Genomic DNA, 54,782 nt, shown 5'->3' with positions numbered 1-54,782 from the left:
GGCGGCGGAACTGGGGAGGGAGTGCGCAGATGGCCAGGAACGTGGTTGTCACCGGCGGTGGCACGGGAATCGGGTACGAGGTCGCGCGGCGGTTCGCCGAGGCGGGCGATCGGGTCGTGATCGTGGGCCGCCGCCGCGAGGTGCTCGAGGCGGCCGCGGCCGACCTCGGGACGAACGTCACCCCCCTGGTGTGCGACCTCGCCGACCCCGACGCCGTCGAGGCCGTGCTGGGCGACCTGCCCGAGCGGATCGACGTCCTGGTCAACAACGCCGGGAGCCGGGAGACCGTGATCGGCGGCGGGCCGCACGCCCTGCTGGCGCGCTGGCGCGGCGACTTCGAGCGCAACGTGCTGACCGTGGTGCTGCTCACCGAGTCGCTCCGCGACCGGCTCACCCCGGGCGCCGGCCGGGTCGTCACCATCAGCTCCATCGCCGCGCTGCGCGGGGCCGGTTCGTACGGCGCGGCGAAGGCCTCGCTGCACGCCTGGAACCACTTCCTGGCCGCCCAGCTGGGAACCTCGGGCATCACCGCCAACATCGTCGCGCCGGGGACGGTGGCCGGCACCGAGTTCTTCGGCCCCCGGCTGGACGAGGCGGAGGTCTCCCGCCGGGCGGCCCGCACCCTGCTCGGTCGGATCGGCGAGACCGGCGAGGTCGCCGGGGCGGTGTACTTCCTGGCCTCGCCCGAGGCCGGCTTCATCACCGGCGAGATCCTGCACTGCAACGGCGGCGAGCTGCTCGGCCGCTAGGACGTTGCCGCGGGAGGGGTCCGGACCGGGCGGTCCGGGCCCCTCCGGCGTGCGGCGGGTGCGTCAGGACGGCCGGAAGCGGCGCAGCCGCAGGCTGTTGGTGACCACGAAGACCGAGGAGAAGGCCATCGCGGCCCCGGCGATCACGGGGTTGAGCAGTCCGGCCGCGGCCAGCGGGATCGCCGCGACGTTGTAGCCGAACGCCCAGCACAGGTTGCCCCTGATGGTGCCGAGCGTGCGGCGGGAGAGCCGGATCGCGTCGGCGGCGGCCCGCAGGTCCCCGCGGACGAGGGTGAGGTCGCCGGCCTCGATGGCGGCGTCGGTGCCGGTGCCCATGGCCAGGCCGAGGTCGGCCTGGGCGAGTGCGGCCGCGTCGTTGACGCCGTCGCCGACCACCGCGACGACCCGGCCCTCGGCCTGCAGCCGGCGGACGGCGGCGAGCTTCTCCTCCGGCATGACCTCGGCGATGACGTGTTCCGGGGCGATGCCGACCTCGGCGGCGACGGCCTCGGCGGCCGCGCGGTTGTCCCCGGTCAGCAGCACCGGCGTCAGGCCCAGGGCGCGCAGCCGGGCGATCGCCTCGGCACTGGTCGGCCGGACGGCGTCGGCGACCTCCAGCACGGCCCGCGCCGCGCCGTCCCAGCCCACCACGACGGCGGTGCGGCCGGCCGCCTCGGCCGCGGCCCTGGCCCGCTCCAGGGCCGGCGGCAGCGGTGCCGTCCCCGCCCGCCCGGCCGTCACCGGGCGGCCCTCGACGACGCCCCGCACGCCCCGGCCGGGTGTGCTGCGGAAGTCCTGGACGGGCGGCAGGCCGCCGGTGCGCTCGGCCGCGGCGGTGGCGATGGCGCGGGCGACGGGGTGTTCGGAGGCGTGTTCCAGGGCGCCGGCCAGGCGCAGGGCCTCGGCTTCGGTGACGCCCTCGGCGGTGTGCACGGCGAGCAGGGTCATCCGTCCGGTGGTGACGGTGCCGGTCTTGTCCAGGACGACGGTGTCGACCTTGCGGGTGTTCTCCAGCACCTCGGGGCCCTTGATCAGGATGCCGAGCTGGGCGCCGCGGCCGGTGCCGACCATGAGCGCGGTCGGGGTGGCCAGGCCGAGGGCGCACGGGCAGGCGATGATCAGCACCGCGACGGCCGCGGTGAAGGCCGCGGTGGGGCTGTCGGTGGCCAGCAGCCGGCCGACCAGGGTGGCCAGCGCGATCAGGATGACGACCGGGACGAAGACGGCGGAGATGCGGTCGGCGAGGCGCTGGGCGGCGGCCTTGCCGTTCTGCGCGTCCTCGACCAGCCGGGCCATCCGGGCGAGCTGGGTGTCGGCGCCGACCCTGGTGGCCTCGACGACCAGCCGGCCGCCCGCGTTGACGGTCGCACCGGTGACCGCGTCGCCGACGGAGACCTCCACGGGCACCGACTCACCGGTCAGCATCGAGGCGTCGACGGCGGAGCCGCCCTCGACCACCGTGCCGTCGGTGGCGACCTTCTCCCCGGGGCGCACCACGAACCGGTCGCCCACCGCGAGCTCCGCGACCGGGATCCGCACCTCCTGCCCGGCCCGCAGGACGGCCACGTCCTTGGCCCCCAGGTCGAGCAGGGCGTGCAGGGCGGCTCCCGCCCGGCGCTTGGCGCGGGCCTCCAGGTGGCGGCCGAGCAGGATGAGCACGGTGACTGCGGCGGCCGTCTCCAGGTAGAGGGTGGAGGAGGCGTCGGCCCCGCCGATCGGGGTCGAGAAGTCGTGGTGCATCCCGGGCCGGCCGGCGTGGCCCCAGAACAGCGCCCAGAACGACCAGCCGAAGGCGGCCAGGGTGCCGAGGGAGACCAGGGTGTCCATCGTCGCCGCGCCGTGCTTGAGGTTGGTCCAGGCGGCGCGGTGGAACGGCAGGCCGCCGTGCACCACGACCGGGCCGGTGAGCGCGAAGGCCAGCCACTGCCAGTTGGTGAACTGCAGGGCCGGGACCATCGAGAGCAGCACGACCGGGAGGCTGAGGACGGCGCTGGTCAGCAGCCGGTCGAGCAGGGGGTCGGCGGGCTGTTCCGGCGCGGGGCGGTCGGCCGTGGCGGCGGGGGTCGGCCCGGGCTCGGCGGGGGCCGGCGGCGGCGGGAGCTCGGCGGTGTAGCCGGTGCGTTCGACGGTGGTGATCAGGTCCTCGAGGGAGACCCCGGGGCCGTAGTCCACCCGGGCCCTCTCGGTGGCGAAGTTGACGGTGGCCTCGACGCCGTCGAGCCGGTTGAGCTTCTTCTCGATCCGGGCCGCGCAGGAGGCGCAGGTCATCCCGCCGATCGACAGTTCGACGCGCTCGCGGGCCCCGGTGCCGGCTGCGCCCTGTATGCCGGGGGCGGCGGCGGTCATGCTCCCACCTCGATCATGCGGATCAGCTCCTTGGAAGGGTGTGCGGCGGGGTCCGCTGCCCGGGCCCCGCCGCACCGGGGGTCAGACGCTGCGGCCGACCAGTTCGTAACCGGCCTCGTCGACCGCGGTGCGGACCTGCTCGTCGTCCAACGGCGCGAGGGAGGAGACCGTCACGGTGCCGGCCTTGGCGTCGGCGGCGACCCCGGTGACGCCGTCCAGGGCGGTGAGTTCCTGGCTGATCGCGTTCTCGCAGTGGCCGCAGCTCATGCCGGTCACGGTGTAGGTGGTGGTGCTGGACATCCGGGCCTCCGGGGGTGCGCTGACCCGGGCGTCGGCCCGGGCTCTGACTCTGGCGACCACCGTACCCCTCAGGGGTATTTCGCGGAGGGGTGGGGCGGTGGGCGTGCTGATCGTCCCTTATGTTCGATATGTGTTCCCGATCCGCCGCGCCCAGTCGCCCTCGGCCCCCACGGCCGCCGCACTGCCACCGGGCCGTCGGCGCGGTGCCCTGCTGGCCACCGACCTCCAGGACGTGCCGTTCTGGCGGCGGGCCTCGCCCGCGCTGCTCGCCGTCCTGCTGGTCGGGCTCGCCGACCTGCTCTCCGGCAAGGACCGCTACCTCGCCCCGCTGATGACCGTCGTCCCGGCCGTCGCCGCACTCACCCTCAGACCGGGCGAACTGCTCGCGGTCTGCGCACTCGGACTGGTGGCCGTCTTCGGACTCAGCCACTACGACGAGGTCGACAACATCAACGACGCGCGCTTCCTCTACGGGGCGATGGTCAGCTACGTGGTGCTCACCGTCTTCTCCGCCTGGGTCGCGAAGATCCGGATGCGGCGCGCCGCGGCCTTCGCGGCCGTCAGCTCCGTCGCCGAGGCCGCCCAGCGGGCGCTGCTGCAGCTGCCCGGGCCGGTCGTCGGGCCGCTGCGGCTGGCCGTCCGGTACGTCTCGGCGGCCGACGCCTCGCGCATCGGCGGGGACCTCTACTCGGTGTTGGAGACCCCGCACGGCACCCGGGTCGCGGTCGGCGACGTCCGGGGCAAGGGCCTCGCCGCGGTGCAGACCGCGGCCGTGGTGCTGGGCGCCTTCCGCGAGGCCGCGTACGACGAGTCCGGCCTGCGGGGCGTCGCCGCCCGGATCGAGGCCAGCGTCGAGCGGCACGTGCCGGACGGGGAGTTCACCACCGCGCTGTTCGCGGAGTTCCGCACGCCCGGGGTGATGGAGCTGCTGCAGTACGGTCACGTCCCGCCCATCCGGGTCGACGGGGACGGGCGGGCGCACGTGCTGGACGCCCCGGACCCGTGGGTGCCGCTCGGCCTCGGCCGGCTGGCCGCGGGGGAGCCGGCCAGCTGGGGACAGCCCTTCGGGACCGCGGACGTCCTGGTGCTCTGCACGGACGGGGTGGTCGAGGCGCGGCACCGCGAGGACGGGGCGTTCTACCCGCTGGCGGAGCGGGTCGGGCCGCTGGTGCGCGGCGCCTGCGGCTCGGCCGGGGAGCTGGAGGCGGCGGTCGGGCGGGTGTACGCGGACCTGCTGGCGCACACCGGCGGGGACCTGCGGGACGACGCCCTGCTGCTGTTGATCGCCCGGACGGACGGCTGAGGCCGGGGGCCCGGCGTTCCGGACGCGCCCGGGCTGGGCTTCGCGGTCGGGTCCTCGCGGTCGGGTCTTCGCGGGCTGGGTCTTCGCGGGCTAGGCCCCGCGGTCGGGGCCGAGCCTGGAGGGCCCGGCCCCGGAGGCCCGTCGGGGTGGCCCCTCAGCCGGCGCTGACGGCGGCGAGGGCCCGGAACAGCAGGGCGGTGGAGGTGGCGCCCGGGTCCTGGTGGCCGATGCTGCGCTCGCCCAGGTAGGAGGCGCGGCCCTTGCGGGCCCGCAGCGGGACGGTGTCGCGGGCGCCCTGTTCGGCGGCGACCGCGGCGGCCTCGGCGGCCTCGGGGAGGGCGGCGCCGGCCGCGGCCGCGGCGCGGAACGCGGCGACCGCCGGGGTGTAGGCGTCCACGATGGTCTTGTCCCCGGGGTCGGCCTTGCCGAGCGCGCGGACGGCGTCCAGTCCGGCGGCCAGCGCCTCGGCCACGTCCGCCGGGCCGGCCGGCCCGGGCAGGGCGGCGCCGACGGCCCGGAGGGCCTTGCCGTAGAGCGGGCCCGAGGCACCGCCGACCTTGGAGATCAGCGTGCTGCCGGTCTTCGTGAGGACGGCGCCGGGGCCGGCCGGCGCGAGGCCGTCGAGGGCGGTCAGGGCGGCGGCGAAGCCCCGCCGGAGGTTGCTGCCGTGGTCGCCGTCGCCGATCGCGGAGTCCAGCTCGGTGAGCCGGGCCTGCTCCTCCTCGACGGCCGCGGCGGCGGCGCGGATCCAGGCCTCGGCCAGCCGGGCGTCGAGGAGCCGGGTGCCGGGTGCATCGGTGTCCGGCAGCGGTGCTTCCGGCGGTGCTGCGTGCGGAGCGTCCGGTGCGGGGGACGGCGGGTCGATGGGGGCCATGCCTGCTCCTCCGGTCAGGCCCGCTTGAGGGCGGGGGTGTCGACGGGCGCGTCCCACAGCTCCAGCAGCTGCCGGTCCGCCTTGGTGAGGGTGAGCGAGAAGCCGGCCATGTCCAGGCTGGTGACGTAGTTGCCGACCAGGCTGCGGGCCACCGTGATGCCCTGCTCGGCGAGCCGGGCGGCGACCTCGCCGTAGGTGATGTACAGCTCCAGCAGCGGGGTGCCGCCGAGGCCGTTGAGCAGGGCGATCACCTCGTCCCCCGGTGCCAGGTGGTGGTCGGCGAGGATGGTGTCGACCACCTCGGCGGCCAGCTCGCGGACCGGGCGGAGCCGTTCGCGGCGGCGGCCGGGCTCGCCGTGGATGCCGACGCCGACCTCGATCTCGTCCTCGGGCAGGTCGAACCCGGGCTTGCCGGCCGCCGGGACGGTCGCCGCGGTGAGCGCGACGGCGAAGGAGCGGGAGGCGGCGTTGACCCGCCGGCCCAGGGCGGCCACCTCGTCGAGCGGGGCGCCCCGCTCGGCCAGCGCGCCCGCGGTCTTCTCGACCAGCACGGTGGCCCCGGTGCCGCGGCGCCCGGCCGTCCAGGTGGAGTCCTCGACCGCGACGTCGTCGTCGACCAGGACGGTGCGGACCTCCAGACCCTCCTCGGCGGCGAGTTCGGCGGCCAGCTCGAAGTTCATCACGTCGCCGGTGTAGTTCTTCACGACGAGGACCACGCCGCCGCCGTTCTCCACCGCCTTCGCCGCGGCCAGTACCTGGTCCGGGACGGGGGAGGTGAAGACCTCGCCGGGGCAGGCCGCGTCCAGCATGCCGGGGCCGACGAAGCCGCCGTGCAGCGGCTCGTGGCCGGAGCCGCCGCCGGAGACCAGCGCGACCTTGGGGCCGGCCGGGCGGGCGGCCCGGGTGATCACCCGGTTGACGAGGTCCACCGCCAGCTCGGGGTGCGCCGCGGCGACTCCGGCCAGTGCGTCCTCCAGGACGCTCTCCGGGGTGTTGATCAGCTTCTTCAACGCTCTTCGCTCCCTTGGGCGTGTCCGACAGGACGCTTCGACGGGCCGTGTGCGGCGGACGCTGCTGCCCCGACGCTACGCCAGACGGGGGTGCCCGGCACGGGGTGCGACACGCAGGGTGTCGGTCACCCTCCCGGAGCAGCGGGATCCGCCGTAAGGTCGCGGGCATGAGCGGAAACGTGGGCGTCGTCCTGGTCTCGCACAGCCCCCGGCTGGCCGCCGGGCTGCGCGAGCTGCTCGCCGAACTCGCCCCGGAGGGCGTGCGGGTGGCGGTCGCGGCCGGGACGGAGGACGGCGGCCTGGGCACCAGCTACGACCTGATCGCGCGGGCCGTCGTCGAGGCCGACGGCGGGGCGGGCGTGGTCGTGCTGCCGGACCTCGGCAGTTCGGTGCTGACCGCCGTCACCGTGCTGGAGGACGAACCGCGCCCGGGGGTGCGCCTGGTGGACGCGCCGTTCGTGGAGGGCGCGGTGGCGGCCGTCGTCACCGCCTCGACCGGCGCGGCGCTGGCCGAGGTGGTCGCGGCGGCGGAGGACGCGCGGGCCTTCCGGAAGCTGTAGCGGCCCGCCACGGGGTGGCGGCCGCCACCCCGCGGGGTGCGGTGGCCGCCCACCGGAGGCACCGGCCCGCCGCTACTTGGCGTCGGCGTAGCAGTCCACCACCGCGGTGGTGAGCGGGAACCGCACCGGGGTGTCGCCGAAGACGAGCCGACGGGCCTCGTCGGCGGCCTCGGTGACGGCGGCGACGACCTCGTCGGCGAGGTTGGCCGGGGTGTGCACGATCACCTCGTCGTGCTGGAAGAACACCAGGTGCGGCCGGTCGGCCGGGCCGGTCGCGGGCAGGTCGTGGAGCCGGCGGCGCAGCGCCGCGAGCAGGGCGAGCGCCCAGTCGGCGGCGCTGGCCTGGATGACGAAGTTGCGGGTGAAGCGGCCGCGGGCGCGGGCCGTCCGGCCGCCGGCCTCGCCGGCCGTGTCGGCCTCGGTGAGGTCGAGGAAGGCGGCCGAGGCGGGCGGGCAGACCCGGCCGAGCCGGGAGGCGACCACGCCGCCGTCCTCGCCGGTGCGGGCGGCGGCCTCGACGTAGCCCATCGCGGCGGGGTAGCGGCGGCGCAGGGTGTTCAGCAGCGGGCCGATGTCGCCGCTGGTCTGGCCGTACATGGCACCGAGCAGACCGAGTTTGGCCTTGTCGCGGTCGCCCTGGAAGGCGTTGGCGGCGAGTGCCTCGTATAGGTCGCCGCCGGCCGCGGTGCGGGCCAGCCCGGCGTCCCGGGAGAGGGCGGCGAGGACCCGGGGCTCCAGTTGGGCGGCGTCGGCGACGACCAGCAGCCAGCCGGGGTCGGCGACGACGGCGCGCCGCAGGATGCGCGGGATCTGCAGGGCGCCGCCGCCGCGGCTGGCCCAGCGCCCGGAGACCACGCCGCCGACCACGTACTCGGGCCGGAAGCGGCCGCCGCGGGCCCAGGTGTCCTGCCAGGCCCAGCCGTGCGCGGCGTGGATCCGGGACAGCTCCTTGTACCGGATCAGCAGCGCGGCGGCCGGGTGGTCGACGCCCTTGAGCTCCCAGGAGCGGGTGGAGCCGAGCTGGACGCCCTGGTCGGCGAAGGCGCGCAGCACCTGGGTGTGCGAGTCGGGGTTGAACGGGCGCCCGCCGAGGGCCTGTTGGAGCCGGGCGCCGAGGTCGGCGAGCAGTTTCGGCTGGGTGCCCGGGACGGCCGGGCGGGGGCCGAGCAGTTCGGTGAGCAGCCGGTCGTGGACGTCGCCGCGCCAGGGCAGCCCGTCGTGGGCCATCTCTGCGGCCACCAGCGCGCCGGCCGACTCGGCGGCGACCAGCAGCCGGAACCGCTGCCGGGCGGCCGGGTCGGCGATCGCGGCGAGCCGGCGCTGCTGCTCCGCGTGGACGGCCACCACGGCGGCCAGTGGGTCGGCGCCGGGCGGCAGTTGCAGCCGGTCGGGGGCGAACAGGGTGTCCTGGCCGCCGTCGGACTCGGCGGAGCCGGGCTCGGGCAGGTCGTCCGGGACGGGCAGGCCGCGCAGCCGGGACCAGGCGGCGCCGAGCGAGCGGGGCGCGCCGAACCGGCCCTCGTGGCCGAGCAGCAGCGCCTCGGTGAGCCGCAGGTCGTGGCAGCGGGCGAGGCGGGACTGAAGCCGCGGCAGCAGCGGGGCGTAGGCGGCGTCGGTGGCGGCCCAGACCCACCGCGGGTGCCCGTCGGCCTCGCGGTCGGCGACGGCGGCGGCGAGGTCGGGGACGGCCTCGGGCAGGCCGAGCGGGGCGCCGGAGTCGTCGAGCGGCTGGAGCCGGCCGCCGGGGCCGTGCGGATCGGGGGCGAGGGCGGTCCTGGGTGCCACGGGGGTCTCCTCTCCGGCGCGCTGGTCGGGCGTGCGGGTACGGGCACGGGTGTGCGGGTCTACGGGTGCGCGACCTCGACGTTAACGGGTGGGTCGGACAACCGGGGCCGGGCCGCATAGGCAGGGTGGGTGACACGGCGTAGGGTCGGCGAAATGACCGTGAACCCGTTCTTCGAGGCCAGCACCCTGGTCTACGAGCTGCCGCCCTTCGCCGAGATCCGCGAGGAGCACTACCTGCCCGCCTACCGGCGGGGGATGGCCGAGCAGTTGGCAGAGATCGCCGCGATCACCGCCGATCCGCAGCCGCCGACCTTCGACAACACGCTGGTCGCGCTGGAGCGCTCCGGGGACGTGCTGCGCCGGGTGGACGCCGTGTTCCGCAACCAGTCGGCCTCCGACACCACCGACCTGGTCGACGCGGTGGACGCCGAGGTCAGCCCGCTGCTGGCCGCCCACCACGACGCGATCCACCTGGACCGGGCGCTGTTCGCCCGGATCGAGGAGCTGTACGGGCGCCGCGCCGAGCTGGGCCTGGACCCGGAGTCGCTGCGGCTGCTGGAGCGCCGGCACACCCGCTTCGTCCGCTCCGGCGCCCGGCTGGGCGGGGCCGAGCAGGACCGGCTGCGCGAGCTGAACGCCGAACTGGCCGCGCTCGCAACGACGTTCCAGCAGAACGTGAACGCGGCGACCAGGGCCGCCGCGCTGGTGGTGGACTCCGCCGAGGAGCTGGACGGGCTGTCCGCGGACGCGGTCGCCGCCGCCGCGGAGAACGCCCGGGTGCTGGGCCACGAGGGCCGTTTCGTGCTGAGCCTGAAGAACACCTCGGGTCAGCCCGAACTGGCCGTGCTCACGGACCGCTCGGTGCGCGAGCGGCTGCTGGCAGCCTCGGTCGGCCGGGGCGTCGAGGCGAACGGGCCGCTGGCGATCCGGATGTCCGCGCTGCGCGCCGAGCGGGCCGCGCTGCTGGGCCACCCGAGCCACGCCGCGTACGTGGTCGAGGACGAGACGGCGGGCACGGTGGAGGCGGTCTCCGGGCTGCTGGCCCGGCTGGTGGAGCCGGCGGTGGCCAACGCGCGCCGGGAGGCCGCCGAGCTGGCCAAGGTGGCGGCCGCGGACGGCGTCGAGGAGATCGCCGCGCACGACTGGGCGTACTACTCGGAGAAGGTCCGGCAGGGCGCCTACCAGGTGGACGCGGCGGCGCTGCGCCCCTACTTCGAGCTGGAGCGGGTGCTGCGGGACGGCGTGTTCCACGCGGCGCGGCTGGCGTACGGGCTGACCTTCACCGAGCGGTCGGACCTGACGGCGCACCACCCCGAGGCCCGGGTCTTCGAGGTGTTCGAGGAGGACGGCGCCCCGCTGGGCCTGTTCATCGGCGACTTCCACGCCCGGGCGTCCAAGCGCGGCGGCGCCTGGATGGACGACCTGGTGGCGCAGGCCGGCCTGACCGGCCGGCGCCCGGTGGTGCTCAACAACCTGAACATCCCGAGCCCGGCGCCGGGCGAGCCGGTGCTGCTGAGCTGGGACGAGGTGCGCACGCTCTTCCACGAGTTCGGCCACGCCCTGCACGGGCTGTTCTCGGACGTGCGCTACCCGCTGTTCTCGGGCACCTCGGTGCCCCGGGACTTCGTCGAGTTCCCCTCGCAGGTCAACGAGATGTGGATGGTCCGGCCGGAGGTGCTGGCCGCCTACGCGCGCCACCACGAGACCGGGGAGCCGCTGCCGGCCGAGCTGGTCGAGCGGATGGCGGCCGCCGAGGGCTTCGGTCAGGGCTTCCGGACGGTGGAGTACCTGGCGGCGACCCTGCTGGACTGGGCCTGGCACACCGTGCCGCAGGGCGTGGAGATCGCGGACGCCGAGGAGTTCGAGGCGCGGGTGCTGGCCGAGGCCGGCATCGCGGTGCCGGCGATCCCGCCGCGCTACCGGACGGCGTACTTCCAGCACATCTTCTCCAGCGGCTACAGCGCCGGCTACTACGCCTACATCTGGTCCGAGGTGCTGGACGCCGACACCGTGCAGTGGTTCGAGGACAACGGCCGCCCGGTGCGCGAGAGCGGCGAGCTGTTCCGCCGCGAGCTGCTGGCGCGCGGCTTCAGCCGGGACCCGCTGGAGTCCTTCCGCGCGGTGGTCGGCCGGGCGCCGGAGACCGGCCCGCTGCTGGCCCGGCGGGGCCTGGCCTGACCGCCGGCCGGACGGCCCCGGTGGCGGTCAGCGCGGTGTGACCGTCACCGTCACCGGGGTGCCCGGGGAGGCGTGCGGCAGGCGGACCCGGACGGTGCCGGCCCGCCCGCCGGCCGGCTGCTCGACCTCGACGCGGGCGCCGGCGGGGGTGGCGGTGACGGCGGCGCCGTGCGGGAACGCCGCCGGGGGGAGCACGACTTCGCTGCTGGTGCGGCTGCCGTCGGCGCGCCAGCGCAGGGTGCCGCCGGTGGTGCGCACGTCGGTGCCGGCGACGGCGGCCGGGTAGGGGCCGAAGGCGGGCTCGTCGCCGGGGGCGGGGCGGCCGGCCGGGTCGAGCGCGCAGTAGCCGCCGGTGCCGCGGCACCAGTACCACATGGTCCAGCCCTCGGCGAAGCCGTCCATGGCGGCGACCTGCCGGCGGACCAGCTCGGTGTTTCCGGGCCGGCGGGAGTCCGGCGGGCCCCACTCGCCGACCAGGACGGGCAGGCGGTGCGCGGCGGGGTAGTCGGTGATCGCCGCGGTGTAGCGCTCGACGAAGCCGCCGGACGGGTCCCAGTCGGCGCCGGACTCGACCGCGGTGTCGTAGAAGTGCGGTGCGTAGCCGAGCCTGGGCGGGCCGGGGCGCGGGTCGTCGAAGCCGGGCAGGCGGGTGGGTACGCCCTGGCCGACCAGGACGGTCGGTTCGACGAACAGCCAGGCACGGGTGTCGACCCGGCGGACGGCGGTGATCAGGCGGCGGTACATGTCGGCGAGCCGTCCCTGTTCGAGGGCGGCGGAGGCGGCGGCGAGCACCGCCGGATCGGTCGGGTCGCCGTCCACCGGGCCGAACGGCTCGTTGAACAGGTCGTAGCCCAGCAGCGAGCGGTGGCCGCGCAGTTCACGGGCGAGCCGGGTGTAGAAGTCGGCCTGCCAGGCGCGCAGGTCGGGGTCGTCGTAGAGGTGCCGGAAGGCGGCCTGGACGGCGGGCTGGAAGTAGCCGGCGAACCAGTCGTCGGGGTCGGGGGTGAAGGGCAGTCCGTCGTCCCGGGTGGCCCAGACCGGGATGCCGCGGTCGCCGCCGCCGAACTTCGGCCCGTAGACGTCCTGGTGGAAGTCGACCAGGGCGAGCAGCCCGTACCGGTCGGCCCAGCCGAGGAGCCGGTCCAGGCGGCGCAGCTCGCCCGGGTCGAGGCGGCCGCGGGTGGGCTCCAACCGCGTCCAGGAGACCGCGACCCGGATCAGCGTGAAGCCCTGGGCGGCGACGTCGCGCACGTCGGCCTCGGTGGCCTCGGCGTACTTGTCCAGGTTGAAGCCGCGCAGCTGGAGCCGGCGGCCCCGGGAGTCGGTGAGCGAGGTGCGGCCGTCGGGGCCGGTCGCCGTCCCGACGGGGTGGCGCGCCGGCGTGCCGAGGGACGGGCCGCCGAGGGACCGGTCGCCGAGGGCCGGGGTGGCGTGGGCCGGGGTGGTGGTGAGGACGGCGGTGGCGGCGAGCAGCAGGGCGGCGGCGGTGCGGCGCAGGCGCATCGGGGACCTCGCACGGCGGGGGGGCTGGGGGCCCGATGATGCCCGGGGCGGCGCGCGCCGCACAAGGGTCGTGCGCGCATCGGTCGTGCCGCGGAAGGGGCTTGCGCGGTGCGGGAGTTCAGTCGGTGTCCGGCGCGGCCGGCTCGGCGGGGGCGGCCGGCAGGACGGCGGTGGGCAGGTCGGCGGCGGCGGCGAGGCGGCCCCAGAGCAGGTCGGCGAGGGCCTGCACCATGCGGGTGCGGCTGCAGGGCCTGGTCTCCAGCCACCAGTCGCCGGCGGCCAGCACCATGCCGGTGATGCCGCGCCCCCAGGCCTCGGCGAGCAGGTCGCGGTCGGCGCCGAGGTCGACCTGGTTCTGCACGGCGCGGGTGATCTCCTCGGCGATCTGCCGCAGCGCGGGGGCGAGGGCGTTGCCGGCGCCGCTCGGGTCGCCGGGTTCGGGGTGGGTGAGCAGCCGGTAGACCTGCGGGCGGGCCTCGATGCCGGCCAGGTAGGTGTCCAGGACGTGTTCGACGCGGTCGCGGCGTTCGAGCGGTTCGGCGAGGGCGGCCCGGACGGCGGCGAGCAGTCCGCCGGTGTGGCGTTCGGTCAGGGCCCGGATCAGGCCGTTCCGGTCGCCGAAGTGGCGGTAGAGGATCGGCTTGGTGATGCCGGCCTCGGCGGCGATGGCGTTCATGCTGGCGCTCGGCCCCTCGCGCTGGACGACCCGGTCGGCGGCGTTGAGCAGTTGCTCGCGGCGGGGCTCTCGGGACATGCGCTGCTCCTCGGGTTGGGGTCGGCCTGGGCGTTGACACCGGTTACCAATCAGTAGCAGACTCCGACGATGTTACCCCAGGTAACACCCCGGTCGGCCGCACCCCTTCTTCGGAGGCAAGCACCATGAGCAGCACGTTCTCACTGGACCCGGGCGCGGACCAGCTCGCCGTACGCGACTGGCTGCACGGCTTCGCCGCCGACGTCATCCGACCCGCCGCGGCCGAGTGGGACGAGCGCGAGGAGACCCCCTGGCCGGTCATCCAGGAGGCCGCCAAGCTGGGCATCTACTCCCTGGACTTCTACGCCCAGCAGTACTTCGACCCCTCCGGCGTCGGCATCCCGATCGCCATGGAGGAGCTCTTCTGGGGCGACGCCGGCATCGGGCTCTCCATCGTCGGCACCACCCTCGCCGCCGTCGCGGTGCTCGCGAACGGCACCGACGAGCAGATCGGCACCTGGACCCCGCAGATGTTCGGTACCCCGGACGACCTCAAGGTCGCCGCGTTCTGCTCCTCCGAGCCGGACGCCGGCTCGGACGTCTCGGCGCTGCGCACCCGGGCGGTGTACGACGAGGCCAAGGACGAGTGGGTGCTGAACGGCACCAAGACCTGGGCCACCAACGGCGGGATCGCCGCCGTCCACGTCGTGGTCGCCACCGTCGACCCGGCGCTCGGCGCCAAGGGGCAGGCCTCCTTCGTCGTCCCGCCGGGCACCCCGGGACTGAGCCAGGGCCAGAAGTTCAAGAAGCACGGCATCCGCGCCTCGCACACCGCCGAGGTCGTGCTGGACGGCGTCCGGGTGCCGGGCGGCTGCCTGCTCGGCGGCAAGGAGAAGCTGGACGAGCGGCTGGCCAGGGCCCGCGAGGGCGTCAAGCGCTCCGGCGCCCGGGGCAACGCGGCGATGGCCACCTTCGAGGCCTCCCGCCCGGCCGTCGGCGCGCAGGCGATCGGCATCGCCCGGGCCGCGTACGAGGTGGCGCTGGACTACGCGAGGACCCGCGAGCAGTTCGGCCGCCCGATCATCGACAACCAGGGCGTGGCCTTCCAGCTCGCCGACATGAGGACCCGCATCGACGCCGCCCGCATGCTGGTGTGGCGGGCCTCCTGGATGGCGGCGACCAACCAGCCGTTCACCGCGGCGGAGGGCTCGATGTCCAAGCTGTACGCGGGCGAGACGGCCAAGTGGGTCACCGCGCAGGCGATGCAGATCCTCGGCGGCAACGGCTTCACCCGGGAGTACCCGGTGGAGCGGATGCACCGGGACAGCGCGATCTACTCGATCTTCGAGGGGACCAGCGAGATCCAGCGCCTGGTCATCGCCCGCGCGATCTCCGGGATGCCGATCCGCTGACCCCGGCGGACGGGGTGGGCGCGCCCCGGGGAGTGTCAGACAAGCCCTAGCGGGCGGCCCAGAAGGTGAGCCCCGCGGTGAGCGCGCCGACCACCGCGCCGACGATCGTCTGCGCGGTGGTGTGGTCCCGCAGCACCACCCGGGACCACCCGATCAGCACCACCAGCGGGTAGAGCAGCAGCCACAGCGGGCCGAGTCCGATCCCGAGGCAGACCACCGCGCCGCTGGCGACCGCGGTGTGCACGGAGACCTTCCACCAGACGGTGATCACCAGGATCGGGACCAGCGAGGCGAACATCGCCAGCACCACCGCGGTCAGGTCGGCCGGGGCGTCCAGCCACAGCATCACCGCGAAGCTGGTCAGCACCGAGCCCATGATGAACGGGATGACGGTCAGCCGGCGCTGCCGGTGGCCGACGTGGCGGTCCTCCAGGGTGCCCCTGCGGATGCCGCGCCGGATGAACATCGTCGGGATGACGGCCGCGAACAGCGCCGCGAAGGCCGCCCAGGCGAGGCCCGTCCAGCCGTGGCGGACGCCGCCGAGCAGCGGGAGCATCGCGATGATCACGTTCTTCGGCTCGACGCCGTCCGTGATCCGGCGGGCCCACACCGTGCGGCTGGCGGGGGCGGTCATGGCCTCGGTCATGGGGGTGCGGCTCCGGGCGGTGGCGGGGGCTGGTCGACGGCACGGGGCCGGTCGGACGATCGTACGGGGCCCGGGCGCCGCGCTCCCGGACCGCCCCCGGCCTCCCCGGACCCCCGGGGCGGGCACGGCCCCCTCAGAAGCGGGGCGGACGGCCCTCCAGGAACGCGGCGAGCCCCTCGTGCACGTCGGAGGCCTCCCGGGAGCGGCGCTCCCACGGTGCCAGGGCCTGCGCCGCCTGCTCCGGCGGGACGGCCAGCGCGGCCTTGACGGCGCCGATGGTCTGCGGCGAGCGGCGGGTCAGCAGCCGGGCGAACGCCAGCGCGTTCTCGTCCAACTGGTCGGCCGGCAGCACCCGGTCGGCCAGACCGATCACCGCGGTGCGCGGGCCCTGCACCAACTCGCCGGAGAACAGCAGGTACTTGGCCCGGGAGGGGCCGACCAGCCGGGCCAGCCGCAGGGTCGGCACCGCCGGGTAGACCACCCCGAGCTTGGCCGGGGTGATGCCCATCCGGGCGTCGTCCGCGACGAACCGCAGGTCGCAGGCGACGGCCAGCTGGCAGCCGCCGCCGACGCAGGCGCCGTGCACCACCGCGATCGTCGGGTGCGGGAAGGCGGCCAGCGCCTCCTCGGCGGCGACGTTGACCGCGTGGTACCGGTCGGCGCTGTCCGGGTCGCCGTAGACCCCGGCGAGCTCGTCGATGTCCGCGCCGGCGCTGAACGTCCCGTCCGCGCCGGTGACCAGCAGGACGCGCACGCCCGGCTGCCCGGCGATCCGGGCCAGCACGTCGGGCAGCGCCTGCCAGATGGCCAGTGTGACGGCGTTGCGGCGGTGCGGTCGGGCGAACTCCAGCACGGCGACGCCGTCCTCACCGACGTGGGCGCGCAGGCCGTCGACGTGCGTGGGCAGCGGGGTGCGGTCCCGGGTGAGCAGCGGCTGGTCCATGCGTACCTCCGGAGGGTCGTGGTGCGCACACCCTCTCAGGGCGCCGCCGTGCAGTAGCCGCCGAGGCCCCGTTCGACCAGCGCGTAGGCGCGGCGGGCCCGGTCGAGGGCGGCGGGCAGGGCGTCCGCGGCGCGCGCGCCGGTCAGCATCAGCCGCTGGTTCGCGGTGGTCAGCGTCAGCCTGGTGGCGATCAGCTGGGCCGCGGCGATCTGCGCGGTCAGCTCGTCGTGGGCCGGGTCCTGGGCGAGCAGTTCGGCGGTGAGCAGGTCCCGCGCCTGGTGGGAGAAGACGGCCGTGGCGCGCATCGCGAGCGCCGGGGTGCGGTGGATCAGCCGGACCACGTCCAGCACCACCTGGTCGTCGTTGAGGCCGGTGGCGGGGTCGAGCTGCTCGAGCGCGGCCAGGTACTGGTCGCGCAGCGCCACCACGGCGGAGCTGCCCGGGGCGCGTTCGCGCACCACCCGGGCGGGCTCGTCCAGGTGCTGCTCCATGGGGGCCATGACCAGGTCTTCCTTGGTCGGGAAGTAGTTGAAGACGGTCATCTTGGAGACGTCGGAGGCGGCCGCGATCTCGGCCACCGAGACCTGGTCGAAGTCCCGGGCGGCGAACAGCCCGACGGCGGTGCGCCAGATCCGGATGCCGGTCTGGATCTTCTTGCGCTCGCGCAGCGGGAGCGTGTCGAGGTCCTGGTCGGAGCCGAGGCCGAAGTCGGTGCGTGTCGCCATGGCATGACTGTACCAGGATCAAAGATGTTCCGGGATGAAGATTGTGTTCGGATGAAGAATTGACCCGGTATAAAAATGCTGCCATGGTGAGGGCACGCCGCCGGCCGCACCGGTCCGGCCGGAACTCCACCGCCCCAGGGGGGCTCGAACCATGGCGCGCACCGCCGCACCGACACCGGAACCGACCGCACCGACCCCGACGGCACAGGCCGCACAGGCCGCGACGGCACAGGCCGCACCGACCGCCGCGCCACCGGCCCTGATGACCCCGGCCCGGCGGAACCTGGGCATGCTCATCTGCCTGGTCACGATCGTGCTGGCCGTCCTCGACATGAACATCGTGTCCGCGGCCACCGTGCCGATCGTCCGGGACCTCGACCCCGTCCACGGCGTCGACCGACTGCCCTGGCTGGTCAGCTCCTTCGCCCTGGCCGCGACCGCCCTCCTGCCGCTCTACGGCAAGCTCTGCGACCTGTACGGCGCCAAGCGCGTGCTGCTCGGGGCCGTCGGAACCTTCCTGCTCGGCTCGGCGCTGTGCGGCGCCGCGCAGTCGATGACCGAGCTGATCGCGTTCCGGGCCCTCCAGGGCGTCGGCGGCGGGGGACTGATGAGCGTCACCATGGTGGTCATCGCCCACCTCAAGGACCCGGCCGAGCGCTCCGCCGGCAAGGGCGGTGCGATGGGAGGGATCGTCGGGGGGCTCGGGATGGCGGTCGGCCCGCTGGTCGGCGCGCTGTTCACCGACCACCTCGGCTGGCGCTGGGTCTTCTACGTCAACCTGCCGCTCGGCCTGCTCGTCCTGGTCGGCGCCGCCCTGGTCATCAAGCTGCCGCCGGCGGCCGGGCGCCGCGGCCTGGACTTCGCCGGAGCGGCCCTCGCCGCCGCCTTCGCCACCGGGCTGCTGCTGGTCACCGAGTGGGGCGGCAAGGACTACGCCTGGACGTCCCCGCAGATCCTCGGCCTGGCCGCCGCCACCCTGGCCGCGCTCGGCCTCTTCCTGTGGCGCCAGGCCACCGCGGCCGAGCCGGTGCTGCCGCTGTCGCTGTTCCGGATCCCCGAGGTGCGGCTCGGCTTCGCCATCCAGGGACTGCTCGGGATGGGCATGACCGGCTCCATCATCTACGTGATGCTCTACCTGCAGATCGCCCGCGGCATCGCGCCGACCTCCGCCAGCCTGTACCTGATCCCGATGGCGGCCGGGATGACCGCGGTCGGCGTGCTGGTCGGCCGGCTGGCCGCCCGCGGCCACGCGCACCGCACCTTCCTGGTGGTCGGCGGCGGCTGCGCGACGCTCGCCCTGGCGCTGCTCGGCCTCAGCGGGCCGGCCACCGGCCTGTGGGCGGTGTGCGCCGAACTCGCGCTGCTGGGCTGCGGCCTGGGCCAGCTGGTCGGCCAGCTGATCACGGTCGTGCAGGAGGCCGCGCCCCGGCACCAGCTCGGCGTCGCGACCACCGGGATCCGCTTCTTCCAGACGCTCGGCAGTGCGCTCGGCGCGGCGCTGTTCGGCACCGTGCTGGCCCGGGCCTTCGCGGCGGGCGAGCCCGGCCGGCCGCTCGGTTCGCTCCGGACGCTCACCGGTGCGGCCCGCGAGCACGCGCTGCGCAGCTTCACGGACGCCGTCGACGTGGTGTTCCTGTCGGCGGGCGGGGTGATGGCGCTGGTCCTGGTGCTCGCGCTGCGGCTGCCGGCGGCCGAGCCGGAGCCGGTCGGGGCGGCGGAGGCGGCGGAGCAGGCCCTGGCGGCCTGAGCGCGCCGGTCGGGGTGCGCCGGACGGGGTGCGGTGAGCCGGGGGGAGGGGCGGTGCCGGGGCCCGGTGGACGAGGAGTCCACCGGGCCCCGCCGCGTTCGGGGCCGGGCCGGGCCCGCGCCCGGGCGGCGGTCCACTCCGTGGCCGGACGGGCCGGGGCCCGCCGCCGGTCTCAGGCCCGGGCCGCCCACTCCGAGGCCAGCAGCGACCAGATCTCCATGTCGCGGCGGACACCCCGGTACAGCGACTGCTCGCGCAGCACGCCGTCCAGCGTCATGCCGAGCCGCTGGGCGGCGGCCCGGCTGCGGGTGTTGTCCGTGCTGGTCCACCACTCGGCGCGGTGCAGGCCGCGGGTGACGAAGGCGTAGTCGAGCAGCCGGCGGACGGCGGCGGTGACCAGGCCGTGCCCCTCGCCGGCGGGCTCGGTCCAGACGCCGATCTCGCAGTTGCCGGTCTCGGTGTCGAAGGCCACGAACATCACGCCGCCGACCAGCGTGCCGTCCAGCCAGATGCCGTAGATCCGGCCGTGGTCGGCGGCTTGCTGGTCGGCGTAGCGCTGCAGGGTGGCGCGGGCGGAGGCCGGGTCGGTGGAGCGGGTGGCCCACGGGATCCACGGGTCGGTGTGGGCCCGCGCGCGGTCGACGTGGGTCAGGAACTCGGCCGCCTGCCACGGCTCCAGCGGGCGCAGTTCGGCGTTCTCGGCGAGCGGTACGGCAAACATGGGCGGGCCTTTCACGGGATGCGCGGTGTGCTGGGAACGATACATAACAAACGTTTGGTATGTACGATGGCCGGCATGACGCCCGCCCGTGGAGACCACGACGCCCGCCGCCTGGAGGTCTCCGAGGGGGTGTGGCGGGTGCTCTCCACGCGCGGCTTCGAAGGCCTGACCCTGCGCGCGGTGGCCGCCGAACTGGGCGCCTCCACCGGCTTGTTGACGCACTACTTCCCGAACAAGCGGGCCCTGCTGAGCCACGCCCTGGAGGAGCTCGACCGGCGTTCCGGCTCCCGGCCCCGGCGCACCGCCCCCGTCGACGGCACCCCGCCGCCGCCCGCCGGCCTGCCCCGGCTGCGGGCCGCCCTGCTGGACGTCCTGCCGCTGGACGCGGCGGCCGCGGCCGGCAACCGGATCTGGGTCGGCTCCTGGGACGTCGCGCTGGCCGATCCGGAGCTCGCTGCGGCGCACGCCGGCCGCTACGCCCGCTCGCGGGAGGCCCTCGCGGTGCACGTGGTGGACGCCCAGCGGCGCGGGGAGCTCCCGGCGGGCTCCGACGCCGTCGCCGTGGCGACCGCCGCGCAGGCCTTCGTGCTCGGACTGGTGGTGCAGGCGCTGTTCGCCCCGGGGGAGTTCCCGGCCGAGCGGCAGACCGCCCTGCTGGACGCCTACCTGGCCGGGCTGGCCGGCCCGGCCGCGGGTGGCACCGGGGGCTGAGGGGGCGTCGGGGGTCGAGGACACCGGTCCGGGCGCGCGGGCGGCCGGGATCCGTCCGCCGCGAGAGCCTCCGGGAGAGCCCCCGGCGACGCTCTCCGGGTGCGGTCCGGGCGCGGTCCGGCGGTGCCGGAAATGCACCCCGACGCGCTTTTTCGGAGCGGCCATGACACGCATGGTCACGACATATGCGCGGTGGGTGGTCGGAAATCGGCGGTGGACGCGCGGATTTCCCGCCGGGCGCCGGCCGGGCAATGCCGCGGCCGGCAATGCGGGCGCCGGCCCGGCGGCCTGCGGGAATGGCAGGGCGTGGTGCCCCCAGCAGGATTCGAACCTGCGACCTACCGCTTAGAAGGCGGGTGCTCTATCCGCTGAGCTATGGGGGCGGGACGGACCGTGCCCGGGTGGGCGGGACCGTGGCCGGGTTCGGGCGACGTGCGCCGGGGCGCGCGGGTCCGGCCCCGTGCCTGAGGGTGGGGGTGGGGGTTGGGTGGGTCCTCGCCCTGCCGGGGACAGGATAAGGGTGCCCAGTTCCTCGGCCGGGTGTGACGACACCGCCGTTGGTGTGTCGGTTCGGTGGAGCGGTCCGATAATCGCAGGTGAAGCCCGTGTGTGCAGCGGTCTGGCAGACTTCCGCGCCGGACGTTGTGCAGTCGTTACGGGGCTGCCGCCCCACCCGTTATGGATTTGACACGGAGAATGTGCCGCCTCCGGTGCGGGTGGGGGCCGACATTCGGCTTCCTCCGGTCGGATGACGTGCGCGGACGGTCGGGCGCGGGGCGTTCCGGAGGCCGCGGGTGGGGGCGGCGAGCAGCCGGTTTGTTGTCATGGCCGCGATGAGTCGGGGGCGAAGCGCTGCCGAAAGGCCGAAATTCACCCCTGCGGGTGACATCAGTTTTCCACAGGCGCGAGTTGTCCACAGGATTTCGGAACTCCCTCGCGGAGATTTCCCTCCTGGCGCACTCTCAAAGCGCGCCGGTCGATTCCGTACGGTGCATCGGCGAGAACGGAGAGTGTGCCGTGAGCGAGGCGTACGTGACGGTGACGGGCAATGTCGGGACGGAGGTGAGCTACGGCGAAACGGGCGCCGGGGTGCCGATGGCGAACTTCCGGCTGGGCTGCACCGAGCGCCGCTACGACCGGGAGCGCGCGTGCTGGGTCGACGGCGAGACGCAGTGGCTGACGGTGACGGCCTGGCGGGCGCTGGCGGTGAACCTGATCGGCTCGCTGGCCAAGGGGGATCCGGTGCTGGTGAGCGGCCGGTTGAGGGTCCGCGAGTGGGGGGAGGGGGAGGCGCGGCGGACCAGGGCGGAGATCGACGCCCGATCGGTCGGACACGACCTCACCCGCGGTACCTCGGCGTTCCGTTGGGCCTCGGGTGCGCGCGGGCAGCCCCCGGCCGGTGCGGAGCCGGCCGGGGCGGCGGTCCGGGGAGGGGTCGTGCCGGGGTGGATCGCGGACGCACTGGAGGCGCGGAAGGCCTCGGTGGCGGCCCCGGCGCCGGGCCCGCCGGATTCGGCACCCCCTGTGCGGGCAGTGACGGGAGCGCAGGTGCTGGTGTCCGAGGGGGAGCCGGAGGGTGGCGGTCAGGGGTCGCCGATCTGACCGGTCGGCGACCTGGACTGTCGACAAATATGTTGATCGAGACTGTTGTTGCGCCCGTACGCGCAATCTCGTCCGGATAACAGAAAGTGGCGAAGAGATTCTGGCTGATCGTCAGCTTGTGTGGAAACTGGGAGGGTTGATAACGATACAGATACGGAATCGTCCTGATTTCGCATGGGGGTTTCGGGGCCTGCGGGGCTCAATAGGATTCGTCTGGTTCATACCCGCAGCGGGCGCCACAGGGGGCGCCCCGCGGCAGGCAAGTCGGCGGGCTGCCGATCGGTGCGGCCCGGCCCGGAGGGATCCCAGATGTTCCAGAGGCAGACGCGGAGTCTCCCCCGCATAACCACTGTCATGCTCGCGACCAGCCTTGCGCTGGGTGGAGGCCTGTTCGCAGCCGGTACGGCGGCCGCGGCCGACACCCCGGGGTCGGGCGTGACCGCGGTGGTGCAGAACACCATGCTCGGCGAGAAGATCGACGTCGAGGGCGAGGGCACCGTCGACGGCGGCCTGTTCACGCTCAAGACCGCCGACGGTGAGCTGCAGACCTACTGCATCGACTTCGGCTTCCCGGTGGACATCTCCAAGAAGATCAAGTACCAGGAGTCGGACTGGGCCTCCAGCTCGCTCGGTGACAAGAACAAGGTCGAGGCGGCCGCCAAGATCCGCTGGATCCTGGAGAACTCCTACCCGCAGGTCAAGGACCTCGGGGCGCTCGCCAAGGCCGCCGGCGCGGGCAACCTGAGCCCGGAGGACGCCGCCGCGGGCACCCAGGCCGCGATCTGGAAGTTCTCGGACAACAAGAACGCCGTCCCGCGCAACGCCGACGCCAAGAAGCTCCGCGACTACCTGACCGGTGCCGCCAACAAGGGCATCGCCGCCGAGCCCAAGCCCTCGCTGACCCTCAGCCCGGACTCGGTGTCCGGCAAGTCCGGCGCGAAGCTCGGCCCGTTCACCCTCAACTCCAGCGCCTCCGAGGTGAAGCTGGCCGTCAGCGGCGACTCCGCCGACAAGGTCAAGCTGCTGGACAAGGACAACAAGCCGGTCGGCGCCACCGTGACCGGCCCGATCGCCAAGGACACCCAGCTGTTCCTGGACGTGCCGGCCGGCACCCCGGACGGCTCGGTGACCGTGAACGCCAGCGCCTCCACCGTGGTGCCCAGCGGCCGCGTCTTCCTCAGCAAGGGGTACACCCGCGAGGAGCACAGCCAGACCATGATCCTGGCCGGCTCCAGCAAGCTCAACGTCGCCGACGCGGCCAAGGCCACCTGGAAGCAGGGCAAGGGCGCGCTGGTCGACAGCACCGCCAAGGTCGAGTGCGCCAACAACGGCGTGCGCGTCTCCGTCTCCAACGGTGGTGACGAGGCCGGCACCGTCACGGTCGGCAAGCAGCAGCTGACCGTCCAGCCGGGCAAGACCGAGAGCGTTCTCGTCCCGGTCGCCGAGAAGACGGCCTACAACATCACCGTCTCCGGCCCGAACGGCTACAGCCGCCAGTTCCAGGGCGTCCTGGACTGCAAGACCGGCACCGGCCCGACCCCGACCTCGGGTCCGTCGACCCCGGGCACCTCGGCCACGCCGACCACCCCGGGCACCACCGGCACCCCGAGCCCGGCCGGCACCCCGTCCGCCAGCGCCAGCACCCCGGCCGCCGGCCACCCGTCCCCCGCCTCCACCAGCCCGGCCCCGGGCACCGGTGGCCTGGCCCAGACCGGTGCCAATGACTCGACCCCGATCCTCGCCGCCGTCGCCGGTGGCCTGGTCGTGGCCGGTGGCGCCGCGGTCTTCGTCCTGCGCCGCCGCGGCCGCCACGGTCGCAACACCGCCTGACCCGCTCCGCGGGCCCGGAGGCACTGACCTCCTGAGGCCCTGAGGCGACACCCGGCCCGGCTCCCCGCACCCGCTGCGGGGGGCCGGGCTTTCGCCGTCACGGGCCCGATCCGGATACCCCGGTGGGGTCACCCGGCCGTTCGGGCCTCCCGGCCGGGTGCGGCACAATGGAACGCTGCAAGCCGAATACTCCCGACGACGCCGGAGCGATCTCACGTGGCGGAATACATCTACACGATGCGCAAGGTGCGCAAGGCTCACGGAGACAAGGTCATCCTTGACGACGTGACGCTCAGCTTCCTCCCCGGAGCGAAGATCGGCGTCGTGGGCCCCAACGGCGCCGGTAAGTCCACGGTGCTGAAGATGATGGCCGGCCTGGAGCAGCCCTCCAACGGCGACGCCTTCCTCTCGCCCGGCTTCACCGTCGGCATGCTCCTCCAGGAGCCGCCGCTGGACGAGTCCAAGACCGTCCTGGAGAACGTCGAGGACGGCGTCAAGGAGATCAAGGGGAAGCTCAACCGCTTCAACGAGATCGCCGAGCTGATGGCCACCGACTACTCGGACGCGCTGCTCGACGAGATGGGCAAGCTCCAGGAGGACCTGGACCACGCCGAGGCCTGGGACCTGGACGCCCAGCTGGAGCAGGCCATGGACGCCCTGGGCTGCCCGCCCGGCGACTGGCCGGTCACCAAGCTCTCCGGTGGCGAGAAGCGCCGCGTCGCGCTCTGCAAGCTGCTGCTGGAGGCGCCCGACCTGCTGCTGCTCGACGAGCCCACCAACCACCTGGACGCCGAGTCGGTGAACTGGCTGGAGCAGCACCTGGAGAAGTACAAGGGCACCGTCGTCGCCGTCACCCACGACCGGTACTTCCTGGACAACGTCGCCGAGTGGATCCTCGAGCTCGACCGCGGCCGCGCCTACCCGTACGAGGGCAACTACTCCACCTACCTGGAGACGAAGCAGTCGCGTCTCAAGGTCGAGGGGCAGAAGGACGCCAAGCGCGCCAAGCGCCTCAAGGAAGAGCTGGAGTGGGTCCGCTCCAACGCCAAGGGCCGCCAGGCGAAGTCCAAGGCCCGTCTGGCCCGCTACGAGGAGATGGCGGCCGAGGCGGACAAGATGCGGAAGCTGGACTTCGAGGAGATCCAGATCCCGCCGGGCCCGCGTCTGGGCAGCGTCGTCATCGAGGTCGAGAACCTCAACAAGGCCTTCGGTGAGAAGGTCCTGATCGACGACCTCAGCTTCACCCTGCCGCGCAACGGCATCGTCGGCATCATCGGCCCGAACGGCGCCGGCAAGACCACGCTGTTCAAGATGCTGCAGGACCTGGAGACCCCGGACTCCGGCAAGGTCAAGGTCGGCGAGACGGTCAAGATCAGCTACGTCGACCAGTCGCGCGCCAACATCGACCCGAAGAAGACCCTCTGGGAGGTCGTCTCCGACGGTCTGGACTGGATCAACGTCGGCCAGGTCGAGATGCCGTCCCGCGCCTACGTGTCGGCCTTCGGCTTCAAGGGCCCGGACCAGCAGAAGCCGGCCGGCGTGCTGTCCGGTGGTGAGCGCAACCGCCTGAACCTGGCGCTCACCCTCAAGCAGGGCGGCAACCTGCTGCTCCTCGACGAGCCCACCAACGACCTGGACGTCGAGACGCTCTCCTCGCTGGAGAACGCGCTGCTGGAGTTCCCCGGCTGCGCCGTGGTCATCTCCCACGACCGCTGGTTCCTGGACCGGGTGGCCACCCACATCCTCGCCTACGAGGGCGAGAGCAAGTGGTTCTGGTTCGAGGGCAACTTCGAGTCGTACGAGAAGAACAAGATCGAGCGGCTCGGCGCCGACGCCGCCCGCCCGCACCGGGCCACGTACAAGAAGCTGACCCGCGGCTGACACCCAGCCGTCACGGCGGTCCGGCAGACTGCCCCGCGAGGGGCGGTCCGCCGGACCGCGGCCCCGCCGCCGCCACCCGGCGGCGGGCGACCGGACGTCGAGGAGAACACCTGTGGCCCGCCACATCTACGCCTGCCCGCTGCGCTGGTCCGACATGGACGCCTTCGGACACGTCAACAACGTGGTCTTCCTGCGCTACCTGGAGGAGGCCCGGATCGACTTCATGTTCACCCAGGCCGCCGAGGCCGGCGCCGGGGAGTTCGCGGGCGGCTCGGTGGTGGCCCGCCACGAGATCGACTACAAGCGTCCGCTGGTGCACCGGCCGGAGCCGGTCACCGTGGAGACCAGGGTGACGCACATCGGCGGCGCCTCGCTGACGGTGTCCTACGAGATCAAGGACGTCGCCGCGGACGGCACCGAGACGGTGTACGTCCGGGCCTCCACGGTGGTCGTCCCCTACGACCTGGCCGAGGGCCGGCCGCGCCGGATCTCGCCCGTGGAGCGGGCGTTCCTGTCGCGCTTCATGGACGAACCCGCCCTGGACGAGAAGGCGGGCGTGGCCGCGGCCGCCGCCTGAGCACCGACCCCTACCGATTCGAGCTGACCAGCGTTGACCATCACCGCCCGTCTCGCCCTCACCGATGCCGGCGGGGCCGCCGACCTCGCCGCCTTCCTGCAGCGGCTGCTGCGCTTCGACCGGGCGGCCGCCGTCCGGTTGCAGGCCGTGGCCCCGGCCGCGGAGGACGGGGTGCTGGCGGTGTTCGGGCGGCTGCCGCTGGGCGGTTCGGGCGCGCTCGCGATCCGCACCTCCCGGCTGACCGGGCTGGGCGAGCCGGTCGACCTGACCGTCTCGGCCGGCCGGCTGCTGGACGGCGTGGACGACGGGGCGGGCACCGTCGCGCTGCCGGCGCCGGTGACCGGCCCGGCCTGGGCGGGGCTGTTGCCGCCGCGCACCGGCTGGCGCCCGGTCGGGTCGCCGCCGGCCGCCGAGGTGTACCCCGAACTGATGGCCGGGGTGCGGGAGTTCCGCGAGCGCAGTGAGGCCGTCCCGGAGCACCACCGCAGCCGTGCGGTGCTGGACGCGCTGGCCGACGAGATCTGGTCGCGCCCGGTCGGCGCGCTGCCGCTGCGCGCGGTGCACGCGGCGCACGTGATCGGCTTCCTGAAGCCCGGTTCGCCGCTCACCGTGCACCGGGCGGGCGGCTGGCTGCGGTTGAGCGCGCCGGCCGGCTCGGTGGCGGTGCGGACGGCGGCCGCGCCCGGCGCGGGCCTGGGGCTGAGCCCGCTCCGCTAGGGCTCGTCCGACAAGCCCCAGCCGCGCGGGGCCGCCGCTGCGGCGCGGGCCGGAAGGGCCGGATCCGGCCGGATCAGCCCGGGGTGTTGATCATCGAGGCGGCGGCGTAGGTGAGGTAGTCCCAGAGCTGCTGCTCGTCCTCGGCCGGCAGGGCCAGCTCGTCCACCCCGGCCCGCATGTGCTTCAACCAGGCGTCGTGCGCGGCGCGGTCGACCTTGAACGGCACGTGCCGCATCCGCAGCCGCGGGTGGCCGCGCTGCTCGCCGTAGGTGCGGGGGCCGCCCCAGTACTGCATCAGGAAGAGGGTCAGTCGCTCCTCGGCCGGGCCGAGGTCCTCCTCGGGGTACATCGGCCGGAGCAACTCGTCCTCGGCGACGCCCTGGTAGAACCGGTGGACCAGCCGCCGGAAGGTCGGCTCTCCGCCGACCCGCTCGAAGAAGGTCTCCTCGCTCAACGTGCCTCGCCCGATCTCTGTCACCCGACCATGGTCGCAGACGCCGGCGGGGCCGTACACCGGGACCATCGGCGTACGACCCCGTGCGGCGGGCTCATCCGGACGCGGTGGCTACGCGTCCTCCCACTTGAACAGCTTCCAGGCGACGCCGGTCAGCACGGCCGCGAAGGCCAGCAGCCCGCCCATGGTGGGCAGGGCGTCCATGACGCCGCCGCCGCGGGTGAGCACCGACTGGGCGGAGGTGACCAGGTAGTGCAGCGGCATCACCTTGGAGATGGTCTGCAGCCAGCCCGGCGCGCCGTCCAACGGGAAGAACGAGCCGGACAGGAAGGACATCGGCAGGACGATGACCTGGGAGATGCCGTTGGCGGCCTCCTCGGTCTTGGCGACCGAACCGGCCAGCAGCCCGATCGACATGAAGGCGAGGGTCGCGCAGGCCACCAGCGGGATGACCAGCCACCAGTCACCGGTGAGCTTGAGCCCGAAGAAGCCCGTGGCGACCACCAGGAAGACGGCGCTCTGCAGGAGCGCCGTCAGCAGCGAGACCACGATCCGGGAGCTGACGACGGTGCCGGCGCTGATCGGGGCCAGCCGCAGGCGGCGCAGCACCTTGGTCTTGCGCCAGTTGACCAGGGTCAGGGCGGCGCCGAAGACCGCGCCGGTGGCGACGGCCCAGCCGAGCAGGCCGGGGGTGAGGAACTGGATCGGCTTGAGCGACTTGTCCTCGACCTGCTGGGCGTCCAGCACGTAGGCCGGGGGCTTTCCGGTGGCGGCCTGGTTGGCGCTCTGGACCACGGAGTCGAGGATGCCCCGGAGGGCGCCGGCCCGGACGGCGTCGGCGGCGCTGTACCGCAGCTCGACCCTGCCGTCGGGCCCCTGCTCGATCATCGCGTCGAAGTCGCCCTTGCGGACCTTCTCCAGGGTGCCGGCCTCGTCGTCGGTCCGGGTGATGGTGAGGACCGCGTTCAGCCCGGTGCGGGCGTCGCCCTGCATCGAGTCGAACAGCTGGACCGCCCCGACCTGCGCGACCTTGGCGTGCGGGCTGCCGGTGCCCTTGCTGACGGTGCCGAAGAAGACCAGGAACACCAGCGGGAAGAGCAGGATGAAGAAGGTCGCGGTGCGGTCGCGCTTCATGCCGAGCAGCATGGCGCGGGACAGGCTCCAGAACGCGCTGACGCGCTCCCGGCCGGCGCCCGCCTCGCCGGTCGGACCGCCGCGCTGGGCGGGCACCTTGGTGCCGGTGGACGTGCTGGGGGTCATGCCCGGTACTCCCGTCCGGTCAGCTGGAGGAAGACGTCCTCCAGGGTGGCGCCGCGCACCTCGAGGCCGCGCAGCGCGTTCTGCTCGGCCAGGACGCTCAGGACCGGGGCCGGGAGGCGGGTGGAGACGGCCAGCGTGACGGTGTCGTCGTCCAGGGCGGCGATCTCGGCGCCGGCCGCGGTGAGCAGTTCGCGGGCCCGGTCGGCGGTGAGCTGGCCGGAGGCGACGCTGATCCGGACGGTGTCGTCGATCTCGCGGATCAGCGCGGCGGGGGCGCCGGTGTGCAGGATCTTCCCGTGGTCCATGATCGAGACCCGGTCGCAGAGGACCTCGGCCTCGTCCAGGTAGTGGGTGGTCAGCACGACCGTGCGGCCCTCGGAGTTGATGTCCCGCAGGAGGTCCCAGAGGTTGCGCCGGGCCTGCGGGTCGAGGCCGGTGGTGGGCTCGTCCAGGAAGACGAGCTCCGGGTCGTGGGCCAGGGCGCAGGCGATCGACAGGCGCTGGGCCTGGCCGCCCGACATCTTCTCGGTGAGGGTCTCCGCCTTGTCGGCCAGACCGACCCGCTCCAGCATCGCGTCGGCCCGTCGGGGGCCGACCCCGTAGAACGAGGCGAAGGTGCGGATGGTCTCCCGGGCCGTCAGTTTCCGGAAGAAGGCGGAGGCCTGGAACTGCACGCCGATGCGCGGCAGCAGTTGCGGGTTGCGCGGCCAGGGTGCCATCCCCAGCAGCTCGACCCGGCCCTCGTCCGGTTCGCGGACTCCTTCCAGGATCTCCATGGTGGTGGTCTTCCCGGCGCCGTTGGGCCCCAGGATCCCGTAGAACTCGCCGGCCTCGACGGTGAGGGACACCCCGTCGACGGCCTGCACATCCCCGTACCGCTGACGGATTCCGTCGGCGGATATAGCTGCAGTCATGTGCCCAGAGCGTAGGGGCATCCGGTGGGGCTGTGCAGGCGTGGCGCAAGCGATTTGAAGATCATTTTGCCGAGGCCGGGAAACGCGGCGGGCCGGACGGACGCGGTGGTCCGTCCGGCCCGGTCGGGCCCGGCGTCAGGCGCGGTGCACCGTGATGGTCGTCCAGGCGCCGACGTGGATCCGGTCGCCGTCGTTGAGCGGGACGGCGGTGTGCGGGGTGATCGGCTCCGCACCGCCGTTCACGGTGGTGCCGTTGGTGGAGTCCTGGTCCACCAGCACCCAGCTGCCGTCCGCCTGTTCGGCGAGCAGCGCGTGCTGGTGCGAGGCGCCCGGGTCCTCCGGCGGCACCGACAGGTCGATCTCGGGGACCGTCCCGCGGTGCTGGCTGCGCCGGCCGATCCGCAGCTGGCCGCGGCCGGTCAGCGGGACGCGGCGCTCCGGGCAGTACGGGGGGAAGAACAGGCCGGCCGCCTCGGGACCGCTGCGGGCCATCATGTCGGTGAAGTAGTCGCGGTCGGCCGAGACCACCGCGATCCAGTTGGCCCGGACCGGCTCCGCCGGGGCGGCCTCCGGCTGGGGCTGCGGCGGGGCGAGGTGGAACGAGGTGCGGAAGTCCCCGCCGGCCTGCCCGTTCTGGCCGGGCGGCTGGGCGTAGACCGGGCCGGAGTCCTCGCGGGCCGGGGCCTCGGGGAACGCGCCCTCGGGCGGCGGGTAGCCGTAGGTGTGCGCGGGCACGGGGGCCTGCGGCTGCTGCGGCTGGAGCTGCTGCGGGAGGGGCGCCGGCTGCGGCTGGCCGTGCTGTGGTGCGCCGTGCTGGGGCTGGGCGTGCTGGGGCGCGCCCGGCTGCGGGGCGCCGCCGTACGCCGCCGGGATGTTCAGCGGCGGGGGCTGGGCCGGGCCCGGCGCGGGGACGCCGGCCGCCGGGGGCTGGCGGCGCGAGGGCGTGGAGAGCTCGTAGTCGTACCCGCACTCCTCGCAGAACCGCCCGGTCTGCGGGCTGCGGCAGATCGGGCAGACCACCAGGCCCTCGGTGAGGTCCGGGAAGCCCTGCGCGGGCGGCGGCGGGTAGGCGCCGGGCTGCGGGTGGGCCCCCGGCGGTGCGGGCGGGGGCGGCAGCGGGGCGCCGTAGGGCGTCCCGCCGTGCTCCGGGTGCCCGGCGGGTGCTCCGGGCGCGGGGTGGGCCCCGTGCGCCCCCGGATGGGCCCCGGGCGCCGGGGCGGGCGGAGTCATCGGAAAGCCGCAGAAGTCGCACCAGTCCTCGGCCTGCGACTCATGGCCCCTCGGGCAGATCGGCATCAGTTCCCCCTCACATCGAGCCGGCTTGGGGCGGCGTCGCACCGGGTCGTCGGCCCGGTCACGTCTTCAGCGGTCACTTCTTCACACGCACCGTCTTGGTCGACCGGGTCTCAAGGGTCATCGAGTCGGCCTCGCTCACGTTCTTACGGAACCGAACGGTACCCTCCTTCGGGTCGACCACGTCGACCACCTTCTGCAGCAGTTTGTAGGTGCCCTCGTTCCCGGTCGCGTGCGCGATCCGGACGGCGGCGCCCAGCTTGGCGGTCGCGGTGTCGACGTCCCCGGCCCGGTGGGCCTCCAGGCCCTCCTGGATGGAGGAGGCGAGCTCGGCCTGCCCGGTGTAGTGGGCGACCTGCGGGCTGATCCGGGTGGAGGAGGCCAGGTCGTCCGTCCAGACCGCCTTGACGAGCCCCTGCGAGAGCACCTCGGGGGTGCCGCCGCCGACCTGCGGGGGCAGCACCAGGCTGATCCGCGCGGCGAGCATCTCGTTGCCGACCGAGGCGGCCGGGACCTCGACGCAGACGTGGTAGTCGCGGCTCTCGTCGCCCCAGGAGCCGGTGGGGTAGTCGCCGGCCCGGGGGCCGGCCTCGGCACGCCGGGCGGTGAGGTCCTCGACGCTGGGGGCGACCTGCTTGACGAACCTGACGGTGGCGTTGGCCGGGGTCCAGATCCGCAGCGCGACGTCGGCGACCTGCTTGCCCATGGCGCCGGCCATCATCGAGCGGAAGTCCTCGGCCAGGCCGGACGGTTCGGCGACGATGTCGACGGTGCCCAGCAGCGCGGAGGAGATCTTGCGCAGCTCGTCGATCCGCCAGTCGGTGCCGACGCCGCGGCAGTCGGCGGTGAAGTGGCCGCCGACCCGCTCGATGGTGCGCTCCAGGTCGGCCGCGGACTCGTGCTCGTTGTTGCCGTCGGTGAGCAGGACGGCGTGCCGGATGGTGATGTCGCGGCGGGTCAGGAAGAGCTGGTCGGCCTTGGCGAGCCAGCTGCCCATGGCGGTGCCGCCGGCCGCGGTGAGGCGGCGCAGGGCCTCCTTGGCGCGGCCCCGGGTGTCGGCGGAGGCGGTCGCGAGGGTGCCGTCGCCCGGGTAGATGTCGCGGGCCTCGTGGGTGCCGGCGACCACGGCGAAGGCGGTGCCGTCGCGCAGTGCGTCGATGGCGGCGGCGGTGGCCTCCCGGGCCCCGTTGATCTTGGTCTTGGGGTAGTCCATCGAGCCCGAGCAGTCGACCAGGATCACCACGGCCGCGGCGGCGTCGGCGCCCTGCTGGGCCGCGTCCGAGAGGCCGAGCGGGCGGCCGCCGGAGGTGCCGCCGCCGGTCGCGGTGACGGTGACGATGGCGTTGACCTCGCGGGCGCCGTCGGCGAGGTACTCGTTCTGGAAGATGTCCACGTCGAACCTGGGCAGGTTCGGCTTCGCCAGTGTTGCCATGGGCCGGTGGCTCCCGTCAGGTGGTCGGTGCAGGTCGGTGCAGGTCCGTGCGGCTTGGTGCGCCTTGGTGCGGGGCGGTGCAGTGCAGTGCGGGGCGGTGCGGACCGGTCCGTGCGGTCGGCCGCAGCGGGCCCGCCCCCGGTGGGGCGGGCCCGCTGCGGCGACGCGGCGTTCCGTCAGGCCGTCGGCGGGTGCGGCGGCTGGGGCGGGACGACCGGGGCCGCCGGGGCGGCGGGTGCGGCCGGGGGGACCGCCGGGGGTGCGGGCGGGGTCGGCGGCAGCGGGGCGGCGGGGGAGCCGATCACCGGGAGGTCGGGCAGGGTCGGATCGTGGTCCTCCTCGTCCTCGCCGGCCGGGGCGCCCCGCGGGACGACCACGGGCAGGTCGAGGGCGGTGGCCGTCCGCTCGTCCTCGTCGTCGCCGACCGCGCGGGCCGGCGGGTCGATCGGCAGGACGGCGACGGTGATGTTGTCGTGGCCGCCGGCGGCGACCGCGAACTTCACCAGGGTCTGGGCCGCCGCGAGGGGTTCGGTGCGGGCGTCCGGCCGGACGTAGTACGCCAGGTCGGTGGCGGCCTCGGCGTAGTTCCACAGGCCGTCGGTGCAGATCAGCAGCACCCCGGGGACGTGCGGGGTGAAGTCGAGGGTGTGCGGGACGACCTCCTCGGCGTCCGCGCCGAGCCAGCCGGTGATGGCGTGGGCGCGCGGGTCGGCGTAGGCCTCGGCCTCGCCCATCAGCCCGGCCTCGACCATCCGGGCCGCCCAGGAGTCGTCCTGGGTGAGCCGGAACGGCTCGGCGGCGGCGCGGTCGTCCGGGATCCAGTAGGCCCGGGTGTCGCCGACCCAGCCGATGGTGATCCGGCCGCCGGACGCTATCGCGCTGACGTAGGTGCAGGCCGGCGCGTTGAGGTCGGGCCGGGCGGGCCCGGCGCCGTCCGCGGCGAGGTCGGCGACGGCCCGGGCGGCGTCGGCGATGGCCTGGCGCATCGCGGCGGTGGGTTCGCGGCCGGCCTCCAGGGAGGTCAGCAGCGATTCGGAGGCGGCGTCGACGGCGGTCTCGGAGGCCTCGTCGGGGCGGTCGGAGGAGGACACGCCGTCGCACACCACGGCGACCACGACGGGCTCGCCGCCGGGCAGCGACGTCGCGGCGACGGTGAAGGAGTCCTCGTTGCGGTGGTGGCGCACGCCGCGGTCGCTGACCCCGGCGACGCCGCCCAGCGACTTCTCCATGTGGTCGCGCGGGCGCGGCTGGGCCCGGCCGCAGGCCTCGCAGTAGCCGTCGGGGGTGACCTGCGGCCTGCCGCAGTGCGCGCAGCCCGGCCCGTGCTGCGGCGGGACGGTCTCGCCCGGCGCGGCGGTCCAGCTCGCGGGCAGTGCGCCCGGGGCGGGCCGGCCGTCCCGGCCGGCCCCGCAGGCGCCGCAGAAGGCGTCCTCCGGCTCCATCGGCTCGGAACAGCTCGGGCACACGGTCTGCTGTGGCATCGGCTACACCCACGTCCTGGGGCGGGCGCGGTTGGCCCGCTCCACCATCTCGATCCTGGTCTCGGTCCGGTCGGCCAACCGGGCGAGTACCCGGTATGACTGTTCCAGGGCGAACCGCAGTTCCCGCTCCACCGCGGGACGTCCGAGCACCGTGGGGGCGCCGGCCTGGGCGGCACCGGTCGAGCCCGCGGTGACCCAGCCGAGGGCCGCCCCGAACAGTTCGACGGAGAGCTCCTCGCGGCGCCGGTCGTCCAGCCGCAGCGCGGTGAGCTGCGCGGAGCTGGCGCCGAGGTCGGTGGCGAGCGGGTCGGTGGCGGGCCGTTCGCGCAGGCGGGCGCGGACGGCGGCGATCCGGGCGGCGGTGTACTGGCTGGAGGTGGCGGGGACGGACTCCAGGGCCCGGACGGCGCCGGGGCGGTCGTCCTCGGCCAGGCGGACCCGGGCGAGCCCGAACGCGGCGCTCAGGTAGGCCTGGTCGGTGGTCCACACCAGCCGGTAGAACTCGGCCGCGTCGCCGCCGTCGCCGAGCAGTTCGGCGCAGACGGCCAGGGCCAGCTTGGGTGCGGCCTCGCCGGGGAAGGCGTCGTACACCGCGTCGAAGGCCTCCGCGGCGGCCCGTAGGTCCGCGGGGTTCCCGCGCGTGCCGTCGCCGTCCCCGTCGACCGAGGCGACGAGGGCGACCAGCCCGCGGTACCAGACCACCCGCCAGTCGTCGGGGTGGTCGTTCTCCAGGGCGCCGAGTGCGGCCGTGGCCTCGCGGTGGCGGCCGAGTTCGAGCTGGGCGCGCAGTTCGCGCAGTCGGCTCTCGACGGAGAAGGCGGGCGCGCCGGCCAGGGCGGTGAGCGCCTCCTCCGGGTCGGTGGCCAGCAGGGTGGCGAGGAAGCCGGCGTTGGGGTCGTCCGGGTCGACCCGCGGGACGGGCAGGGCGAGGGCGGCGGCGGCCGGGTCGAGGGCGGTCACCAGGAGCTGCCCGGCCTGCTCGGTGGGCATCACCAGTTCGGTGTCGACGACGCGCAGTTCGGGCCCGAAGAGGGTGGACTGGGCCGGTCGGGGGCGCTCGTCCTGGAGGGCCAGGATCTCGCGCAGCACGCCGGTGAGCTGGTCGGCCATCTCCTCGGCGGAGGAGAACCGGCGGGCCGGGTCCGGGTCGGTGGCGCGGACCAGGAAGCGGTAGTAGGACTCGTAGCGGGCGAAGACCTCGACGTCCTCGGGGCCGGGCAGGGTGTCGCGGAACCGCCCGGTGTAGCCCTGGAAGTCGAAGGTGAGCACCGCGAGGGTGCGGGCGACGGTGTAGAGGTCGGAGGCGGGGGAGGGGCCGTCGGCGGCGATCTCCGGGGCCTGGTAGCCGACGGTGCCGTAGATCGGGCCCTCGTCGTCGAAGCGGCGGACGGCGCCCATGTCGATGATCTTCAGCGTGTCGCCGCTCTGGATCACGTTGTCGATCTTGAAGTCGCAGTAGACCAGGCCCCGGCCGTGCAGGTAGCCGAGCGCCGGCAGCGCCTCCAGGGCGTACGCGATCGCCTGCTCGACGGGCAGCGGCTCGCGCCGGTCGTCCGCGGTGCGGCGGTCGTTGGCGATGTCCTTGAGCGACTTGCCGCCGACGTACTCCATCACGATGTAGCCGTCGGTGGAGCCGGTGCGCAGGTCCGGGTGCTCGGCGAAGTTGATGATCCGGACGATGTTCGGGTGGTCCACCTCGGCCAGGAAGCGCCGCTCGGCGACGGCCGCGGCCAGCGCGTCCTCGTCCCCGGTGTCCAGCAGGCCCTTCAGCACCACCCACTTGTCGTTGACCCGCCGGTCCACCGCCAGGTAGATCCAGCCGAGCCCGCCGTGCGCCAGGCAGCCCACCACCTCGTACTGCCCGCCGACCAGGTCCCCCCGGCGCAGCTTGGGCGTGAACGAGTACGGGGTGCCGCACTTGGTGCAGAAGCCGTCCGGCCGGCCCGGCCGGCCGCCCTTCTCCCGGCCCACCGGGGACTCGCACTTGGAGCAGAACCGCTTGCGCTCCGGCACCTGCGGGTTCTCCAGCACCGCCTGCGACGGGTCGGCCGTCTCCACCGTCGGCACGGTGACCAGGCCGGCACCCAGCCGGTTGCGGGTGCCGGCGCTGCCGCTGGCGCGGGTGCTGCGCACCGAGACCGAGCGGCTGCTGCCGGTGCGGGTCGAGCGGTGCGAGCGGGAGCGGCCGGACATCGAACGGGCCGATCCGGTGCGGGAGGAGACCGAGCGGACCGAGCCGCTGCGCCCCGAGTCGGCGGGGACCCGGGCGGAGGGCAGGTGGGGCCGGGTGGCGCCGGTGTCGCCGGCGGGCGGGGTCAGGCCGCACTCGTCGCAGTAGCCGTCGGCGTCGATGCCGCCGGGGCAGTCCCGCGGGCAGGGCGAGCCGGGGCCCGCCACGGCCGGGGCGGCCGGGGCCGCCACCGGGGGCAGGGTGCCGCCGCCCGCCGGGGCGAGCCCGCACTCGTCGCAGTAGCCGTCCTCGTCGATCCTGCCGTCGCCGGAGCACTCCGGCCGTACGCACGTCCCGCCCATCAACCTCAGCCCCCCTGTACCTGTCCGTCGACCGGCGTCGGGCCGGCCGTCTCCGGTGCGGCCCCGGCCTGTGCCGGCCGCAGCGACTGCTGGAAGCGGGCCACCGCGGCGGCCGCCGCCCGCAGGTCGCAGGGCGCGCTCCAGAGCAGCCAGCGCGCCTTCTCGTAGTGCTCGATCACTTCCGGGTCCTCGGAGACCCGCAGCCGGGCCGCCATCGCCTTGTAGGCGTCCAGCCGGCCGCGTAGTTCGGCGCGGACGGCCAGCGGCTGGGTCACCTCGGTGAGCGCCTGCCGGGCGCGGCCGAGCTCCTTGGCCGCGGCGTCCTCCAGCGCGTCCAGCAGCGGCGCCAGCCGGCCCCACTGCCCGGCCTGGCGCAGCTCCAGGGCCGTCACGATCCGTTCCCGCAGGGCCGAGGCCGGGCCGGGCACCGCCGGGACGTCGCTGGCGGCGATCTTCGCCAGCACCTCGCCGCGCGCCCGGCGGGCCTCGGCCAGGGTGGCGTCGGCCCGCTGGAGGAGGTCCCCGACGCCCTGCAGGCGCTCCTCGGCGTCGTCGCGCAGCCGCAGCAGGTCCTCCAGCTCCAGCCGCACGCCGTCCAGGGCCCGCCCGGCCCGGTCGAAGCGCTCGGTGTCCACCACGCCGGCGGGCGTGGCGAAGGCGGTGCCCTCCGGTACGGTGCCGCGCTGGGCGGGCACCCGGGCCGGGCGCCACAGCGCCAGCGGGTCGCCGCGGACCTCGGTGCGCAGCGCGGTGAGGTCGGCCTCCAGCCCGGCGAGGTCGTCGCCCAGCGGGTGGCCGCCGGCCCGCACGCCGAGCGAGGCGGCGAGCGTGCGCACCCGGTGGAGTTCGGCCAGCAGCAGGTCGATCCGGGCCGGCAGCGCCGACCAGACCGCGTCGGCGGCGCTGACCACCTCCAGCACGGTGGCGTACCAGGAGTTCATCCGGGCCATCAGCGCGTCCAGGCTGATCCGCTCGACCAGGCGGGCGGGCGCGCCGAGCAGTTGCGGGCCGTCGGGCAGCGCGCCGCCCGGGACGGTCACCGCGTCGCCGGTCAACAGCTCGCTCAGCTCGGCGAGTTCGGGCGCACCGGGTTTGGCCTTGCGGGCCCGCACGGCGCGCGCCGAGGCCAGCGCCTCCGAGTAGCGGTCGAACAGCGCCCAGAGCAGCGGCAGGCCCTTGCCGGCGACGGACCACTGCTCCAGGGTGCGCCCGGCCAGGTCGGCGCCGTCGAGCAGCCGCAGGCCCGGGTGGTCCTGCAGGGCGAGCAGCGCGGACTCGACCGCGTCGCGCTCCGCGCCGAGGCGCGCCAGCGCGCGGTCCACCTCCTCCCGGCTCAGTACCGGGCCAGCCGATGCCGCCACCGCGGTGTCCTTCCTTCCTCGCGTGCGATCCCGTCCTGCGATCCCACGACAGCCCCCGTGCCCACCGGCGGTCTCCCCGCGGTGATCGTCCCGAACCCTAGCCGGTGGCCCCGCGGCGGGTGCGGGCGCGGGGCGTCGGTGGTGCCGGCCCCGCCCCGCCCGCCGCCCGCCCGCGGGCCGGTCAGTGTGCCACCGGCCAGTAGTGGTCGGCGTCGTTGACCATGTAGGGCTTGAGCCAGCGGTCGTACGAGCTGCGCCAGGCGCCGCTCGCGTAGTAGTCGGCCAGCACCTGGTTGACCCGGGCGGTCAGGTCGGGGCTGGTCTTGAGCATCGCGACGCCGATCACCTCGGGCTGCGCCTCGCCGTCCACGATCCGCACGGTCTGGTCCTGGGCGGCCTGGCCGGCCGCCAGGCCGTCGTCGGTCATGGTGGCGTCGACCTTGCCGAGCTGCATCAGGACCAGGCAGTCCAGCTGGTTCTCGACGGTGACGACCTGCCTGGCGGTCTTCTTGCCGTCCAGGACGTTCCAGGCCGTCGAGCCCTTGGCGGCGCAGACCGTCCGGTCCTTGACCGCGTCGTCGACGTTCTTCGCCGGGGAGGCCTTCGGCACCAGCACCCGCTGGGTGATGCTGAAGTACGGCTTGGAGAAGGCGACGTCCTCCATCCGCTTGCAGTTGATCGTCATGGTGCGGACGATCAGGTCGACCCGCCCCTTCTGGACGGCGTCGACCCGGTCCGCGGTCGCCACCGGCTTGAGCACCACCTTGTCGGCGTCGCCCATGACGGCGGTGCCGATCGCCCGCGCGAGGTCGATGTCGAAGCCCTCGATCTGGCCGGTGTTCGGGTTGCGGGCGCCCCAGCGGTAGCTGTTCTGGTCCACACCGATGACCAGGCTGCGCCGGGCCTTGATCGCCTTCACCGCCGGGCCGTCCTCGGTGCTCGGCGGCACGCTCTTGTACACGTCGCAGTCGGCCTGGTCCTGCGTTGTCCGCTGGTCCTGCCGCACGGTCTGCGGCGCGCCGGCGGCGACGGGCGCGGCGCCGGACGGGCCGCCCCCGCCGAGCACGGCCGCACCGGCGGCGAGCAGCGCCAGCACGGCGGCCGGCCGGCCCGTTCGGGTCCTCTTGCGCATCTGTCGTCCCCCCTCTACCGGTACTCGGCCAGTCGTCGGCCCAGGCCCCGCAGCGCGGCGGCCGCGGCGACCAGGCCCAGCACCGCGACGGCGACGGCCGTGGTGCGCAGGTCCCCGTCGACGCCCTTCGCGGACGCCAGGAACCGCTCCTGCTCGGCGTCGGCCGCCTTGGCGAGCGCCTGGTCGGTGCCGTTGAAGGCGGCGTCGGCGGTGGTGGTGGCGCCGACGGCCGAGACGGTCGCGTCCAGGGCGCCCTGGTAGTCGGCCCGGTCGACCTCCGCCTTCCGCGCGGAGGTGTGCCGCTCGTCCCAGACGGCGTACTGCGCGCGGGCGTCGGCGACCAGCGACCGGGCCTGCGGCGGCGCCAGCCGGAAGGCCTCCGGCAGCGTGCCGACCAGCTGGTCCACCGGGGTGTCGGCGGGCGCACTGGCGGACAGGTGCTGGGTGGTCTTGAGCCACTGGTCGGTGTACCTGGTGGTGGAGCCGCGGGCGACGAAGTTCAGGTTCTCGGCGAGCCGGGCGGTCAGCACGTCCACCCGGGCGGCGTTGAGCGCGCGCAGCGGGGTCGCGCCCTCGCGGTCGCTCTGCTTGAGCGCCGCGCTGGCGGTCAGGCCGGTGACGGTGAGCCAGAGCGCGCCGGCCAGGACGGCGGCGGTGGCGCCGAGCAGGCCGGGGTTGAAGACCCGGTTGGTGCGGCGGAACAGCGTCAGCTGCACCCAGACCAGGGCGGCGAGGGTGAGCAGCGCCAGGACGTACGCCCCCCACGGCACCGCCTTGGCCTCGGCGTAGTCGGCGGCCAGTTCGCCGTTCTCGATGGTGGTCAGTTCGGCGGCGGCCGGCAGCAGCTGGGTCTGCATCTGCTCGGAGGCGTACCGCAGGTAGGCGCCGCCGAGCGGGAAGCCCTGCCGGTTGTTCGTCCGGGCGCTCTCCACCAGGCCGGAGTAGAGCGGGAGTTGTTGGTTGATCCGGGCGAGCGAGCCCTGTGCGGGGGAGGTCGCGGTGGTCCGGGCGGCGGCGTCGGCGATCAGCTTGGCGGCCGTGGCGAGGTCCTGCTCGTAGCGGTCCCGGACGGCCTTCGGCTCGGCGCCGGCCAGCAGGAAGCCGGTGGCCGCGGTGGTGTCGGCGTCGGCCAGCGAGCGGTGGATGTCGGCGGCGGCCTGGCTCAGCGGCTGGCTGTAGGAGACCACCCGCTGGGCGGCCTGCGCCCGGGTCTCCAGCTGCCAGGCCGTCAGCGCGCCGAAGGCCACCGTCAGCGCGGCGAGCACCGCGCCGGCCAGTCGCAGCCGGCCCGGGGCCGTCCGGGCGGCCCGCGCGAGCCGCCCCCGCAGCCCGCGCGGTGCGGGTGGGCCCGCGGCGGGGCGGCGCGCGGGCGCACCGCCGGGTCCGGACGCCGTGGCGCCCGGTGGACCGTTCGGCCGTGTCCGGACCGCGGCGCCCGGTGCGCCGGTACCTCCTGGTGTCGCCACCCGCCTCACCCTCCCCTGGGGCCGGCCCGTCATCCGGGCGCGGCCGATGCCAGCAGTATGGCCGTGACTCCCCCCGGCCACACCCGACTTGCGCCGATCTTGAGTTTCCGGTGCACGGTTCGAGGCTTCGCCGCGGTGCCGCCCCGGGCGCCTCGGCGGCCGCGCGGGGCGGGCGGCGTACCGTCCGACGCCGGACGCACCCCGTGCGGTTCCCCGGGCGGTCCGGAGCGCCGGGGTCCGCCCGGGTGCGCGCTCCCGCTGCGGGCCGGACGCTCTCCGTACGATGGGCGCATGCGCCTGCTTGGAACGATCTCGCCCGACCGCCCGCTGCTCGTCGTCGCCGTCCGCGAGGAGGCCGCCCACCTGGACGGCCGGCTGCCCGTCCTGCTCACCGGCATCGGGAAGATCAACGCCACCTCGGCGCTGGCCACCGTCCTCGCGCAGGGCGAGCGGCCGTCCGAGGTGGTCAACCTGGGCACCGCCGGCGCGCTGCGCCCCGGTTGGGAGGGCACCCACCACGTGGTCCAGGTGATCCAGCACGACCTCGACACCCCCGCCCTGTACGAGCTCACCGGGCGCACCTACGGCGCCCCGCTGGTGGTGGGCCGGGGCCAGGGGCCGGTGCTGGCCACCGGCGACCTCTTCGTCTCCGACCCGGCGGCCCGCGCCCGGCTGGCCGAGCACGCCGACCTGGTCGACATGGAGGGTTACGCCGTCGCGGTGGTCGCCCACCGTGCCGGGCTGCCGGTGCGCCTGGTCAAGCACGTCAGTGACGAGGCCGGCGAGGGCGCGGCGCACAGCTGGCGCGAGTCCGTCGACGTCTGCGCCCGCCACCTCGCCGACTGGGTCGCCGCGCAGGGCTGGTGACGTTCCAGCCGGTGACGTTCCCGCGGTGACGTTCCACCGGTGCGGAATCCGCGGTGGCGCGGTGACCGGTGACACCGCGCCGCCCCGGCCGCCCGACCGGACCGGTGCGGGAGGCGTGACGAAGCCCGCCGAGCGCTTGCTCGGCGGGCTTCGTGCCGCGTGGGGGCGGTGGGTTTCGGGGTGCGGGTGCAGGCCGTGGACGCGGCTGCGGGTGCCGGGCCGGGGCAGGCCGCGGCGGGCGCGGGGCCGGGCCGGGGCGAGCCGGGGCGGGGTGGGTCCTCGGAGCCGGGGCAGGCCGGGGCGGGCGCGGGGCCGGGCCGGGGCGAGCCGGGGCGGGGTGCCGGAGGGGCCGGGGGAGGGGCGTCAGGCGCGGGCGGCGTCGATCTTGTCCTGCAGGGCGGTCAGCAGGTCCTTGAGGATGCCGATGGTGCCCTCGTCGACGAGGGTGCCCTCGCCGTCGAAGCGCTCGTGGGAGCGGAAGGCGACGAGTTCGGGCTTGGCCACCACGTCGCTGTCGGTGCAGAGGAAGATCTGGCGCAGCGCCAGCTGGGCGCGGACGGAGCCGAAGCTGCCCGGCGCGGCGCCCATGATCGCGGTGGGCTTGTGGCGCAGCGGGACGCCCTCGGTCCGGCTCCAGTCGGTGCTCAGCCAGTCCAGGGCGTTCTTGAGGACGCCGGGGACGGAGTAGTTGAACTCCGGGGTGGCGACGAGCAGGCCGTCCGCGGCGGAGACCGCCCGGCGCAGCTCCTCGACGACGGCCGGGCGCAGGCCGGGGTGGTCCAGGTCGTAGTCGTACGGGGGTATCTCGCGCAGGCCGTCGTAGATCTCGATCTCCATGCCGGCCGGGTCGAACGCCTGGGCGGCGCGCAGGAGTGCGGTGTTGTGCGAGTCGGCGCGCAGCGAGCCGGAGAGGGCGAAGACCTTGGACGCGGTCATGGCGGTGCTCCTTGCGGGTGGATGTGGGTGGTGGCACGGACGGCCGGCCGGACCGCCCGGTGCGGGGCGGGAGTCGGGCCGGCGGTCCTTCCGACGCCGAGAAATCTAAACGGTTCAGTTCAGTACGTCAACCAGACGGTTCAGTCTTGACTCTGAACTGAATCGTGTAGTTCAGTCTTGGGCATGACGACGACTCAGCTCGCCGCGGCCCAGGCCGCCCCCGTCCGCTCGACCACCACCGTCATCGATCCCGTGCACACCTTCGAGGGCGCCGGCTTCCCCGTCCGCCGCCCGTTCCCGGTGGCCGAGCTCCCGATGCTGGACCCGTTCCTGATGGTCGACCAGACCGGCCCGCTGCTGCTCGCCCCCGGCGAGGCCAAGGGCGCCCCCGCCCACCCGCACCGCGGCTTCGAGGCGGTCTCCTACCTCATCGAGGGCTCGATGGACTGGGCGGACTCGACCGGCCGGCGCGGCACCAGCGTCGCCGGCGAGGTCGAGTGGCTCACCGCCGGCGCCGGCATCGTGCACTCCAACGAGCCGACCGCCGACCTGCTCGCCCGCGGCGGCCGCCAGCACATGCTCCAGATCTGGGTGAACCTGCCCGCCCGGCTGAAGGACCTCCCGGCCCGCAGCCAGAACCAGGGGCCCGACACCATCCCGGTGGTGCGCACCGGGGACGGCAGCGCGGTCAAGGTGATCGCGGGCCGTAGCCACGGCGTGGCCGGGCCGTTCGAGACCCACCTGCCGGTCCTGCTCGCGCACGCCGTGCTGCCCGCCGGCGGGCAGGTCGAGTTCACCGTGCCGGCGGGCCACAACGCCGCCGTCTACGTGCTCTCCGGCGCCGTCGAACTGCCCGACGCGCCGCTGGCGGACGGTCAGCTCGCGGTGCTGGCGCACGACGGCGAGCGGATCGCCGTCGCCGCGCCGGGCGGCCCGGCCGAGGTGCTGGTCCTGGCCGGCGAGCCGATCGGCGAGCCGGTGGCCCGTGGCGGCCCGTTCGTGATGAACACCGCGGCCGAGCTCCGGCAGGCCCAACTCGACTTCTCGAACGGCAAGTTCGGGAGGATCCCGGAATGAGCCCGGGAGTGCTGGACACGGCGGCCGGGGCGGGCGCGCCCCCGGCGGAGCCGTCGGCGGGCAGCGCCGGCCGGGGCGTACGGGGGTCGCTCCGGACCGGCCTGCTGCTCGCGGCGGTCGCCGCACCCGGGGCCGCCGGGCTCTCCAGTCCGAGCCTCGTCCTGCCCGCCGTCGCGCGCGAACTGCACACCGGCCTCGACTCCGCGTCCTGGCTGATGAGCGGCTACGGCCTCGGCATGATGCTCGGCACCCCGCTGCTCACCGGCACCGCCGGTCGGCGCGGCCCGCGGGCGCTGCTGCTCGCCTCCGCGGCGGCGCTGCTGCTCGGCGTGCTGGTCACGCTGGCCGCCGGGGCGGAGCTCGGCCCGCTGGTCGCGGGGCGCGCACTGCAGGCGGTCGGCGCGGCCGGGTTCAACGTGGCCGCCTTCCAGCTGGCCGCGCGCCGGCCGGACGGGCGGGCCTCCGGGCTCGTCGCGATCGGCAGCGCGGCGGGCGGCACCGCCGGGCTGTTCATCGGTGCGGCGGTGGCGGCCGGGCTGGGCTGGCGGGCCTGCCTGGTGCTCCCGGTGCTGACCCTGGCGGTGCTGCCGGCCGCGCTGCGCGCGTGCGCCGGGGCGGTGGCGGACCGGGTGGCGGAGCCGGCGCCGGACCCGGGGTCGCGGGGCGGTGCCACAGCGGCCGACGGGCCCGCGGGTCGCGGCTTCCTCGGCCTGGACGCCCTGGCGGTGCCGCGCTTCCGGGCCGTCGCCGGCGTGATGCTCGTCCTGGCGACCGTCAACTTCGGCCTGGTCTACGGCGCCCCGCGCCGGGCCGCCGCGCTGACCGGCTGGACCGCCGTCCAGACCGGGGCCGTCGGCTCGCTCGCCACCCTGACCGGCGCACTGCTCTCCTGGTCGCTGGTGCGCGCCGCGCCCCGGCTGGGCCTGCGGCGCACCGCCGGCCTGCTGCTCGGCGGCTCGTTCGCCGCGCTCGCCCTCGCCGCGTCCAGCCCCTGGGCGCCGCTGGTGCTGCTGGGTGCGGGCGCCAGCGCCTGCGTCAACGCGGGCGGCCAGGGCGTCCTGACCGGCGCCGCGGCCGAGGCCGTCGCGCCGCCCCGGCGGTCGGAGGCGATCGGGCTGTTCAACCTGGTGTTCCTGCTCGGCGCGGCGCTCGGCCCGCAGCTGGCGGCACTCGCCCCGCGCCTGGCGGAGTTCGGCGAGCGGATCGCCGGGCTGGGCCCGCACTTCGCCTCACTGGTGCACTGACCGGTCGCGGCGCCGGCCGCGGGCGGGTGCGCCGGCGAGGCGGAACGCGCTCCGTCGGCACCCTGCCGGGCGCCGCCACGCGATCCGACCGAACGGTTCAGTTTCCTATACTGGCCCGTACCGTCTCCCCCCGAGCACCCCGAGGAGAACCCCGATGGCCGCCGACAACCCCGGGCCGATCGACGAGTTCGGCATCCCGATCATCCCGAGCCCGGTCGACGCCGCCCAGCGCAAGCGGCAGGCGATCATCGACGCGGCCCTGGTCGAGTTCCTGAAGGAGGGCTACTCCGCGGCCTCGATGGACGCCATCACCGCGCGCTCCGGCGTCTCCAAGGCGACCATCTACAAGCACTTCGGCAACAAGGAGCGGCTCTTCCTCGCGGTGATCGGCGGCATACTGCCGACCACCTACGAGGACCTCAAGCCGTGGAACTCCACCATCGCCGAGGCCGACGACCTGCGCTCCGCGCTGATCACGCTCACCCTCGACTGGACCCGCATCCTGCTGCGCCCCGACATCATGTCGCTGCGCCGGCTGGTGATCGGCGAGATCGACCGCTTCCCGCAGCTGGGCCAGCTCTGGTACCGGGTCAGCTACGACATGAACAACGGCCCGCTGATCGAGGCCTTCGCCGAACTGGACCGCCGCGGCGTGCTCGCCGTGGAGGACCCGGTGCTGGCCGTGCAGCAGCTGGTCGCCTGCACGGTGGGCGTGCCGCAGCTGGTGCGGACGTTCCGCCCGGAGGCCGACCTGGACGAGGCCGGGATGCACCGGATGATCAGCTCCGGGGTCGACCTGTTCCTGGCCCGGTACGCGCGGGAGCGGTGACCGCGGCGACGGCGGAGGTCCGGGCGTCCGGAGCGGCGGCCGTGCCGGCCTCCGGACGGGCGTCCTGAGCGGCGGTCGGCCCAGTCTCCGGAAGGGCGTCCGCAGCGGCGCCCGGCCCGCGACGGCGCCGCCGCAGCCCGGCCACCAGCAGCAGCACCGCCGTCCACGCGCCCGTGCACAGCACCTGGCTGCGGCTGCCCGGGTCCACCAGCATGAACACCAGCACCCCGGCCATCGCCGCCAGCGCCAGGTAGCCCAGGTACGGCAAGCCCCGCATCGGGGTCGCCGGCCCGGGCCCGCCCCGCTCGGGCCCGCGCTCCTGCTCGGGCCCCCCGGGGCGTCGCCGCCGGCCGTGCAGCCGCAGGTGGGAGGCGGCGATCAGGATCCAGACGACCAGGATCGCCGTCCCGATCGAGTTCAGCAGGAACGGGAAGACGGTCCGCGGCCACAGCAGGCTGAGCACCACCGAGGCGAAGCCGAACGCGGCCGAGGCGAGCACGGCGCGGCCGGTGCCGGTCGGGGCGCCGCTGCCACCGGTGACGCCGTCCGGGGCACCGCCCGGGGCACCGCCGGGGGCGGCCGCCCGGCCGCGGCCGGTCAGCAGGCGCGGGGCGTCGCCGCGGGCGGCGAGGGCGTGCAGCATCCGCGAGGAGCCGTAGATGTTGGCGTTCATCGCGGACAGCAGGGCCACCAGCACCACGGCGTTCATCAGCTGCGCCGCGCCCGGCACCCCGATCCGGCCGATCGCCGCCGCGTACGGACCGGCCGCGACCGCCGGGTCGTCCCAGGGCACCACGGCGACGATCACCGCCATCGAGCCGACGTAGAACAGCGCCACCCGCCACAGCACCGTGCGCACCGCCCGGCGCACCGCGGCCACCGGATCCGCGCACTCGGCGGCGGCGATCGTCACCGTCTCCAGCCCGCCGTACGCGAACACCGCCGCGATCGTGCCCACCGCGACCCCGTGCCAGCCGTGCGGCAGCAGGCCGCCGTGGGCGCTCAGGTGCTCCGCGGCCGGGGCCCGGCCGGTGAGCACGGCGGCGGCGCCGAGCAGGATGAACGCGCAGATCGAGGCCGCCTTCACACCGGCGAACCAGAACTCCAGCTCTCCGAAGTGCCGCACGCCCGCCAGGTTCGTCCCGGTGAACAGCGCCATGAACGCCGCCACCCACACCCAGGCCGGCACCTGGGGCAGCCATCCCGCCACGATCCGGGACGCCCCGATCGCCTCCGCGGCCACGCTCACCACCAGCAGCGCCCAGTACATCCAGCCGGCCAGCAGCCCGGCCCAGGGCCCCCAGGCGCGGGTGGCGTGCGCGGAGAACGACCCGGAGCCGGGGTGGGCGGCGGACATCTCGCCGAGCATCCGCATGACCAGGACGGTGAGCGCCCCGGCCACGACGTACGACACCACGATCCCGGGCCCCGCTGCGGCGATGCCGACGCCGGAGCCGACGAACAGCCCGGCTCCGATCGCCCCGCCCAGCGCGATCATGGCGATGTGACGCTGTCTCAGCCCACGACTGACCGACCGGTCCTCGGACATCACGGCTCCCCCCGTTGTGATCCAACCGGGGGAGATCCTGGCCCGGACCGCCCGTCGTGATCAAGTCCTCCGGCCGGTCCGACCGAGGTGTGGACACCCGCCGACCGCGGCCCGGGGCGGCCGGCGGCCGGGGAGAGCCCCGCCGCCGGCCGCGTCGCGCCCCCTCGACTCCGGAAGCGCGCCCCTCAGCCCCGGAAGGCCGTGACGTCCAGCAGCGCCAGCCGGTCCGGGTCGGTGAGCACGTCGATCGCGGCGATCGCGCCGTCCACCACGGTGAACGCCATGACGGAGATCGTCCGGCCGCCGTCGTCGATCACCACCGCGCCCGCGACGCCGTTGACCAGCGCGGGACGCGCGAACGGCGACAGCGTGCCCCACAGGACGGCCTGCCCCGCCACCTCGGCCGCACCGGAGAGCACCACCGTCTGCCGGACCCGCACGCCCGCACCGCCGTCCGAGCGCAGCACCACGTCCGGATCGAGCACGGCCAGCAGCGCGTTCAGGTCACCGTTGCGGGCGGCGGCGTAGAACGCGTCCACCGCGACCCGCTGCCGGCCCAGGTCGGGATCGGGCGCCGGCGCCTGCCCCTGCACCCGGCGGCGGGCTCGGCTGGCCAGCTGGCGGGTCGCGGCCGAGGTCCGCTCGATCAGCGGGGCGATCTCCTCGAACGGCACCGAGAACATGTCGTGCAGGACGAAGGCGACCCGCTCCGCGGGGGACAGCGACTCCATCACCACCATCAGCGCCAGCCCGACCGAGTCCGCGAGCATCACCTCCTGCTCAGGGTCGACCACGCCCTCGCGCCGCAGCAGCGGGTCCGGGATCCGCACCTGGTCGGAGCCGCCGGGTTCCAGCGGCTCCTCACGGCGGTGCGCCCGCTCGCGCAGCAGGTTCAGACACACCCGGGACACGACGGTGGTCAGCCAGCCGGCGAGGTTCGCGACGTCCCCGGTGTCGGTGCGGTCGTACCGCAGCCAGGTCTCCTGGACGGCGTCCTCGGCCTCGCTGATCGAGCCGAGCATCCGGTACGCCACGGCCCGCAGTCTGGGCCGGTGGGCCTCGAAGAGCCCGGCCGGATCCTGTGCGGAAGATTTTCCGTCCACCCGTGTCACATTCCTTCGTCGCCGTGGGTCAGTACAGCAGGAGCCACCAAACAACGGCTGCGGCGCGGAGATCAACTCCCCGCCCGGGACGAATCGGAGACGATCGTGACGAAGAACCCCAACGCAGGCACCCCGGCGAACGGCACCCCCGCGAACGGCACCCCGGCGAACGGCACCCCGGCGAACGGCACCCCCGCGAACGGCACCCCCGTCCTGGTGACCGGTGGCACCGGCACCCTCGGCCGCCGGGTCGTGCCGCTGCTGCGCGCGGCCGGCCGGGAGGTCCGGGTCCTCAGCCGGCACGACCGCGAGCCCGCCGACGGCGTGACGTACGTGCGCTGCGACCTGCTCGGTGATCCGGCCGCCGCCGCGGCCGGCCTGGACGAGGCGCTGGCCGGCGTGCACACCGTGCTGCACCTGGCCGGCGGCCCCAAGGGCGACGACGCCGCCACCCGCGTCCTGGTCGAGGCCGCCCGGCGGGCCGGGGTGGGGCACCTGGTGTACATCTCGGTGATCGCCGCCGACCGGATCCCGCTCGGCTACTTCCGGGCCAAGCACGCGGCCGAGGAGGCGGTGGCCGGTTCGGGCCTGCCGTACACCGTCCTGCGGGCGGCGCAGTTCCACGACCTGGCGTTCACCGTGGTCGAGAAGATGGCGAAGCTGCCGCTCGTCCCGGCCCCCGGCGGCGTCCGGTGGCAGCCCGTGGACGTCCGGGAGGTCGCGGCCCGGCTGGTCGAGCTGGCACTGGACGCGCCCGCCGGGATGGTCCCCGACCTGGCCGGTCCGACGGTGTACGAGATGGGCGAGCTGACCCGCGGCTACCTGGAGGCGCAGGGCCGCAGCCGCCGCCACCTGCGTCTGCGGGTGCCGGGCAGGCTCGGCCGCGCCTACCGCGCCGGGGACAACCTCACCCTGGCCGGGGCCGAACTCGGCCACCGCACCTGGGAGGCGTACCTGGCCGAGCGGCTGGCCGCCTGAGTGTCGCCGCCGGCCCGTAGGGTGGCCGCCATGCCGACCACCACCCCGCTGCTCGACGCCATCCGAGCCGACCAGGCCGCCCTCGACTACCTGCTCTGGCCGGGCGACTTCGACCTCCGGCACTACCCGCACGTCGAGGAGGTCGTGCTCGCCTCGGGCGAGGCCCTGGAGCCGGTGGGCAAGGACGGCGCGGGCGGCACCTTCTTCCTCTGCGGCGAGGGCGGCGAGGAACGCCCCGTGCTGTACGCCGACTCCGAGGGCGGCGCGGCGCTGCTGGCCGTCGGCCTGCCGGAGCTGGTCCGGCTGCTGCTGGCCGTGCCGTGGTGGCGGGACTGCCCGCGGCTGACCGCGGAGGAGAGCGCGGAGGCCGCGCAGGAGTATCTGGAGGACGAGCCCGGCCTGCTCGCCGACCGGGACGCGGCAGCAGCCGCCCTCGGTCTCGAAGTCCCCTCGGAGGCGGCCGCGTTGGCCCGGCTGCGGGAGGTGGCGACCGGCCTGGGGAGCGGGTACGTCCTGCTCAACGCCGAGGAGGGCACCGCCTACGCGCCGCTGTTCCGGGCCTGAGGCCTCCTGGTCGCTCCGGTCCTGAGCCCGCCCGGTCGCTCCGGGGATCGTGCGCCCCGGACCCTGCGCCCGTGGGGCCGTGCGCCCGAGGCGCCGTGCGTCCCGGCGTCAGGCCTTGGCCGCGGTGAGGACGGCCTCCGTGGTCACCACCTTGGCGAAGCGCATCGCGTGCAGCACCGTCGCCGTGGCGCGGGCGAGTTCGGCGGCGGGGACGGTCGTGCCGTCGGGCCCGGTCAGGTCGAAGGCGTGCATGGCGTCGGTGGGGAAGACCGCGTCGTAGCCGAGGTTGCCGGCCATCCGGGCGGTGGTCTCGCAGCACACGTTGGTGATGATCCCGGTGACCACCACCTGGCGGGCGCCGCGCTCCTGCAGCCAGGCGTGCAGGTCGGGGGTGCCGTAGAAGGCGCTGTTCACGGTCTTGGTGACGTGCAGTGCGGGCGTGACCTCCGCGACGAAGTCCTTCAGCTCGTAGCCGGGTGTCCCCGGTGCCAGCGGTCCGGAGGAGGAGCCGTGCTGCACCGTGACGATCGGACGGCCGGTGGCCTGCCAGGCGGCGATGAGGTCGGCGATCCGCTGCTCGGCCTGCGGGTTGTCGCGCGGGCCCCAGGAGGCCTCGTCCTCGAAGCCCTTCTGGACGTCGATCAGGAGCAGGACGGCGTCGGGGTCGAGGGCGAGCGGGGCGTCGAAGGCGTCGGTGTTCGTCATGCGTCCATCGTGCGGTCCGGTGCCGGGGGCCGGTGAGGGGAGCGGATGCCATCCATCGATAGATTCCTGCCATGCGAACGGTGGGTTGCCTGATCTTCGACGGGGTGCGGGCCTTCGACTACGCGGTGATCGGGGAGGTGTGGGCCAACCGGTCCGCCCGGCCCGGCCTCCCGGCCTTCGACCTGCGCGTCTGCGGCCCGGACGGCGCCCGGGTACGGCTCGGCGGAGGGCTCGAACGGGTCCCGGACGCCGGCCTGGCGGCGCTGGTGGACTGCGACCTGGTCGTCGTCCCCGGCATCGAGGACCCGGCAGCGACCCGCGACCCCGCCGTGCACGCCGCCCTGCGGGCCGTCCGCGCCGCCGGCATCCCGATCGCCTCGCTGTGCGCGGGCGCCTTCGTGCTCGCCGAGGCCGGACTGCTGGACGGCCGGGAGGCCACCACCCACTGGGCCCACGCTCCCGAACTCGCCCGCCGCCACCCGGCGGTGACCGTCCGCCCCGAGGTGCTCTTCACGGGCGGCGACGGCCTCTGGACCTCCGCGGGCGTCGCGGCGGGCATCGACCTCTGCCTGCACCTGGTCCGCGCCGCGCACGGCCAGCGGGCCGCCGCCACGATCGCCCGCACCATGGTCACCGCGCCCTTCCGGGCCGGCGGCCAGGCGCAGTTCATCCCCACGCCCGTCCCCGACGAGCCCGCCGACGACCCGCTCGCCCGGGCCCGCGCCGAGGTCCTCGCCGCCCTGGACACCCCGTGGACGGTCCGCCGGATGGCCGCCACGGCCCTGATGTCCGAACGCACCTTCGCGCGCCGCTTCACCGCCGCCACCGGCACCACCCCGCTGCGCTGGCTGCTCGACCAGCGCGTCCTCACGGCCCAGCGCCTGCTGGAGGAGACCGACCTGCCCGTGGACACCGTCGCCACCCGCTGCGGCTTCGGCTCCGCGGTCTCGCTGCGCCCGGTCTTCACGGCCCGGGTCGGCGTCGCCCCGCGCGACTACCGGCGGGCCTTCCGCGGGCGGGAGGAGGGGCGGGAGGACTGACCGTCGGCCGTTCCGGGCCCGTTCGACGTCGGGGTGCCCCGGCCGGGGCACCCCGGGCCGGTGCGGGCCGCCCCGCCCGGTCAGCGCCGGCGGCCGAGCAGCGCGGCGGTCTCGGCGCGCCGGTTCCAGGCGATCACGGCCAGCGGCACCATGAACAGGAACGGGGTTCCGGCGTTCTCGCCGTGCATTGCGGTGAGCTGGGTGACGAACGCGCAGGCCAGGAAGAGGATCAGCGCGCTCGCGGCCGGCCCGGCGAGCCGGCGCAGCAGCAGGCCGACGGCTCCGGCCAGCTCCACCAGCCCGGTCAGGTACATGAACCAGTGGCCCGCGCCGATGGCGTCGAAGACGGTCGTGGCGGCGGGCAGCGCGAGCAGCTTGGGCAGTGCGCTGGCCAGGGCGAAGAAGAGCGCGAGCAGGATCCGCAGCGTCCAGACCGTCCGGACCACGGCCTTGCCGGGCCGGGTGGGGGTCGCCGTGGCGGTGGCAGTGGCAGTGACAGTGGTGGTGGCGGTGGTGGTGGCGGTGGTGGTCGCGGTGGCGGTGTTGGACATCTCAGGTCTCCCCGGTCGGCTGGCGTGGGCTTTCTCAGGTTTGACCGCCGCCACCGCCCGAACTCATCGGTCCCGGAGAAAAAACTTCTGCCGCCGGAGAGGAGCGGGGTGGCGGCCCTCAGCGCCGCCACCCCGATGGGTTCTCGGCACCCGGGTGGTGGTTCGTTGAGCCAAACCCCACCTTGGGGTGAACTCAGCCCGCCGCCGGCCGTCGGAGGACGAGGTCGGTGACGGCCGCCCAGTGCTCGGCCGGCGCGGTGACGATCACGTAGCCCTGCTGGCCGGGGAGTCGGGGGACCAGGGCGCTCAGGCAGCCCAGGCTGTGCTGGACCTCGACGGGGACGGCCTCGCCGTCGAGCCGGACCAGCCCGGGCGTGGGCGGCGCGTCGATCGGGGCCGGGCCGACACTCGGGTCGAGGCGGTCGGAGTTGCCGAGGAAGTTCGAGAGCTGGCTCTCCGGGGTCGTGGAGGACTTCACCCGGTGGTGCTCCGGGACGGGCCGGGAGGTCTGCACGATCGCCACGAGCTCGCGGCCCAGGTGGTAGTTCAGGTCGAGGTGGCAGAGGTGGCCGTCGCTGCTCTGGCGCCCCAGGAGGGCGAACCACCCGGGCGGCGGGTCACGGAGGACGGCGATCCGCCCACCCCACTCCTCGGCCGTCTGGCGGTCGGCGGGGACGTGGCGGTCGTGACGGTCGTGCGGGCGGTCGCTGCGGAACACGGATTCCCCCAACGGTCGGGTGGTGCACGGGCGTTCGCCCAGTAGACCATCACCCGGCGGGAGTGGCGGTGGCGGCGGTCCGCGCGCGTTCCCGGCAGCGGGCCAGCGCGGGCCCGACCCGCGGGTCCGGGGCGTCGGCGGCCCGGAGCAGCTCCCCGGCGGTGACGAGGGAGGCCCAGTAGTGGGCCGGGTCGCCGGTGGAGGGGTGGGGATCGGTGGCCGCGAGGGAGAGGTAGGCGGCCGCCAGGTTCCCGGTGACGAACCAGCGGGCCAGCCCGTGCTGGTGGCCCGCGCGGATCCCGCCCAGCGCGTCGATCGCGGCGAGGAAGAGGTCGACGACGGCCCGGCCGCGCGGGTCCAGCGGCTGGGGGACGTCGAACACGCCCAGGGCTTCGAGCAGTTCACCGGTGTCCGCCTCGCCACCAGGGCGGGCGCCGGCGAGCAGGGCGTCGAAGCAGTCGTCGAGGCGGTGGTTCACCTCGACGGCCGGGATGTCGAGGGCGGAGCAGACCGCGCGGGCGGAGCGCAACGGCTCCCGGGTGCGGCGGGCCAGCTCGGCGTAGGCCTCGGCGGGCGTGGCGCCGGCGTCGAGCAGATGGCGGGCGGTGGCGGCGAGTCGCATGGTGGTGGGGGGCTTTCAGACGGCGAGGGCGGTGAGGGTGGTGTCGGCAGCGGTGACGGCGAGGGGGAGGGCCGGGGCGATCAGCGCCCAGACGAACTTGCCGACCCCGCCCGCGCGGGGACAGCACCCCCAGCGCTCCGCGAGCTGCTCGATGAGGAAGAGGCCGCGCCCGCGCTCGTCCTCGAGCACCGGGGAGTGGAGCGAGGGGCGTCCGCCGCCGGCGTCGTGGACCTCCAGGCGGAGGAGGCCGTTGACGAGGGCGAAGCGCACCTCGATCAGCCGGTCGGCCGGGGCGTCGGAGTGCTGGACGGCGTTGGCGAAGAGTTCGCCGAGGAGGAGCTCGGCGACGTCGGCGTAGCGGTCGCCGGCGGGCAGCGCCGAGAGGTAGGCGCGCAGCAACTGCCGGGCCACCGGCGCCGAGCCGGCACGGGAGTCCAGCCGCGCGGCGAAGGTCCGGGGGCGGTGGTGGTGGTGGCGGGGGCCGGCGTCGGGGTGGGGGCACGTTGTGGGCATGGCGAGGCACCTCGGGGGCGGAGGGGAGCGAGAGGGGAGCGCGCAATCACGCTATGCATGCAGAGTGCTGCACTGAGGTCTCAATCATCGCGTTGCCGGAGTTACGGTGGCGACCAAATCAACGTGTGGAGACCGCTGGCACCTGAGGGGGAAACGCGTGGCACATCGGCGCCTTGAGACCGCACCGACGTCCAGCCCGGCAGAGATGTTCGGCGAAGCCCTCCGCTATGCGCGCGAACGGGCGGGCTATACGCAGGAGGAGCTCGGCGCATTCCTGAACTTCCACCGCACGGTGATCACACGCTTCGAGGGCGGCAAGCGGCCGATGGACCGGGACACCGTCGGAAGGGCCGACGAAGTGCTCTCCATGGGAGGCCTGCTGGTCCGACTCTGGGAGCGAGTGGACTGGCAAGCGGACATCGAGCGCCCGGACTGGTTCGAAACGTTCATGGAGTTGGAGGAGGAGGCCGCGGCGGTCCGGGTGCTTCAATACGCCCGGGTCAACGGCCTGCTGCAGTGCGAGGCGTACCTTCGAGCGATGTTCGCCACCGGAAACGCGCGCAACAATCCCAAGCTGTTCGCCGAGCGAGTTGCGACCCGGATGGGGCGGCAGGGCCGCTTCCTGGCTCCCGATGGTCCAACGTTGCTGGTGGTTCTCGACGAGGGCGCCATCCGTTCGGTCGTGGGCGGCCCAGGTGTGATGAGACAGCAGATGGAACACCTGCTCGCAGTGACCGAGCGGTCGAACATCTTTCTCCAGGTGGCGCCGTTCGACTGTCCCGCGCCGGCGTCGCCGTCCGCCTCCATGGTCCTACTGCTGATGCCGGACGGGAAGGAGTGGGTCTACTCCGAGAGTCTGTATCGCGGGCATTTCAGTGACGTGCCGTCAATTGTCGAGGGTTCTCGCCGAGACTTCGACCTCGTGCGCGCAGGTGTACTCTCGCTGGGGGAATCTCGTGCCCTGATCGCCGATGCGATGGAGGAGTACCGCTTTGCAGAACGCCGATCTCAGGAAGGCTGCTTGGCGCAAGAGCAGCTACAGCGCGGGCGACGCGGGAGAGTGCATCGAGGTAGCCCCCGGATCCCTCCCCGGCGCCGTCCCGGTCCGTGACTCCAAGGACCCCCAAGGCCCGGTCCTCACCTTCCCCGCCGCTTCCTGGCAGGCCTTCGTCGCCGCGGTCCGCGCGGGGCACCTCCCGATCGAGGGCTGACACCGAACCCACCACACCGTCGGGGGGGGGGGGGGGGGGGGTGGGCGGGCCCCCCCCCCGGGGGGGGCGGGCGGCGGGGCGGGGGGGGGGGGGGGCGGCCCCCGCGGGCGGCGCGGGGGGGGGCGGGGCGGTTGGC

General features: G+C 74.8%; 50 protein-coding genes and 1 tRNA gene. 21 read left to right on the top strand and 30 right to left on the bottom strand.

Translation table 11 applies throughout. The features are described from left to right. The first annotated feature begins 29 nt into the window (after positions 1-29). Complete coding sequence (locus ACFYUY_RS32860) at positions 30-749, top strand: SDR family oxidoreductase (RefSeq protein ID WP_360223210.1); 720 nt, start codon at positions 30-32, stop codon at positions 747-749. 63 nt (positions 750-812) lie between these two features. Here ACFYUY_RS32860 and ACFYUY_RS32855 read toward each other — a convergent pair whose 3' ends face one another. Continuing rightward, positions 813-3,095 (bottom strand): heavy metal translocating P-type ATPase, encoded by a 2,283-nt coding sequence (locus ACFYUY_RS32855; RefSeq protein WP_387906062.1) that lies wholly within the window; start codon positions 3,093-3,095, stop codon positions 813-815. Positions 3,096-3,176: 81 nt separating this feature from the next. After that, the gene (locus ACFYUY_RS32850) at positions 3,177-3,395 is read right to left on the bottom strand and encodes a heavy-metal-associated domain-containing protein (protein WP_360217051.1); all 219 of its coding nucleotides are present in this window, start codon (positions 3,393-3,395) and stop codon (positions 3,177-3,179) included. Between the two features lie 97 nt (positions 3,396-3,492). Between ACFYUY_RS32850 and ACFYUY_RS32845 the strand changes: the two genes are divergently transcribed. Continuing rightward, positions 3,493-4,698 (top strand): PP2C family protein-serine/threonine phosphatase, encoded by a 1,206-nt coding sequence (locus ACFYUY_RS32845; RefSeq protein ID WP_363364982.1) that lies wholly within the window; start codon positions 3,493-3,495, stop codon positions 4,696-4,698. Between the two features lie 154 nt (positions 4,699-4,852). Here ACFYUY_RS32845 and dhaL read toward each other — a convergent pair whose 3' ends face one another. Both dhaL and dhaK read right to left on the bottom strand, forming a co-directional pair. Beyond that, complete coding sequence (gene dhaL, locus ACFYUY_RS32840; protein ID WP_387906059.1) at positions 4,853-5,572, bottom strand: dihydroxyacetone kinase subunit DhaL; 720 nt, start codon at positions 5,570-5,572, stop codon at positions 4,853-4,855. A gap of 14 nt (positions 5,573-5,586) precedes the next feature. After that, a complete protein-coding gene (gene dhaK / locus ACFYUY_RS32835) occupies positions 5,587-6,582 on the bottom strand; it encodes a dihydroxyacetone kinase subunit DhaK (RefSeq protein ID WP_387906057.1) in 996 nt (331 codons plus the stop codon). Between the two features lie 167 nt (positions 6,583-6,749). On the opposite strand from dhaK, the gene dhaM reads away from it, so the two are divergent. After that, positions 6,750-7,142 (top strand): dihydroxyacetone kinase phosphoryl donor subunit DhaM, encoded by a 393-nt coding sequence (dhaM, locus tag ACFYUY_RS32830; RefSeq protein WP_387906055.1) that lies wholly within the window; start codon positions 6,750-6,752, stop codon positions 7,140-7,142. A gap of 72 nt (positions 7,143-7,214) precedes the next feature. Here dhaM and ACFYUY_RS32825 read toward each other — a convergent pair whose 3' ends face one another. Next, positions 7,215-8,927, bottom strand: a complete 1,713-nt coding sequence (locus ACFYUY_RS32825; protein WP_387906052.1) for a bifunctional 3'-5' exonuclease/DNA polymerase — start codon at positions 8,925-8,927, stop codon at positions 7,215-7,217. 153 nt (positions 8,928-9,080) lie between these two features. On the opposite strand from ACFYUY_RS32825, the gene ACFYUY_RS32820 reads away from it, so the two are divergent. Continuing rightward, on the top strand, positions 9,081-11,105 hold the full coding sequence (locus ACFYUY_RS32820; RefSeq protein ID WP_360217033.1) for a M3 family metallopeptidase: 2,025 nt from the start codon (positions 9,081-9,083) through the stop codon (positions 11,103-11,105). Between the two features lie 27 nt (positions 11,106-11,132). Here the strand turns inward: ACFYUY_RS32820 and ACFYUY_RS32815 are convergent, their stop codons facing one another. Both ACFYUY_RS32815 and ACFYUY_RS32810 read right to left on the bottom strand, forming a co-directional pair. Then, entirely contained in the window at positions 11,133-12,608 is a 1,476-nt protein-coding gene (locus ACFYUY_RS32815; protein ID WP_387906049.1) for a cellulase family glycosylhydrolase, read from the bottom strand. A gap of 118 nt (positions 12,609-12,726) precedes the next feature. Next, on the bottom strand, positions 12,727-13,362 hold the full coding sequence (locus ACFYUY_RS32810; protein WP_360217027.1) for a TetR family transcriptional regulator: 636 nt from the start codon (positions 13,360-13,362) through the stop codon (positions 12,727-12,729). Positions 13,363-13,487: 125 nt separating this feature from the next. On the opposite strand from ACFYUY_RS32810, the gene ACFYUY_RS32805 reads away from it, so the two are divergent. Further along, positions 13,488-14,714 carry an acyl-CoA dehydrogenase family protein gene (locus ACFYUY_RS32805; RefSeq protein WP_360217024.1) on the top strand — a complete coding sequence of 409 codons (1,227 nt, stop codon included), beginning with the start codon at positions 13,488-13,490 and terminating at the stop codon, positions 14,712-14,714. Between the two features lie 46 nt (positions 14,715-14,760). Here ACFYUY_RS32805 and ACFYUY_RS32800 read toward each other — a convergent pair whose 3' ends face one another. The 3 genes from ACFYUY_RS32800 to ACFYUY_RS32790 form a co-directional block, all read right to left on the bottom strand. After that, positions 14,761-15,360: a hypothetical protein gene (locus tag ACFYUY_RS32800; RefSeq protein WP_360217021.1), complete on the bottom strand. Its 600-nt coding sequence runs from the start codon at positions 15,358-15,360 to the stop codon at positions 14,761-14,763. A 133-nt stretch (positions 15,361-15,493) separates the two neighbouring features. Beyond that, positions 15,494-16,303 carry an enoyl-CoA hydratase/isomerase family protein gene (locus ACFYUY_RS32795; protein WP_360217018.1) on the bottom strand — a complete coding sequence of 270 codons (810 nt, stop codon included), beginning with the start codon at positions 16,301-16,303 and terminating at the stop codon, positions 15,494-15,496. 35 nt (positions 16,304-16,338) lie between these two features. Then, the gene (locus tag ACFYUY_RS32790) at positions 16,339-17,028 is read right to left on the bottom strand and encodes a helix-turn-helix domain-containing protein (protein ID WP_360217015.1); all 690 of its coding nucleotides are present in this window, start codon (positions 17,026-17,028) and stop codon (positions 16,339-16,341) included. A 262-nt stretch (positions 17,029-17,290) separates the two neighbouring features. Here ACFYUY_RS32790 and ACFYUY_RS32785 point away from each other — a divergent pair, with 262 nt between their 5' ends. Continuing rightward, entirely contained in the window at positions 17,291-18,775 is a 1,485-nt protein-coding gene (locus tag ACFYUY_RS32785) for an MFS transporter (protein ID WP_387906077.1), read from the top strand. Positions 18,776-18,947: 172 nt separating this feature from the next. Here the strand turns inward: ACFYUY_RS32785 and ACFYUY_RS32780 are convergent, their stop codons facing one another. Continuing rightward, positions 18,948-19,496, bottom strand: coding sequence for a GNAT family protein (locus tag ACFYUY_RS32780; protein ID WP_360217012.1), 549 nt, complete (start codon positions 19,494-19,496; stop codon positions 18,948-18,950). 75 nt (positions 19,497-19,571) lie between these two features. Here ACFYUY_RS32780 and ACFYUY_RS32775 point away from each other — a divergent pair, with 75 nt between their 5' ends. Next, positions 19,572-20,207: a TetR/AcrR family transcriptional regulator gene (locus ACFYUY_RS32775; protein WP_360217009.1), complete on the top strand. Its 636-nt coding sequence runs from the start codon at positions 19,572-19,574 to the stop codon at positions 20,205-20,207. A gap of 307 nt (positions 20,208-20,514) precedes the next feature. Here ACFYUY_RS32775 and ACFYUY_RS32770 read toward each other — a convergent pair. Beyond that, positions 20,515-20,590 (bottom strand) — tRNA-Arg (locus tag ACFYUY_RS32770). Positions 20,591-21,224: 634 nt separating this feature from the next. Between ACFYUY_RS32770 and ACFYUY_RS32765 the strand changes: the two genes are divergently transcribed. The 5 genes from ACFYUY_RS32765 (at position 21,225) to ACFYUY_RS32745 (ending at position 26,814) form a co-directional block, all read left to right on the top strand. After that, positions 21,225-21,809, top strand: a complete 585-nt coding sequence (locus ACFYUY_RS32765) for a single-stranded DNA-binding protein (protein ID WP_387906044.1) — start codon at positions 21,225-21,227, stop codon at positions 21,807-21,809. 354 nt (positions 21,810-22,163) lie between these two features. Continuing rightward, a complete protein-coding gene (locus tag ACFYUY_RS32760) occupies positions 22,164-23,639 on the top strand; it encodes a Cys-Gln thioester bond-forming surface protein (RefSeq protein ID WP_387906042.1) in 1,476 nt (491 codons plus the stop codon). Between the two features lie 216 nt (positions 23,640-23,855). Further along, entirely contained in the window at positions 23,856-25,520 is a 1,665-nt protein-coding gene (gene ettA, locus ACFYUY_RS32755) for an energy-dependent translational throttle protein EttA (protein WP_078881697.1), read from the top strand. Positions 25,521-25,632: 112 nt separating this feature from the next. Continuing rightward, positions 25,633-26,097 carry a thioesterase family protein gene (locus tag ACFYUY_RS32750; protein ID WP_360217000.1) on the top strand — a complete coding sequence of 155 codons (465 nt, stop codon included), beginning with the start codon at positions 25,633-25,635 and terminating at the stop codon, positions 26,095-26,097. Positions 26,098-26,130: 33 nt separating this feature from the next. Continuing rightward, on the top strand, positions 26,131-26,814 hold the full coding sequence (locus tag ACFYUY_RS32745; protein WP_387906038.1) for a hypothetical protein: 684 nt from the start codon (positions 26,131-26,133) through the stop codon (positions 26,812-26,814). 73 nt (positions 26,815-26,887) lie between these two features. On the opposite strand, the gene ACFYUY_RS32740 is transcribed toward ACFYUY_RS32745, so the two are convergent. From ACFYUY_RS32740 to ACFYUY_RS32695, 10 genes are all read right to left on the bottom strand, one after another. Next, complete coding sequence (locus ACFYUY_RS32740) at positions 26,888-27,337, bottom strand: globin (protein ID WP_360216994.1); 450 nt, start codon at positions 27,335-27,337, stop codon at positions 26,888-26,890. Between the two features lie 42 nt (positions 27,338-27,379). Beyond that, the gene (locus tag ACFYUY_RS32735; protein WP_387906036.1) at positions 27,380-28,528 is read right to left on the bottom strand and encodes an ABC transporter permease; all 1,149 of its coding nucleotides are present in this window, start codon (positions 28,526-28,528) and stop codon (positions 27,380-27,382) included. Then, complete coding sequence (locus tag ACFYUY_RS32730) at positions 28,525-29,442, bottom strand: ABC transporter ATP-binding protein (protein WP_360216988.1); 918 nt, start codon at positions 29,440-29,442, stop codon at positions 28,525-28,527. Before ACFYUY_RS32730 ends, ACFYUY_RS32735 begins: the two co-directional genes overlap by 4 nt. A gap of 135 nt (positions 29,443-29,577) precedes the next feature. Then, positions 29,578-30,738: an FHA domain-containing protein gene (locus ACFYUY_RS32725; protein ID WP_387906033.1), complete on the bottom strand. Its 1,161-nt coding sequence runs from the start codon at positions 30,736-30,738 to the stop codon at positions 29,578-29,580. Between the two features lie 73 nt (positions 30,739-30,811). Beyond that, positions 30,812-32,167, bottom strand: coding sequence for a VWA domain-containing protein (locus ACFYUY_RS32720; RefSeq protein WP_387906031.1), 1,356 nt, complete (start codon positions 32,165-32,167; stop codon positions 30,812-30,814). Between the two features lie 176 nt (positions 32,168-32,343). Continuing rightward, positions 32,344-33,648: a protein phosphatase 2C domain-containing protein gene (locus ACFYUY_RS32715; RefSeq protein ID WP_360216980.1), complete on the bottom strand. Its 1,305-nt coding sequence runs from the start codon at positions 33,646-33,648 to the stop codon at positions 32,344-32,346. Between the two features lie 3 nt (positions 33,649-33,651). Further along, the gene (locus ACFYUY_RS32710) at positions 33,652-36,180 is read right to left on the bottom strand and encodes a tetratricopeptide repeat protein (RefSeq protein ID WP_387906028.1); all 2,529 of its coding nucleotides are present in this window, start codon (positions 36,178-36,180) and stop codon (positions 33,652-33,654) included. 5 nt (positions 36,181-36,185) lie between these two features. After that, positions 36,186-37,541, bottom strand: coding sequence for a hypothetical protein (locus tag ACFYUY_RS32705; RefSeq protein WP_360216975.1), 1,356 nt, complete (start codon positions 37,539-37,541; stop codon positions 36,186-36,188). A 181-nt stretch (positions 37,542-37,722) separates the two neighbouring features. After that, positions 37,723-38,673: a glutamate ABC transporter substrate-binding protein gene (locus ACFYUY_RS32700; protein WP_360216972.1), complete on the bottom strand. Its 951-nt coding sequence runs from the start codon at positions 38,671-38,673 to the stop codon at positions 37,723-37,725. A 14-nt stretch (positions 38,674-38,687) separates the two neighbouring features. Then, a complete protein-coding gene (locus tag ACFYUY_RS32695) occupies positions 38,688-39,938 on the bottom strand; it encodes a hypothetical protein (RefSeq protein ID WP_360216969.1) in 1,251 nt (416 codons plus the stop codon). 492 nt (positions 39,939-40,430) lie between these two features. Here ACFYUY_RS32695 and ACFYUY_RS32690 point away from each other — a divergent pair, with 492 nt between their 5' ends. Further along, entirely contained in the window at positions 40,431-41,006 is a 576-nt protein-coding gene (locus tag ACFYUY_RS32690) for a nucleosidase (protein WP_360216966.1), read from the top strand. A gap of 363 nt (positions 41,007-41,369) precedes the next feature. Here ACFYUY_RS32690 and ACFYUY_RS32685 read toward each other — a convergent pair whose 3' ends face one another. Continuing rightward, complete coding sequence (locus ACFYUY_RS32685; RefSeq protein ID WP_387906025.1) at positions 41,370-41,942, bottom strand: NADPH-dependent FMN reductase; 573 nt, start codon at positions 41,940-41,942, stop codon at positions 41,370-41,372. 183 nt (positions 41,943-42,125) lie between these two features. Between ACFYUY_RS32685 and ACFYUY_RS32680 the strand changes: the two genes are divergently transcribed. From ACFYUY_RS32680 to ACFYUY_RS32670, 3 genes are all read left to right on the top strand, one after another. Continuing rightward, positions 42,126-43,019 (top strand): pirin family protein, encoded by an 894-nt coding sequence (locus tag ACFYUY_RS32680; protein WP_387906022.1) that lies wholly within the window; start codon positions 42,126-42,128, stop codon positions 43,017-43,019. Next, positions 43,016-44,263, top strand: a complete 1,248-nt coding sequence (locus tag ACFYUY_RS32675; RefSeq protein ID WP_387906019.1) for an MFS transporter — start codon at positions 43,016-43,018, stop codon at positions 44,261-44,263. Before ACFYUY_RS32680 ends, ACFYUY_RS32675 begins: the two co-directional genes overlap by 4 nt. A gap of 154 nt (positions 44,264-44,417) precedes the next feature. Then, positions 44,418-45,092: a TetR/AcrR family transcriptional regulator gene (locus ACFYUY_RS32670; protein ID WP_360216955.1), complete on the top strand. Its 675-nt coding sequence runs from the start codon at positions 44,418-44,420 to the stop codon at positions 45,090-45,092. On the opposite strand, the gene ACFYUY_RS32665 is transcribed toward ACFYUY_RS32670, so the two are convergent. Together ACFYUY_RS32665 and ACFYUY_RS32660 are read right to left on the bottom strand one after the other, a co-directional pair. Next, entirely contained in the window at positions 45,043-46,641 is a 1,599-nt protein-coding gene (locus tag ACFYUY_RS32665) for an amino acid permease (protein ID WP_387906016.1), read from the bottom strand. The two genes, ACFYUY_RS32670 and ACFYUY_RS32665, sit on opposite strands and share 50 nt — an antisense overlap. A gap of 185 nt (positions 46,642-46,826) precedes the next feature. Continuing rightward, entirely contained in the window at positions 46,827-47,744 is a 918-nt protein-coding gene (locus tag ACFYUY_RS32660; protein WP_360216949.1) for a sigma-70 family RNA polymerase sigma factor, read from the bottom strand. A 213-nt stretch (positions 47,745-47,957) separates the two neighbouring features. Between ACFYUY_RS32660 and ACFYUY_RS32655 the strand changes: the two genes are divergently transcribed. Further along, complete coding sequence (locus ACFYUY_RS32655) at positions 47,958-48,722, top strand: SDR family oxidoreductase (protein WP_387906074.1); 765 nt, start codon at positions 47,958-47,960, stop codon at positions 48,720-48,722. Positions 48,723-48,752: 30 nt separating this feature from the next. After that, positions 48,753-49,286 carry a hypothetical protein gene (locus ACFYUY_RS32650; RefSeq protein ID WP_387906013.1) on the top strand — a complete coding sequence of 178 codons (534 nt, stop codon included), beginning with the start codon at positions 48,753-48,755 and terminating at the stop codon, positions 49,284-49,286. Positions 49,287-49,394: 108 nt separating this feature from the next. Here ACFYUY_RS32650 and ACFYUY_RS32645 read toward each other — a convergent pair whose 3' ends face one another. Continuing rightward, positions 49,395-49,991 carry a cysteine hydrolase family protein gene (locus ACFYUY_RS32645; RefSeq protein ID WP_387906010.1) on the bottom strand — a complete coding sequence of 199 codons (597 nt, stop codon included), beginning with the start codon at positions 49,989-49,991 and terminating at the stop codon, positions 49,395-49,397. Positions 49,992-50,062: 71 nt separating this feature from the next. On the opposite strand from ACFYUY_RS32645, the gene ACFYUY_RS32640 reads away from it, so the two are divergent. Continuing rightward, positions 50,063-51,031 (top strand): helix-turn-helix domain-containing protein, encoded by a 969-nt coding sequence (locus ACFYUY_RS32640; protein WP_360216940.1) that lies wholly within the window; start codon positions 50,063-50,065, stop codon positions 51,029-51,031. A gap of 80 nt (positions 51,032-51,111) precedes the next feature. Here the strand turns inward: ACFYUY_RS32640 and ACFYUY_RS32635 are convergent, their stop codons facing one another. The 4 genes from ACFYUY_RS32635 to ACFYUY_RS32620 all read right to left on the bottom strand — a co-directional run bounded on the left by ACFYUY_RS32635 (position 51,112) and on the right by ACFYUY_RS32620 (position 53,435). After that, entirely contained in the window at positions 51,112-51,582 is a 471-nt protein-coding gene (locus tag ACFYUY_RS32635) for a DoxX family protein (protein ID WP_387906007.1), read from the bottom strand. Between the two features lie 193 nt (positions 51,583-51,775). Beyond that, a complete protein-coding gene (locus tag ACFYUY_RS32630; protein WP_387906004.1) occupies positions 51,776-52,300 on the bottom strand; it encodes a hypothetical protein in 525 nt (174 codons plus the stop codon). Positions 52,301-52,349: 49 nt separating this feature from the next. Then, complete coding sequence (locus ACFYUY_RS32625) at positions 52,350-52,922, bottom strand: hypothetical protein (RefSeq protein WP_360216931.1); 573 nt, start codon at positions 52,920-52,922, stop codon at positions 52,350-52,352. Positions 52,923-52,937: 15 nt separating this feature from the next. Further along, a complete protein-coding gene (locus ACFYUY_RS32620; protein ID WP_387906001.1) occupies positions 52,938-53,435 on the bottom strand; it encodes an ATP-binding protein in 498 nt (165 codons plus the stop codon). 205 nt (positions 53,436-53,640) lie between these two features. On the opposite strand from ACFYUY_RS32620, the gene ACFYUY_RS32615 reads away from it, so the two are divergent. Next, positions 53,641-54,546 carry a helix-turn-helix domain-containing protein gene (locus tag ACFYUY_RS32615; RefSeq protein WP_387905999.1) on the top strand — a complete coding sequence of 302 codons (906 nt, stop codon included), beginning with the start codon at positions 53,641-53,643 and terminating at the stop codon, positions 54,544-54,546. After that, entirely contained in the window at positions 54,500-54,646 is a 147-nt protein-coding gene (locus ACFYUY_RS32610) for a DUF397 domain-containing protein (RefSeq protein ID WP_387906072.1), read from the top strand. The genes ACFYUY_RS32615 and ACFYUY_RS32610 overlap by 47 nt, the downstream gene beginning before the upstream one ends. Positions 54,647-54,782 lie beyond the last annotated feature (136 nt).

The organism is Kitasatospora sp. NPDC004745 (assembly GCF_042873275.1).
In the GTDB taxonomy this organism is placed as follows: Bacteria; Actinomycetota; Actinomycetes; order Streptomycetales; family Streptomycetaceae; genus Kitasatospora.
This window is presented reverse-complemented; position numbering and strand designations above follow the sequence as displayed.

What these genes read in the sequence shown, in the direction of transcription:
- ACFYUY_RS32785 (WP_387906077.1), top strand. Translation starts at nt 17,291, where the DNA reads ATGACCCCGGCCCGGCGGAACCTGGGCATGCTCATCTGCCTGGTCACG.
- ACFYUY_RS32730 (WP_360216988.1), bottom strand. Translation starts at nt 29,442, where the DNA reads ATGACTGCAGCTATATCCGCCGACGGAATCCGTCAGCGGTACGGGGAT.
- dhaL (WP_387906059.1), bottom strand. Translation starts at nt 5,572, where the DNA reads ATGGCCCCCATCGACCCGCCGTCCCCCGCACCGGACGCTCCGCACGCA.
- ACFYUY_RS32665 (WP_387906016.1), bottom strand. Translation starts at nt 46,641, where the DNA reads ATGTCCGAGGACCGGTCGGTCAGTCGTGGGCTGAGACAGCGTCACATC.
- ACFYUY_RS32690 (WP_360216966.1), top strand. Translation starts at nt 40,431, where the DNA reads ATGCGCCTGCTTGGAACGATCTCGCCCGACCGCCCGCTGCTCGTCGTC.
- ACFYUY_RS32760 (WP_387906042.1), top strand. Translation starts at nt 22,164, where the DNA reads ATGCTCGCGACCAGCCTTGCGCTGGGTGGAGGCCTGTTCGCAGCCGGT.
- ACFYUY_RS32685 (WP_387906025.1), bottom strand. Translation starts at nt 41,942, where the DNA reads ATGACCGCGTCCAAGGTCTTCGCCCTCTCCGGCTCGCTGCGCGCCGAC.
- ACFYUY_RS32810 (WP_360217027.1), bottom strand. Translation starts at nt 13,362, where the DNA reads ATGTCCCGAGAGCCCCGCCGCGAGCAACTGCTCAACGCCGCCGACCGG.
- ACFYUY_RS32620 (WP_387906001.1), bottom strand. Translation starts at nt 53,435, where the DNA reads ATGCCCACAACGTGCCCCCACCCCGACGCCGGCCCCCGCCACCACCAC.
- ACFYUY_RS32815 (WP_387906049.1), bottom strand. Translation starts at nt 12,608, where the DNA reads ATGCGCCTGCGCCGCACCGCCGCCGCCCTGCTGCTCGCCGCCACCGCC.
- ACFYUY_RS32675 (WP_387906019.1), top strand. Translation starts at nt 43,016, where the DNA reads ATGAGCCCGGGAGTGCTGGACACGGCGGCCGGGGCGGGCGCGCCCCCG.
- ACFYUY_RS32855 (WP_387906062.1), bottom strand. Translation starts at nt 3,095, where the DNA reads ATGACCGCCGCCGCCCCCGGCATACAGGGCGCAGCCGGCACCGGGGCC.
- ACFYUY_RS32790 (WP_360217015.1), bottom strand. Translation starts at nt 17,028, where the DNA reads ATGGCGACACGCACCGACTTCGGCCTCGGCTCCGACCAGGACCTCGAC.
- ACFYUY_RS32715 (WP_360216980.1), bottom strand. Translation starts at nt 33,648, where the DNA reads ATGCCACAGCAGACCGTGTGCCCGAGCTGTTCCGAGCCGATGGAGCCG.
- ACFYUY_RS32700 (WP_360216972.1), bottom strand. Translation starts at nt 38,673, where the DNA reads ATGCGCAAGAGGACCCGAACGGGCCGGCCGGCCGCCGTGCTGGCGCTG.
- ACFYUY_RS32625 (WP_360216931.1), bottom strand. Translation starts at nt 52,922, where the DNA reads ATGCGACTCGCCGCCACCGCCCGCCATCTGCTCGACGCCGGCGCCACG.
- ACFYUY_RS32780 (WP_360217012.1), bottom strand. Translation starts at nt 19,496, where the DNA reads ATGTTTGCCGTACCGCTCGCCGAGAACGCCGAACTGCGCCCGCTGGAG.
- ACFYUY_RS32725 (WP_387906033.1), bottom strand. Translation starts at nt 30,738, where the DNA reads ATGCCGATCTGCCCGAGGGGCCATGAGTCGCAGGCCGAGGACTGGTGC.
- ACFYUY_RS32680 (WP_387906022.1), top strand. Translation starts at nt 42,126, where the DNA reads ATGACGACGACTCAGCTCGCCGCGGCCCAGGCCGCCCCCGTCCGCTCG.
- ACFYUY_RS32670 (WP_360216955.1), top strand. Translation starts at nt 44,418, where the DNA reads ATGGCCGCCGACAACCCCGGGCCGATCGACGAGTTCGGCATCCCGATC.
- ACFYUY_RS32800 (WP_360217021.1), bottom strand. Translation starts at nt 15,360, where the DNA reads ATGACCGAGGCCATGACCGCCCCCGCCAGCCGCACGGTGTGGGCCCGC.
- ACFYUY_RS32635 (WP_387906007.1), bottom strand. Translation starts at nt 51,582, where the DNA reads ATGTCCAACACCGCCACCGCGACCACCACCGCCACCACCACCGCCACC.
- dhaM (WP_387906055.1), top strand. Translation starts at nt 6,750, where the DNA reads ATGAGCGGAAACGTGGGCGTCGTCCTGGTCTCGCACAGCCCCCGGCTG.
- ACFYUY_RS32645 (WP_387906010.1), bottom strand. Translation starts at nt 49,991, where the DNA reads ATGACGAACACCGACGCCTTCGACGCCCCGCTCGCCCTCGACCCCGAC.
- ACFYUY_RS32650 (WP_387906013.1), top strand. Translation starts at nt 48,753, where the DNA reads ATGCCGACCACCACCCCGCTGCTCGACGCCATCCGAGCCGACCAGGCC.
- ACFYUY_RS32795 (WP_360217018.1), bottom strand. Translation starts at nt 16,303, where the DNA reads ATGGACCAGCCGCTGCTCACCCGGGACCGCACCCCGCTGCCCACGCAC.
- ACFYUY_RS32615 (WP_387905999.1), top strand. Translation starts at nt 53,641, where the DNA reads ATGTTCGGCGAAGCCCTCCGCTATGCGCGCGAACGGGCGGGCTATACG.
- ACFYUY_RS32820 (WP_360217033.1), top strand. Translation starts at nt 9,081, where the DNA reads ATGACCGTGAACCCGTTCTTCGAGGCCAGCACCCTGGTCTACGAGCTG.
- ACFYUY_RS32850 (WP_360217051.1), bottom strand. Translation starts at nt 3,395, where the DNA reads ATGTCCAGCACCACCACCTACACCGTGACCGGCATGAGCTGCGGCCAC.
- ACFYUY_RS32805 (WP_360217024.1), top strand. Translation starts at nt 13,488, where the DNA reads ATGAGCAGCACGTTCTCACTGGACCCGGGCGCGGACCAGCTCGCCGTA.
- ACFYUY_RS32860 (WP_360223210.1), top strand. Translation starts at nt 30, where the DNA reads ATGGCCAGGAACGTGGTTGTCACCGGCGGTGGCACGGGAATCGGGTAC.
- ACFYUY_RS32740 (WP_360216994.1), bottom strand. Translation starts at nt 27,337, where the DNA reads ATGGTCCCGGTGTACGGCCCCGCCGGCGTCTGCGACCATGGTCGGGTG.
- ACFYUY_RS32735 (WP_387906036.1), bottom strand. Translation starts at nt 28,528, where the DNA reads ATGACCCCCAGCACGTCCACCGGCACCAAGGTGCCCGCCCAGCGCGGC.
- ACFYUY_RS32720 (WP_387906031.1), bottom strand. Translation starts at nt 32,167, where the DNA reads ATGGCAACACTGGCGAAGCCGAACCTGCCCAGGTTCGACGTGGACATC.
- ACFYUY_RS32775 (WP_360217009.1), top strand. Translation starts at nt 19,572, where the DNA reads ATGACGCCCGCCCGTGGAGACCACGACGCCCGCCGCCTGGAGGTCTCC.
- ACFYUY_RS32710 (WP_387906028.1), bottom strand. Translation starts at nt 36,180, where the DNA reads ATGGGCGGGACGTGCGTACGGCCGGAGTGCTCCGGCGACGGCAGGATC.
- ACFYUY_RS32640 (WP_360216940.1), top strand. Translation starts at nt 50,063, where the DNA reads ATGCGAACGGTGGGTTGCCTGATCTTCGACGGGGTGCGGGCCTTCGAC.